Annotated in this window: 57 protein-coding genes (1 of these 57 cut by a window edge); 28 read left to right on the top strand and 29 right to left on the bottom strand. The window is 61.3% G+C overall.

What is annotated here, in order from left to right; translation table 11 throughout:
• From GM79_RS06125 to GM79_RS06100, 6 genes are all read left to right on the top strand, one after another.
• Positions 1-12: the final stretch of a hypothetical protein gene (locus tag GM79_RS06125; protein ID WP_035560795.1), read on the top strand. The gene continues 396 nt to the left of window position 1, outside the view; 12 of the gene's 408 nt are visible here — the last part of the coding sequence; its start codon lies beyond the left edge, outside the window; the stop codon is at positions 10-12.
• A gap of 170 nt (positions 13-182) precedes the next feature.
• On the top strand, positions 183-1,439 hold the full coding sequence (locus GM79_RS06120) for a TCR/Tet family MFS transporter (RefSeq protein WP_035560792.1): 1,257 nt from the start codon (positions 183-185) through the stop codon (positions 1,437-1,439).
• A gap of 66 nt (positions 1,440-1,505) precedes the next feature.
• Positions 1,506-1,937 (top strand): hypothetical protein, encoded by a 432-nt coding sequence (locus GM79_RS06115; RefSeq protein WP_035560789.1) that lies wholly within the window; start codon positions 1,506-1,508, stop codon positions 1,935-1,937.
• A 274-nt stretch (positions 1,938-2,211) separates the two neighbouring features.
• Positions 2,212-2,580 carry a BlaI/MecI/CopY family transcriptional regulator gene (locus tag GM79_RS06110; RefSeq protein WP_035560786.1) on the top strand — a complete coding sequence of 123 codons (369 nt, stop codon included), beginning with the start codon at positions 2,212-2,214 and terminating at the stop codon, positions 2,578-2,580.
• A 2-nt stretch (positions 2,581-2,582) separates the two neighbouring features.
• Positions 2,583-4,079, top strand: coding sequence for a M56 family metallopeptidase (locus GM79_RS06105; RefSeq protein ID WP_035560783.1), 1,497 nt, complete (start codon positions 2,583-2,585; stop codon positions 4,077-4,079).
• 664 nt (positions 4,080-4,743) lie between these two features.
• Entirely contained in the window at positions 4,744-6,075 is a 1,332-nt protein-coding gene (locus GM79_RS06100) for a tol-pal system protein YbgF (RefSeq protein ID WP_152559864.1), read from the top strand.
• A gap of 83 nt (positions 6,076-6,158) precedes the next feature.
• Here the strand turns inward: GM79_RS06100 and GM79_RS06095 are convergent, their stop codons facing one another.
• The 4 genes from GM79_RS06095 to GM79_RS06080 form a co-directional block, all read right to left on the bottom strand.
• On the bottom strand, positions 6,159-7,241 hold the full coding sequence (locus GM79_RS06095; protein ID WP_235183930.1) for a chorismate mutase: 1,083 nt from the start codon (positions 7,239-7,241) through the stop codon (positions 6,159-6,161).
• 126 nt (positions 7,242-7,367) lie between these two features.
• Positions 7,368-8,213, bottom strand: coding sequence for a prephenate dehydrogenase (locus GM79_RS06090; RefSeq protein ID WP_035560778.1), 846 nt, complete (start codon positions 8,211-8,213; stop codon positions 7,368-7,370).
• Positions 8,214-8,217: 4 nt separating this feature from the next.
• Positions 8,218-9,411, bottom strand: a complete 1,194-nt coding sequence (locus tag GM79_RS06085; protein WP_235183929.1) for a pyridoxal phosphate-dependent aminotransferase — start codon at positions 9,409-9,411, stop codon at positions 8,218-8,220.
• Positions 9,412-9,416: 5 nt separating this feature from the next.
• Complete coding sequence (locus tag GM79_RS06080) at positions 9,417-10,295, bottom strand: prephenate dehydratase (RefSeq protein ID WP_051718581.1); 879 nt, start codon at positions 10,293-10,295, stop codon at positions 9,417-9,419.
• A gap of 628 nt (positions 10,296-10,923) precedes the next feature.
• Between GM79_RS06080 and GM79_RS06075 the strand changes: the two genes are divergently transcribed.
• The gene (locus GM79_RS06075) at positions 10,924-12,015 is read left to right on the top strand and encodes an NADH:flavin oxidoreductase/NADH oxidase (protein WP_035560772.1); all 1,092 of its coding nucleotides are present in this window, start codon (positions 10,924-10,926) and stop codon (positions 12,013-12,015) included.
• A 16-nt stretch (positions 12,016-12,031) separates the two neighbouring features.
• Here the strand turns inward: GM79_RS06075 and GM79_RS06070 are convergent, their stop codons facing one another.
• Positions 12,032-12,556 (bottom strand): DinB family protein, encoded by a 525-nt coding sequence (locus GM79_RS06070; protein WP_035560769.1) that lies wholly within the window; start codon positions 12,554-12,556, stop codon positions 12,032-12,034.
• 93 nt (positions 12,557-12,649) lie between these two features.
• On the opposite strand from GM79_RS06070, the gene lysA reads away from it, so the two are divergent.
• Complete coding sequence (lysA, locus tag GM79_RS06065; RefSeq protein WP_035560767.1) at positions 12,650-13,879, top strand: diaminopimelate decarboxylase; 1,230 nt, start codon at positions 12,650-12,652, stop codon at positions 13,877-13,879.
• Between the two features lie 12 nt (positions 13,880-13,891).
• On the opposite strand, the gene GM79_RS06060 is transcribed toward lysA, so the two are convergent.
• From GM79_RS06060 to GM79_RS06050, 3 genes are all read right to left on the bottom strand, one after another.
• Entirely contained in the window at positions 13,892-14,242 is a 351-nt protein-coding gene (locus tag GM79_RS06060) for a hypothetical protein (RefSeq protein WP_035560765.1), read from the bottom strand.
• An 88-nt stretch (positions 14,243-14,330) separates the two neighbouring features.
• Positions 14,331-14,744 carry a hypothetical protein gene (locus GM79_RS06055; protein ID WP_035560762.1) on the bottom strand — a complete coding sequence of 138 codons (414 nt, stop codon included), beginning with the start codon at positions 14,742-14,744 and terminating at the stop codon, positions 14,331-14,333.
• Positions 14,745-14,854: 110 nt separating this feature from the next.
• On the bottom strand, positions 14,855-15,706 hold the full coding sequence (locus GM79_RS06050; protein WP_035560759.1) for a pirin family protein: 852 nt from the start codon (positions 15,704-15,706) through the stop codon (positions 14,855-14,857).
• 212 nt (positions 15,707-15,918) lie between these two features.
• Here GM79_RS06050 and GM79_RS06045 point away from each other — a divergent pair, with 212 nt between their 5' ends.
• The 4 genes from GM79_RS06045 to GM79_RS06030 all read left to right on the top strand — a co-directional run bounded on the left by GM79_RS06045 (position 15,919) and on the right by GM79_RS06030 (position 21,692).
• A complete protein-coding gene (locus GM79_RS06045) occupies positions 15,919-17,940 on the top strand; it encodes an ExeM/NucH family extracellular endonuclease (protein ID WP_051718580.1) in 2,022 nt (673 codons plus the stop codon).
• Between the two features lie 46 nt (positions 17,941-17,986).
• Positions 17,987-18,592, top strand: coding sequence for a pentapeptide repeat-containing protein (locus tag GM79_RS06040; protein ID WP_051718579.1), 606 nt, complete (start codon positions 17,987-17,989; stop codon positions 18,590-18,592).
• A 295-nt stretch (positions 18,593-18,887) separates the two neighbouring features.
• Positions 18,888-19,922: a LacI family DNA-binding transcriptional regulator gene (locus GM79_RS06035; RefSeq protein WP_035560756.1), complete on the top strand. Its 1,035-nt coding sequence runs from the start codon at positions 18,888-18,890 to the stop codon at positions 19,920-19,922.
• 108 nt (positions 19,923-20,030) lie between these two features.
• Positions 20,031-21,692, top strand: a complete 1,662-nt coding sequence (locus GM79_RS06030; RefSeq protein WP_051718578.1) for an MFS transporter — start codon at positions 20,031-20,033, stop codon at positions 21,690-21,692.
• Between the two features lie 86 nt (positions 21,693-21,778).
• Here the strand turns inward: GM79_RS06030 and GM79_RS06025 are convergent, their stop codons facing one another.
• The 4 genes from GM79_RS06025 to GM79_RS06010 all read right to left on the bottom strand — a co-directional run bounded on the left by GM79_RS06025 (position 21,779) and on the right by GM79_RS06010 (position 25,133).
• Positions 21,779-22,417 carry an HAD family hydrolase gene (locus tag GM79_RS06025; protein WP_035560753.1) on the bottom strand — a complete coding sequence of 213 codons (639 nt, stop codon included), beginning with the start codon at positions 22,415-22,417 and terminating at the stop codon, positions 21,779-21,781.
• A 35-nt stretch (positions 22,418-22,452) separates the two neighbouring features.
• Positions 22,453-23,013, bottom strand: coding sequence for a GNAT family N-acetyltransferase (locus GM79_RS06020; protein WP_235183928.1), 561 nt, complete (start codon positions 23,011-23,013; stop codon positions 22,453-22,455).
• A 125-nt stretch (positions 23,014-23,138) separates the two neighbouring features.
• Positions 23,139-24,437 carry a TPM domain-containing protein gene (locus GM79_RS22790; RefSeq protein WP_051718577.1) on the bottom strand — a complete coding sequence of 433 codons (1,299 nt, stop codon included), beginning with the start codon at positions 24,435-24,437 and terminating at the stop codon, positions 23,139-23,141.
• Between the two features lie 126 nt (positions 24,438-24,563).
• Positions 24,564-25,133, bottom strand: a complete 570-nt coding sequence (locus GM79_RS06010; protein WP_051718576.1) for a GNAT family N-acetyltransferase — start codon at positions 25,131-25,133, stop codon at positions 24,564-24,566.
• Positions 25,134-25,287: 154 nt separating this feature from the next.
• On the opposite strand from GM79_RS06010, the gene GM79_RS22785 reads away from it, so the two are divergent.
• The 3 genes from GM79_RS22785 (at position 25,288) to GM79_RS05995 (ending at position 29,364) form a co-directional block, all read left to right on the top strand.
• The gene (locus tag GM79_RS22785) at positions 25,288-25,896 is read left to right on the top strand and encodes a helix-turn-helix domain-containing protein (RefSeq protein ID WP_051718575.1); all 609 of its coding nucleotides are present in this window, start codon (positions 25,288-25,290) and stop codon (positions 25,894-25,896) included.
• A 292-nt stretch (positions 25,897-26,188) separates the two neighbouring features.
• Entirely contained in the window at positions 26,189-27,166 is a 978-nt protein-coding gene (locus GM79_RS06000; RefSeq protein ID WP_035560748.1) for a hypothetical protein, read from the top strand.
• A 140-nt stretch (positions 27,167-27,306) separates the two neighbouring features.
• A complete protein-coding gene (locus GM79_RS05995) occupies positions 27,307-29,364 on the top strand; it encodes an ExeM/NucH family extracellular endonuclease (protein WP_051718574.1) in 2,058 nt (685 codons plus the stop codon).
• 18 nt (positions 29,365-29,382) lie between these two features.
• On the opposite strand, the gene GM79_RS05990 is transcribed toward GM79_RS05995, so the two are convergent.
• Positions 29,383-29,784, bottom strand: a complete 402-nt coding sequence (locus tag GM79_RS05990) for a RidA family protein (protein ID WP_035560745.1) — start codon at positions 29,782-29,784, stop codon at positions 29,383-29,385.
• Positions 29,785-29,893: 109 nt separating this feature from the next.
• The gene (locus GM79_RS05985; RefSeq protein ID WP_035560742.1) at positions 29,894-30,496 is read right to left on the bottom strand and encodes a Crp/Fnr family transcriptional regulator; all 603 of its coding nucleotides are present in this window, start codon (positions 30,494-30,496) and stop codon (positions 29,894-29,896) included.
• A gap of 144 nt (positions 30,497-30,640) precedes the next feature.
• On the opposite strand from GM79_RS05985, the gene GM79_RS05980 reads away from it, so the two are divergent.
• Positions 30,641-31,276: a hypothetical protein gene (locus tag GM79_RS05980; protein WP_152559862.1), complete on the top strand. Its 636-nt coding sequence runs from the start codon at positions 30,641-30,643 to the stop codon at positions 31,274-31,276.
• A gap of 176 nt (positions 31,277-31,452) precedes the next feature.
• On the opposite strand, the gene GM79_RS05975 is transcribed toward GM79_RS05980, so the two are convergent.
• From GM79_RS05975 to GM79_RS05965, 3 genes are read right to left on the bottom strand one after another with little or no spacing between them, the layout of a single operon-like run.
• Positions 31,453-31,674, bottom strand: a complete 222-nt coding sequence (locus GM79_RS05975) for a DUF4926 domain-containing protein (RefSeq protein ID WP_035560737.1) — start codon at positions 31,672-31,674, stop codon at positions 31,453-31,455.
• Complete coding sequence (locus tag GM79_RS05970) at positions 31,674-32,009, bottom strand: DUF6883 domain-containing protein (protein WP_051718573.1); 336 nt, start codon at positions 32,007-32,009, stop codon at positions 31,674-31,676. The genes GM79_RS05975 and GM79_RS05970 overlap by 1 nt, the downstream gene beginning before the upstream one ends.
• A 9-nt stretch (positions 32,010-32,018) precedes the next feature.
• Positions 32,019-32,165, bottom strand: a complete 147-nt coding sequence (locus GM79_RS05965; RefSeq protein ID WP_081867585.1) for a DUF433 domain-containing protein — start codon at positions 32,163-32,165, stop codon at positions 32,019-32,021.
• Between the two features lie 190 nt (positions 32,166-32,355).
• Between GM79_RS05965 and GM79_RS05960 the strand changes: the two genes are divergently transcribed.
• The gene (locus GM79_RS05960; RefSeq protein ID WP_035560734.1) at positions 32,356-32,634 is read left to right on the top strand and encodes a type II toxin-antitoxin system HicB family antitoxin; all 279 of its coding nucleotides are present in this window, start codon (positions 32,356-32,358) and stop codon (positions 32,632-32,634) included.
• Between the two features lie 80 nt (positions 32,635-32,714).
• On the opposite strand, the gene GM79_RS05955 is transcribed toward GM79_RS05960, so the two are convergent.
• The 4 genes from GM79_RS05955 to GM79_RS05945 form a co-directional block, all read right to left on the bottom strand.
• Complete coding sequence (locus GM79_RS05955) at positions 32,715-34,184, bottom strand: tetratricopeptide repeat protein (protein ID WP_152559861.1); 1,470 nt, start codon at positions 34,182-34,184, stop codon at positions 32,715-32,717.
• A gap of 3 nt (positions 34,185-34,187) precedes the next feature.
• Positions 34,188-36,569 carry a ribonucleoside-diphosphate reductase subunit alpha gene (locus GM79_RS05950; RefSeq protein WP_035560726.1) on the bottom strand — a complete coding sequence of 794 codons (2,382 nt, stop codon included), beginning with the start codon at positions 36,567-36,569 and terminating at the stop codon, positions 34,188-34,190.
• A gap of 358 nt (positions 36,570-36,927) precedes the next feature.
• Positions 36,928-37,224: a TonB family protein gene (locus tag GM79_RS26465; RefSeq protein ID WP_410471175.1), complete on the bottom strand. Its 297-nt coding sequence runs from the start codon at positions 37,222-37,224 to the stop codon at positions 36,928-36,930.
• Between the two features lie 362 nt (positions 37,225-37,586).
• Complete coding sequence (locus tag GM79_RS05945; RefSeq protein WP_051718572.1) at positions 37,587-37,820, bottom strand: hypothetical protein; 234 nt, start codon at positions 37,818-37,820, stop codon at positions 37,587-37,589.
• 485 nt (positions 37,821-38,305) lie between these two features.
• Between GM79_RS05945 and GM79_RS05940 the strand changes: the two genes are divergently transcribed.
• The gene (locus GM79_RS05940; RefSeq protein WP_035560876.1) at positions 38,306-38,998 is read left to right on the top strand and encodes a hypothetical protein; all 693 of its coding nucleotides are present in this window, start codon (positions 38,306-38,308) and stop codon (positions 38,996-38,998) included.
• A gap of 82 nt (positions 38,999-39,080) precedes the next feature.
• On the opposite strand, the gene GM79_RS05935 is transcribed toward GM79_RS05940, so the two are convergent.
• Complete coding sequence (locus tag GM79_RS05935) at positions 39,081-40,040, bottom strand: ribonucleoside-diphosphate reductase small subunit (RefSeq protein WP_035560719.1); 960 nt, start codon at positions 40,038-40,040, stop codon at positions 39,081-39,083.
• A gap of 507 nt (positions 40,041-40,547) precedes the next feature.
• Here GM79_RS05935 and rplU point away from each other — a divergent pair.
• Together rplU and rpmA are read left to right on the top strand one after the other, a co-directional pair.
• On the top strand, positions 40,548-40,853 hold the full coding sequence (gene rplU / locus GM79_RS05930) for a 50S ribosomal protein L21 (RefSeq protein ID WP_035560717.1): 306 nt from the start codon (positions 40,548-40,550) through the stop codon (positions 40,851-40,853).
• Between the two features lie 101 nt (positions 40,854-40,954).
• Complete coding sequence (rpmA, locus tag GM79_RS05925) at positions 40,955-41,230, top strand: 50S ribosomal protein L27 (protein WP_035560714.1); 276 nt, start codon at positions 40,955-40,957, stop codon at positions 41,228-41,230.
• 110 nt (positions 41,231-41,340) lie between these two features.
• Here rpmA and GM79_RS05920 read toward each other — a convergent pair whose 3' ends face one another.
• The 4 genes from GM79_RS05920 to hemW all read right to left on the bottom strand — a co-directional run bounded on the left by GM79_RS05920 (position 41,341) and on the right by hemW (position 44,755).
• Entirely contained in the window at positions 41,341-42,120 is a 780-nt protein-coding gene (locus GM79_RS05920; RefSeq protein ID WP_035560712.1) for a cyclase family protein, read from the bottom strand.
• A 153-nt stretch (positions 42,121-42,273) separates the two neighbouring features.
• Positions 42,274-42,951, bottom strand: a complete 678-nt coding sequence (locus GM79_RS05915; RefSeq protein WP_051718571.1) for an alpha/beta fold hydrolase — start codon at positions 42,949-42,951, stop codon at positions 42,274-42,276.
• A 48-nt stretch (positions 42,952-42,999) separates the two neighbouring features.
• Entirely contained in the window at positions 43,000-43,434 is a 435-nt protein-coding gene (locus GM79_RS05910) for a hypothetical protein (protein WP_035560709.1), read from the bottom strand.
• A 184-nt stretch (positions 43,435-43,618) separates the two neighbouring features.
• Complete coding sequence (hemW, locus tag GM79_RS05905; RefSeq protein ID WP_035560869.1) at positions 43,619-44,755, bottom strand: radical SAM family heme chaperone HemW; 1,137 nt, start codon at positions 44,753-44,755, stop codon at positions 43,619-43,621.
• Positions 44,756-44,937: 182 nt separating this feature from the next.
• Between hemW and GM79_RS05900 the strand changes: the two genes are divergently transcribed.
• Positions 44,938-46,038 carry an ISAs1 family transposase gene (locus GM79_RS05900; protein WP_051718570.1) on the top strand — a complete coding sequence of 367 codons (1,101 nt, stop codon included), beginning with the start codon at positions 44,938-44,940 and terminating at the stop codon, positions 46,036-46,038.
• Between the two features lie 131 nt (positions 46,039-46,169).
• Here GM79_RS05900 and GM79_RS05895 read toward each other — a convergent pair whose 3' ends face one another.
• Entirely contained in the window at positions 46,170-46,643 is a 474-nt protein-coding gene (locus tag GM79_RS05895) for a CHRD domain-containing protein (RefSeq protein WP_051718569.1), read from the bottom strand.
• A gap of 341 nt (positions 46,644-46,984) precedes the next feature.
• Between GM79_RS05895 and GM79_RS05890 the strand changes: the two genes are divergently transcribed.
• The 3 genes from GM79_RS05890 to GM79_RS05880 all read left to right on the top strand — a co-directional run bounded on the left by GM79_RS05890 (position 46,985) and on the right by GM79_RS05880 (position 52,589).
• Complete coding sequence (locus GM79_RS05890; protein WP_161787129.1) at positions 46,985-49,840, top strand: TonB-dependent receptor; 2,856 nt, start codon at positions 46,985-46,987, stop codon at positions 49,838-49,840.
• Positions 49,841-50,025: 185 nt separating this feature from the next.
• Entirely contained in the window at positions 50,026-51,858 is a 1,833-nt protein-coding gene (locus GM79_RS05885) for a BamA/TamA family outer membrane protein (RefSeq protein WP_051718567.1), read from the top strand.
• A 347-nt stretch (positions 51,859-52,205) separates the two neighbouring features.
• Entirely contained in the window at positions 52,206-52,589 is a 384-nt protein-coding gene (locus GM79_RS05880; protein ID WP_035560706.1) for an Hsp20/alpha crystallin family protein, read from the top strand.
• 166 nt (positions 52,590-52,755) lie between these two features.
• Here GM79_RS05880 and GM79_RS05875 read toward each other — a convergent pair whose 3' ends face one another.
• Together GM79_RS05875 and GM79_RS05870 are read right to left on the bottom strand one after the other, a co-directional pair.
• On the bottom strand, positions 52,756-53,079 hold the full coding sequence (locus tag GM79_RS05875; RefSeq protein WP_035560703.1) for a hypothetical protein: 324 nt from the start codon (positions 53,077-53,079) through the stop codon (positions 52,756-52,758).
• A gap of 5 nt (positions 53,080-53,084) precedes the next feature.
• A complete protein-coding gene (locus GM79_RS05870) occupies positions 53,085-53,360 on the bottom strand; it encodes a VF530 family DNA-binding protein (RefSeq protein ID WP_051718566.1) in 276 nt (91 codons plus the stop codon).
• A 98-nt stretch (positions 53,361-53,458) separates the two neighbouring features.
• Between GM79_RS05870 and GM79_RS05865 the strand changes: the two genes are divergently transcribed.
• From GM79_RS05865 to GM79_RS24655, 4 genes are all read left to right on the top strand, one after another.
• The gene (locus tag GM79_RS05865; protein WP_051718565.1) at positions 53,459-54,331 is read left to right on the top strand and encodes a glycoside hydrolase family 25 protein; all 873 of its coding nucleotides are present in this window, start codon (positions 53,459-53,461) and stop codon (positions 54,329-54,331) included.
• Positions 54,332-54,438: 107 nt separating this feature from the next.
• Positions 54,439-54,900, top strand: a complete 462-nt coding sequence (locus GM79_RS05860; RefSeq protein ID WP_235183927.1) for a septal ring lytic transglycosylase RlpA family protein — start codon at positions 54,439-54,441, stop codon at positions 54,898-54,900.
• Positions 54,901-54,924: 24 nt separating this feature from the next.
• Positions 54,925-55,119: a hypothetical protein gene (locus GM79_RS05855; RefSeq protein WP_035560700.1), complete on the top strand. Its 195-nt coding sequence runs from the start codon at positions 54,925-54,927 to the stop codon at positions 55,117-55,119.
• A 123-nt stretch (positions 55,120-55,242) separates the two neighbouring features.
• Positions 55,243-55,555, top strand: a 313-nt coding sequence (locus tag GM79_RS24655; protein WP_152559868.1) for a transposase, incomplete at its 3' end; no start/stop codon positions are given.

The raw sequence follows: 55,555 nt of genomic DNA, 5'->3' as shown, positions 1-55,555 counted from the left end.
CTCGATGCCTAAGCAGTCGTGCGAAAGCAAAAGCACATTGGACGGCTGGCAACCCATTGCTCCTCAAATTAAAAGCTTGCAGCTTGTAGCTTAAAGCCTATGGCTCGATGCCTAAGCGCTAGTGCTGGCGCCGCCGCCTGCACCGGACCGTGGCCTTTTATTTCGCATCCCAGTTTTTTCGAATGTCCGACAAACGCTCCCCCGCCCTTGGCTTCATTTTCGTCACTATTCTGATTGACGTTATCGGGCTGGGCATTATTATTCCGGTGGTGCCCAAGCTCATTCAGCAGCTCACCGGCGAGGGATTGAGCCGGGCGTCGGAGTACTCCGGCTGGCTCACGTTTGCTTACGCCAGCGCGCAATTCTGTTTCGCCCCGGTCATTGGCGGGCTCAGCGACAAGCTGGGGCGGCGGCCGGTGTTGCTGGCGGCACTGCTGGGCCTAGGCCTTGATTACGTTTTTCTCACCTTCGCGCCCACGCTGGCGTGGCTTTTCGTGGGCCGCGTTATTGCGGGCATCACCGGGGCCAGCTTCACCACGGCCACGGCCTATATCGCCGACATCAGCACGCCCGAGAAGCGGGCCCAGAACTTTGGGCTGGTGGGCGCCGCCTTTGGCATGGGCTTCATCATTGGGCCGGCAGTGGGCGGCTTGCTGGCTGATTTTGGGTCGCGGGTGCCGTTTATGGTAGCAGCGGGGCTGAGCCTGAGCAATTTCCTGTACGGCTTCTTTGTGCTGCCCGAATCCCTGCCGCTCGCCCAGCGGCGCCCCTTTGAGTGGCGCCGCGCCAACCCTGTGGCGTCGCTGCTGCGGCTGCGCAACTACCCGGCGGTGCTGGGCCTGGTGGCGGCGTTGGTGTTGGTTTACCTGGCGGGCTCGGCCACCCAGTCGGTCTGGACGTTTTACACCATGCTCAAGTTTGGCTGGACCGAGAAGCTGGTGGGCATTTCGCTGGCGGTGGTGGGCTTGTTTTCGGGGCTGGTGCAGGGCGGCCTGGTGCGGGTGGCCATTCCGAAGCTGGGCGCGGCACGGGCCATTGTCATTGGCCTGGCCTGCTACACGGTGGGCTTCGTGCTGTTTGCCTTCGCCTCCCAGGGCTGGCTGATGCTGGTGTTTTTGGCGCCGTACTGCCTGGGCGGACTGGCCGGGCCGGCGCTGCAGGGTACGATTTCGAGCCAGGTGCCGGCCAACGAGCAGGGCGAACTGCAGGGCTCGCTTACCAGTCTCATTAGCGCCACGGGCGTAGTGGGGCCGCTGGTAATGACCTACTTATTTGGTTACTTTACGCGGCCCACGGCACCGGTACAGTTCCCCGGCGCGCCGTTTCTGCTGGGCGCGGTGCTCACGCTCGCCAGCGTGGCACTGGCGGTGCGCTCGCTACGCAAGCACCCACCGGAAGCCACCGACATAGCCACCCCCGCCGCCGCACCCGTACATTAGCCGGCGGCGCCAGCCCGCTTCGGCTCCGCAACTTGCGTAATTTGCCTGCCTTCCTGCTTTTTGCTCATGTCCACGGAACTCCCTGCTCCCCTCATCAACTTTTCCTACCGCGCCGACCTTGACGTGCTGGTAGGCCGCTGGGGCTACCAGCCCGACCCGCGCGAACTGCCCGCCGTGTACCAGCACATGACCGAGGTGGCCCTGGAACAGCAGGCCCGGTTCTGGCTACAGGACATTCGGCGCCGCACCCTCAACGACCCCGCCACTACTGACTGGCTGCTGACCAAGTATTTCCCCGACATGGCGCGGCGCCTGAATGGGCGCCTGTTTGTGGCCTACCTCGTGGGCCCGGCCCTGCACGGGTCCATCGTCAGCCAGCCAAGCTACGTTTCGGCCGAAGCTTACGACGACAAGCCGTACGCCATTTCCTTTTTTGGGGACGAAGGCGCCGCCATCCGCTGGCTGCAAATTCAGCAAACCGACAAGGTCCGGCATTGAGTGCTCGTGCACAGGCCAACAAGGGGTCGTTGTCAGTTTTTGGTTATTAGTCAATACATTTTCTGATTGCTGGCACCTCACAGCTTGAATCTGGTCTTCTGCGGGAGAATGCCAGCACCTTCGTCAAAGAAATATTTCCTTTAAAAAAAGGCCTTTTCCGGACTGGAAGAGGCCTTTTTGTTGTCGTTATACTTTTTTCGGTAAAGGCTGCTTGTTCTTATTACGAAACATTCGTAATATTACGACATATTCGTAATAAGAACCTGCTGCTCCTATGGAACGCCTTACCCAACCCGAAGAAGACGCCCTGCGCGTGCTCTGGCCCCTGCCCGGCGGGGGCTTCGTGAAAGAAATACTCGAGCACCTGCCCGCACCGCGTCCGCCCTACACTACGCTGGCCAGCACGCTCCGCAACCTGGAGCGCAAAGGCTACGTGCGCAGCGAAAAGCTGGGCAACTCCTTCCGCTTCGTGCCCCTGATTTCGGCCGATGAGTACCAGCGCCGCTCGCTGGGCACGCTGGTGCAGCAGCATTTTCAGAACTCCTACAAGGAGTTGGTGTCGTTTTTCGCGCAGGACGACAAAATCAGTGCGGCTGATTTGCAGGAGATTATTCAGCTCATCGAAAGCAAAAAACCCGAGTAGCCATGTCGCCCACCCTGCTCTACCTGCTGAAGGCCAATGGGGCGCTGCTGCTGTTCGCGGCGGCGTATTTCGGGCTGCTGCGCCGGCTCACGTTTTTCACGCTGAACCGCTTTTACCTGCTGTTTGCGCTGCTGTTTGCGGCCGTGTACCCGGCGCTGCCCGTGCCCGCACTGCTGCTCGCCGAAATAACCGAACCTACGGCCGCGGTGCTGGTGAACATTGGCCCGGTCCTCACGGGGGCGGTGGCCGGGTCCACAGCCCCGGCGCTCGACTGGGAAATGTTAGTTCTGGGGCTGTACGCGGGCGGTGCGGCACTGCTGCTGGCCCGTCTGCTGGGGCAGCTGCTCTCGTTGGGGCGCCTGCGGCGGACGGCCCGGCCAGCAGTGGTGCACAGGCAAGCCGTGCGGATTTTGGCGGGTGACGTGAGCCCGTTTTCGTTCTGGCAAACCATTTACCTGAACCCGGCCCGACACCCGGCCGCCGAGCTGGACGCGGTGCTGCGCCACGAGCAGGTGCACGTGCGCCAGTGGCACACCCCCGACGTACTGCTGGCCCAGGTGGCGCAGGCCCTGGCCTGGTGCAACCCGGCAGTGTGGCTGCTGCGCCGGGCCCTGCTCGACAACCTAGAGTACCTGGCCGACCGCGCCGCCCTGCAAACCGGCCTCGACCGCCGGGCCTACCAATACAGCCTGCTGCGCCTTAGCCACGGCACGGCCGGGCCTTCTCTCGTTTCCCATTTCACGTTTACAACCCTCAAAAACCGTGTTGCGATGATGAATACTCCCTTTTCTTCGACCGGGCAGCTAGCCCGCTATTTCGTGGCCGGGCCGCTGGTGCTGGCCGTGGCACTCGGCTTTTCGGCGGCCCGGGCGCAGAGCGGCGGGCCAGCGGTACCGGCCGCGATGGCATCGGCCCCGGCCCAAACAGGACCGACGGCGGCCAAAGCGCCGGTGGCAGCTTCGCAACCTTTGACCGTAGCGACTACCCAAACGGCCCAAGCGCGAGTGCTGCATACTGGCGCGGCTTTGGTCACTACCGCCACGAAACAGCCAATCCAGCGTATTCCCACGCCCATTTACTACGTAGATGGCAAGCTGTACACTGCCGCCATCAGTGCCTTAAACCCCAAAGATATTGCCTCAATAAGTGTGTTGAAGGGCGAGAATGCCCGCCAGTTAGCCGGGGCAGCGGGTGTGACGACGGGCGTTATCATTATAACGACCAAACAGAACTTGAGCCGACCCGAGGTGCTTGCCTTCAACCAGAAGTATGGCGTGGCCACGCCGGCCCCCGCGGTGGCCGAGCCGGCCCAGGGCATGGCCTACCTGGCCGCACCGGCCCTGGCGTACATCACCAAAAACCACCCCGACGCCCGCCTGCTTAGCGTAACCGAGATTCGGGCCGCCGACGGCAAAACCCCGCTCTACAAGGCCGAAATAGCAGTGGGCCGCCGCCCGCAATACCTCGTATTTGACGGCGCGGGCCAACTGATTCCCTAGCACGGGCCACCTTTTTTAGTTTCCTTATGAGACACTGGATAGTACTAATTGGGGCGGCCCTGGCGGCGGCCCCCGCCCCTTCGTGTGCCCAAAGAAGCCAGCGCGCACCATCCCAGCGACGGCGAAAAGCTGTATGGGCAGCTGCGGGAGCGGCTGCGGGGCAAGTAATGGCCGCACTGCGCGCATCGGGCCCAGGGCGCTGAAAAAGATTAGTACTACTTCATTTCAAACCAGGCCCTGCTACGTGTGGGACCTGGTTTTTTATTTATTTGGAAGCAAGCCTCGCAAGTATAAAATTGACAGAAACACCTGGACGTGATGGCTTCGTTTGCGGCATGCGCCCGGCCCTGGCGTAGCCCGGCTGGCGCCAACCGGCAGTCGGCGCGTAAGTAGTTGCCGGTGGCAATGATTTCGGGCCGCCAAAATTTATTTCAGCGGCGACCAACGAGCCGCAAACCGCCACTGTCGGGTTCAGCGTATGCTTGGCTGCTTCCCGGAAGCAGATGGGCTGAAATTCAAATTATTCAATTACTTATCTTTGTCAAATTAAATTTGTAGATTGACTCAGGCGTACTTAAACTGGTTGTTATTAAAACAAAAGCCGTTTGAGGAGGCTAGCTAACAGGTCAGCATTTTATTGATTTATTAACATTAACTATTACTAATGGTGCAACACTACTTTACCATTTGCTCGTGGCGGCTGCTACGGGTTGCTGTTTTGTTGTTGATTACCTGCGTGAGTGCCCTGGCCCAGGGCGAAGGCACGCTGCTGCTGCCGAGCGGGGCGGACACGGTGCGCGCCATGCCGGGCATAGACCTGGAGGAAGTGTACGTGGCGCCGACGGCCATTGACACCAAGGAGTGGCTGCTGCTCAATGCCGACATTCAGGACGAGCTGGGCGGGGCGGTACAAAACCTCTACAACTTCAAGTTCGACCAGGCCGAAAAGCAGTTCCGCTCGCTGCGCCGGCGCTACCCACAGCATCCCATGGCCTACTTCATGCAGGGGCTGAATACGTGGTGGAAAATAATGCCCAGCAACACCCACAACAAGCAGTACGACAAGCTATTCTTTGCCTACATGGACACGGCCATCACCAAAGCCGAAACCATGTACCGGGCCGATTCGCGTAATTACGAAGCCGCGTTTTTCCTCTCCGCCGCCTACGGCTTCAGTGCCCGCCTGCACGCCGAGCGCCGCGACTGGACCAAAGCGACCGTGAGCAGCAAGCGCGCCCTTTCGTATTTGCAGAAAAGCCGCGAGGCCAACGGCCTGAGCCCCGAATTTGTGTTTGGCGAGGCCCTGTTCAACTATTACGCCGTGTGGATTGCAGAGGAATACCCCCTGCTGCGCCCGGTGCTGATGTTTTTCCCGCGCGGCAACCGGGCTACCGGCCTCGCCCAGCTCGAAAAAGTAGCTGAAACCGGCTTTTATACGGCCACGGAGGCCAGGTTTTTCCACATGCGCATTCTGGGCAGCAACTCAGAGAACAAAACGGCCGCCGCGCTGGAGGCTTCCCGCTCCCTGGCCAAAGACTTCCCCGACAATAGCTGCTTTCAGCGCGCCTACGCCCAGAACAGCTTTGCCCAGGGCGAGCTCGCCGAGTGCGAGCGCACCAGCCGCGACATTCTGGCCAAGGTGAGCCGCGGCCTGCCCGGCTACGAAGCATTCAGCGGCCGCATGGCCTCTTTTTACCTCGGCTACGTGGAGCAGCACCGCCGCCGCAACCCGGCCGCCGCCCAGGACTATTACCGGCGCTGCATGGTGTTTTGCGAAACGGCAGGCCAGGTGAAAGGCGGCTTCTACCTGTTTTCGGCGGCCAACCTGGGCCGGCTGTCCGCCGCCGAGAACAACGCCACCGACGCCCGGCGCTACTACCGCGTGGTGCTCGAAAAAGCCGAGCGCCGGTCGGACCTGCACAAGGAAGCCCGGAAGTATCTGAAAAAGCACGCCCCCGCATCCGCCAGCATCACCAACATGGCGCTGGGCAAGTAAACCTGCTTGTTGCCAGCGCATAAAACGGCCCCGTTCCAACCTCTTCGGAGGCCGGAACGGGGCCGTTTTATGCGTTTAATTCCCTAGCCTTCCATTACCTGATTTTGGCGGTTGATGGATTCCAGGTGCACGGCGGCGAGGTATTGGGCCACGAAATCGGTGGTGAGGCCCACTGACTGGCCCTGGCGCGTGGCGCGCTCCAGCACCTCGTTCCAGCGGGCGGTTTGCAGGATGGTAATGTCGTTGTCCTTTTTGTACTGGCCAATTTTTTCGGCCACGCCCATGCGCCGGCCCAGCAGCTGCATAATCTCGGCGTCGAGCTGATTGATTTGTTCGCGGAAGCTGGCCAGCGCGGTCAGAAACTCGCGTTGGTTGGTGGTTTCGTGGCGCCACACCAAGCCTTCAATCAGGTCCCGCAGCACTTCCGGAGTGATTTGCTGCTTGGCGTCGCTCCAGGCATTGTCGGGGTCGATGTGGCTTTCTATCATCGTGCCATCGAAACCCAGGTTCAGGGCCTGCTGGGCCACGGCGGCCAGCGTGTCGCGCCGGCCGCAAATGTGGCTGGGGTCGCAGAGCAGCGGCATTTCGGGCAGGCGGCGCTTCATTTCAATGGGCAGGTGCCACATCGGCGCGTTGCGAAAATCGGTATTGCCATAGCTCGAAAACCCCCGATGAATAAGCCCTACGTGCTCCAAACCGGCCTTTTGCAGGCGTTCCACGGCGCCCACCCACAGCTCCAGCTCGGGGTGAATGGGGTTTTTGACGAGCACGGGCACGTCCACGCCGCGCAGGGCATTGGCAATTTCCTGCACCGAAAACGGGTTACCGGTCGTGCGAGCCCCCACCCACAAAATATCGACGCCAAAGGCCAGGCAGTCTTCCACGTGCTTGGCGGTGGCCACTTCCACGGCCACGGGCAGGCCGGTGAGCTCGCCGGCTTTTTTCAGCCACGGCAGGCCCTTGGTGCCCACGCCCTCGAACATGCCGGGCTTGGTGCGGGGCTTCCAGATGCCGGCGCGCAGGGCCTGCACCTTGCCGGTGGCGGCCAGTCGCTGGCAGGTATCGAGCACCTGCTCTTCGGTTTCGGCCGAGCAAGGGCCCGAAATCAGGAAGGGCTTGTCGTCGGGCTGGCGGTTGAATAGTGCGGATTTCATCGTTGGTATCATGGTACTGGAGTTAGTTTAATTATTTGCTGTCAATGGGTTATTCGGTGTGGGAAAGCGCCAAGGCGCGTTCCCACACCAACCGACGCGCCATTTCGGGTGCCGACGGCGGGTTCATTGGTTCTGTTGTCAGGGCAGGATTTTGCGGATGTGGTTGGCTTGCTGAATTTTTTCGGTGAGGGCCGGGTAGTCTTCTTTCGCCAGCAGCTCGCGCAGGTGCTGAAGCTGATGCAGGTGCTCATCGAGCACGTCGAGCACGTTCAGCCGGTTTTGGCGAAAAATAGGCACCCAGGTTGCCGGCGAGCTCTTGGCCAGTCGCACCGTCGATTCAAAACCGCCGCTGGCCAGGTCGAAGATGCGCTGTTCTTCCTTCTCTTTTTCCAGCACCGTGAGGGCCAGCGCAAACGAGGTGATGTGCGAGATGTGCGATACGTAGGCCGTGTGCAGGTCGTGGTCGGCGCCGTCGAGGTAGAGCAGGCGCATAGGCAGCGCTTGAAACAGCTGCTCCACCACGCGCACGGCGTCGGGGTCGCTGTTCGCAGTGTCGCACAGCACCACGGTTTTACCTTCAAACAGGCCGTTCATAGCGGCCTCAGGGCCCGAATGCTCGGTGCCAGCCATGGGATGCACGGCCACGAAGCGGCCCCGGTTGGGATGCCGGGCCACGGCCGCCAGCAGCGCCTGCTTGGTCGAGCCCACGTCGATAACCACCTGGTGCGCGGCCACGGCGTCGAGCACGGGCGGCAGCACCGTCACCATGGCATCCATGGGCACGGCCACTACAATTAAATCGGCCCGACGCACGGCGGTGGCCAGGTCGGTTTCTACCTCCTCTACCAGGCCCAGTTCCAGCGCACGGCGGGCGTGGGGCTCGCTGGCCTCCACCCCCACGAGGCGGTGCGCCAGGCCGTGTTGGCGCAGGCTAAGCGCCAGCGAGCCGCCGATGAGGCCCAGACCGATGATGGTAACGTTCATGTGATTAGATTTTATTTACAACAAGAACCCGCTTCAGCGCTTCGCGCAACACCGTTTCGGGCTGGCAGAGGCTGACGCGGATGTAGCCGTTGCCGTTGCTGCCGAAGATGCCGCCCGGCGTGAGAAACACCCGGGCCCGGGCCAGCACGGCATCGCTCAGAGCGTAGCCATCGGCGAAGTCGGCGGGTACGGCGGCCCAGATAAACAGGCCCACCTGGCCCGGCGTGGGGTTGCAGCCCAGGGCGCGCAGCAGCTCCACCACCAGCTCGCGGCGGGCGCGGTAGGTGGCGTTTAGCTCCGAGAACCAGTCGGGGCCCAGCGCCAGAGCCGCCACGGCGGCCTGCTGCACGCCCAGGAACATGCCCGAGTCCATGTTGCTTTTGAAGCGGAGCACGTCGGCCAGCAGGTCGGCGCGGCCCACCAGCATGCCCACCCGCCAGCCGGCCAGGTTGTGCGACTTGCTCAGCGAATTCAACTCCAGGGCTACCTCGCGGGCGCCGGGCACGGCCAACAGGCTAACGGGCGGCGTTTCGTTGAGAATGAAGCCGTAAGGGTTGTCGTGCACCAGCAGGATTTGGTGCTGACGGGCAAAGGCTACGAGGTGCGTGAGGAAAGGCAGGTCGGCGGCCGTGCCGGTGGGCATGTGCGGGTAATTCACCAGCATGAGTTTCACCCGCGAGAGGTCGGTTTGAGCCAGGGCATCCAAATCGGGCAGCCAGCCGGCAGCGGCCGTTAGGTCGTACTCACGTACTTCGGCCCCGCATATTTCGGCCACGGCGCGGTAGGTGGGGTAGCCGGGATTGGGAATGAGCACGGCGTCGCCGGCTTCCAGAAACGTCATGGCCACGTGCATCAAGCCCTCTTTAGAACCCAGCAGCGGCATAATCTCACTGGCCGGGTCGAGGGCCACATCGTAGTGGCGCTGGTAGAATTCGGCCATGGCGCCGCGCAGGGCCGGGGTGCCCTGGTAGCCCTGGTAGCCGTGGGCGGTGGGCAGCGCGGCCGTGGCCGTGAGGGCGGCGGTCACGCTGGGATGCGGCGGCAAATCGGGACTACCAATGCCGAGGTTGATGATGTTGGCGCCGGCCGCGTTGAGCGCGGCCAGCTCGCGCAGCTTGCGCGAGAAGTAGTATTCGCCGGTGTGGGCCAGGCGGCTGGCTACGGGCACTTGCATTCGGGTTTCGGGAGTAGTCGTCATGATTCCTAAGCCAGTTGCGCCGCTGCTGAGGCAGCTATAGTTTCGGTGGGCGCGGTGGTCCACTGCCCGCGGCGGTAGGTGCCCAGCACGCGCAACTCTTCGGTTACGGCAGTCAAGTCGGCTAGTAGCGCTTCCAGCTGAGTGCTATCTCCAAACTCCACATCAGCATGAAAGCCGTAGTGCCAGGGTTGACTGGGACGCGGGCACGACTGCAGCTTGCTCAGGTTGAGGCCATGGGCGGCCACGCGGGTGAGCACGGCGGCCAAGCTGCCGGGCGCATGGCTGGTGTAAAAATACAGGGAAGCTTTGTCGGCCCGTGGGTCGATTTGGGCAATATCAGTGCGCTCCAGCACCAGGAAACGGGTGTAGTTGTGCGGGTCGTCGTGAATGGCGGGTGCCAGGATTTGCAGGCCGAATTGCTCGGCGGCCTGGGCACCGGCCACCACGGCCACGCCGGGGGCGCGGGTTTCGGCTAGCAGCTGGGCGCTGTGGCCGGTGTCGTCGGTTTCCACCAGCTTCCAGTGTGAGTGGCGGTCGAGAAACTCGCCGCACTGGCGCAGGGCCATGGGGTGCGAGTGCACGGCCCGCACGTCGGCCAGCGTGGTGCCGGGCAGGGCCAGCAGGTGCTGATGAATAGGCAGATACACTTCGCCTGTCACTTGCACGGCGTGGCGCTCCAGCAGCAGGTAGTTGGGCAGAATGCTGCCGGCCAGCGAGTTTTCCATGGCCATGAGGCCGGCCCCGGCGGTACCCTTCACCACGTGGGCTACCACGGCGGCAAAGGTGGCGCAGGGCAGCAGCGCCGGCCCGGCCCCGAAATACTGCCGGGCCGCTACTTCGTGGAAGCTTCCCTGAAAACCCTGAATGGAGACGTGGGTGGGCATGGTGTTGTTAGTTGTCAGTTGTTAGTTATTAGTTGCTGGTTGTTAATGGTTGATTATCGAGGCTCTGACAACCGACAACTAACAACCAGCAACTGATTTACAGGGCAATAAAAAAGGGCCTCCGTTGTGCGGGGCCCTGGTGTTGTTGACAGCTAGTGTGGTGGTTAACACTGGCAACAGCGGGCCGGCCTCTTCGGGTAGAAGCAGTAATAGCCGTAATAAAAAAAGACCTGCTGCGTGGGTAGCATTGGGAAACGGGCATTAAAAAAGCGCCGACTCGGAGAACGAGCGGCGCTGGAGAAGTTTGTTGGATTAGCTACAAACAGCGGCTCGTTCTACGCGGCAGCGTAGAAGTAGTAATAGCCAAAAAAGTAGCGCGTCTGGAGCATGGAGGAACGTGATTACGATGGCAAGGTAGCCAGAATTCCGGAAAGCACAAGCAGGAACGTGCGTTGCCGGGGCATTACCAGCCCGGTGTGGGGCCTCGGCTGCTGCTACTCTTGGCGCGTTTGCGCGGCTCTAGCTGTCATTGGGTGGCCCCGTAACTGAACGCCCCGCCGCGCTCCCACCAAAACCTAACCGCCGAAAAACCGGTTAAGTCAGCTTCGCATTCTCCTTCAGCAATTTCATGGTTAAGCTATTTGAACCCCTCACCCTGCGCGGTATCACCCTCAAAAACCGCATTGTGGTGTCGCCCATGTGCCAGTACAGCAGCGTCGACGGCTTTGCTAATGACTGGCACCTGGTGCATTTGGGCGGGCGGGCGGTAGGCGGCGCCGGCCTCATCATTAGCGAGGCGGCGGCGGTATCGCCGGAGGGCCGCATCAGCCCCGACGACCTCGGCATCTGGAAAGACGAGCACGTGCCCATGCTCCAACGCATCAACGCTTTTATCACGGCGCAGGGCAGCGTGCCCGGCATTCAGCTGGCGCACGCCGGCCGCAAAGCCAGCACCTACACTTCCTGGAAAGGCGCGGGCGTCGTGCCCGAAAGCGACGGCGGCTGGCCGGTAGTAGGCCCCAGCGCCGTGGCATTTGCCGATGACTACGCACAGCCCACCGCCCTCGACACAGCTGGCATTCAGAAAGTCATTGCCGATTTCCGGGCGGCGGCGGCCCGCTCGCTGGCGGCGGGCTTCCAAGTTGTTGAGCTGCACGCGGCGCACGGCTACCTGCTGCACGAGTTTCTGTCGCCGCTCAGCAACCACCGCACCGATGCGTACGGTGGCTCCTTCGAAAACCGCATTCGCCTGCTGCTGGAGGTAACGGCCGCCACCCGCGAGGTGTGGCCCGAAAACCTGCCCCTCCTCGTGCGGATTTCGGCCACCGACTGGACCGAAGGCGGCTGGAACGCCGACGAATCCGTACAGCTGGCCGCGCTGCTCAAAACCCGCGGCGTCGACCTTATTGACTGCTCCACGGGCGGCAACGTGCCCAAAGCACCCATTCCCGTGGGCCCCGGCTACCAGGTGGAGTTTGCCGAGCGCATCAAGGCCGAGGCGGGTATTCTGACCGGGGCCGTGGGCCTCATCACCACGCCCGCCGAGGCCGAAGCCGTGCTGGCCAACGGCCAGGCCGACCTGGTGCTGCTGGCCCGCGAGTTCCTGCGCGAGCCCTACTTCCCGCTGCTTGCAGCGCACGAGCTGGGCGCCGAAATGCCCTGGCCGGTGCAGTATGAGCGGGGCAAGCCGCGGATGCAGGCCGCCGCCGGCTCGCGATAAGCTATTGACTGCAGTCTTATTGACTAATACTTCGCACCCATTTGGCCGTGACCAACAGCTGGCCCAGGTGCCGCGTGGTGTGCTCGGCCGCGTGCGTGAGCAGGCCAACAACGTTGGACGGCACCTGCGCCCGGCCCACGCCGCGCACTTCGGCCAGGCTGCTTTCGGGCGTGGTGGCGAGCTGCTGCAGCGCCGCGTCAACTTCTTGGTTGAACCGCTGCACCAGGCGGGTCACCGCGTCCAGGGTGAGGGGCAGCGGTGGGGTTTCGGCATCAAAATCGGCAAATTGGCTTGCGGTTAACGGCTCGGCGCGGGCGTAGGTCAGCAGGCGGTTGAGCACGCCGGCCAGGTGCTGCAGGTGGAAGCCCACGGACGCCACCCCAGCAGGCCGCTCGTTGAGCAGCGCGAGCGGGAAATCAGCCAGGGCGGCAGTCAACTCTTCGCGGGCCTGCAGCAGGGCGTGGGCCACGGGCTGCAGCAGCGGCGGCACGCTGGGCAGGGGGCCGCGCAGCCATACTTCCAGGGGTTGAGGGGCGGACATAAAGTGGCTTGGGGAAACTATGGGTGGTGAGTAAATGTACTATTTGCCTGAGGCTACGACAAGGCCCCGCGGCGGGGCCTTACTTTTGTACTTATGTCTGGTATTAACGATGCGCTGCGCGCTGCTGCCGACCAGTTCGGCACCCCCCTTTACGTGTATAATTCTGCGACCATCACCGGTCAGTACGAAAAACTTGTAAAAGCTTTTTCGGGACATAAAACGCGGTTTTTCTACGCCTGCAAGGCGCTGAGCAACGTGAGCATCCTGCGCCACATTCACGGCCTGGGCTCGGGACTCGACTGCGTGAGCATCAACGAGGTGCGGCTGGGGCTGCACGTGGGGTTTGCGCCCGGCGACATCCTGTTTACACCCAACAGCGTGACGTTTGAGGAATTGGTGGAAGCCAAGGAGCTGGGCGTGAACCTCAACATCGACAACATCTCGCTGCTGGAGCGGTTTGGGGCCACGTTTGGCGGCTCCTACCCGGTGTGCGTGCGCCTGAACCCGCACATTGAGGCGGGCGGCAACTACAAGATTCAAACCGGCCACATCGACAGCAAGTTTGGCATCAGCATTCACCAGCTGCGCCACCTCGAGCGCGTGGTGAAGGGCACCGGCCTGCACGTGAAGGGCCTGCACATGCACACCGGCTCCGAAATCAAGGACGTGGGCGTGTTTATGCGCGCCCTCGAAATCCTGTTCGACGCCGCCGGCCGCTTCCCCGAGCTGGATTTTCTGGACCTGGGCTCGGGCTTTAAAGTACCCTACAAGCCCGGCGATGCCGAAACCGACGTGGACGCCCTGGGCGTGCAGGTGGCGGCGGCCTTCAAAACCTTCGAGCAGGAATACGGCCGGCCGCTGGAGTGCTGGTTCGAGCCCGGCAAGTACCTGGTGAGCGAGGCCGGCTACCTGCTGGTGAGCGTGGCCGTGGTGAAGCAAACCACCGCCACGGTGTTCGCGGGCGTCAATTCGGGCTTCAACCACCTCATCCGGCCCATGTTCTACGACAGCTACCACCACATCAGCAACCTGACCAACCCCAAGGGCACGGGGCGGCTCTACACCGTGGTGGGCAACATCTGCGAAACCGACACCTTTGCCTGGGACCGGCTGCTGCCCGACATCCGCGAAAACGACCTGCTGGCCTTCCACAATGCCGGCGCCTACGGCTTCGAAATGAGCAGCAGCTTCAACTCCCGCACCCGCCCGGCCGAAGTGCTGCTGGACGAGAGCGGCGAGCTGCGCCTCATTCGCCGCCGCCAGACGTTTGAGGACCTGCTGGCTGGGCAGGAAGACGTATTGGCCACCGAAAAGGTGAGCTAGGCGCGGCCCGGTTTATTTGGCGCGCCGCAGCAGATAGCCGGTATCTCCACCATCCCCGGCGAGCGTGTTCACGCTGATGCATTCCCAGCCCTGGCTGCTCATATAATTGAGGGCCAAGACTACCGAGCGCAGCTTGCGAATGGCTACATCGGCTTGAATTAGCTCGGGATTCGCAGGCGCGCCTTTTGCGTCCTGCCCAAACTCCAGGATAATGTTCGAACCGCCGTAATACGCACTCATAAGCACCATTATGCAATGCTCGTACTGGGGCGCTTTGGCAACTGCGGAGGCCACAGGAGCTGTTTGGGCGAAGGCGGGTGCGGCACTTGCCAACAGAAGGGCGAAAGTCAGCGTTTTCAGCATATTAAAAGAGGTGCAAATTGATTCAAAATCAATGCTCCTGCCAACGGTGCCCGCTGCGAATATGTTGCGCGTGAGGTTGGAGGCAATGCTACTGCTGCACCAGCCACACCACGGCCGCGTCTTCGGCTTCGAAGGCGCGGTAGGTGTGGGCCAGGGTGCGGGTGGCCATCATCAACTGGTTCATGGCCAGGCGGGCAAATACGTCGTTGGCCACCAGCACGGCGCCGTAGCGGTAGCCACTTTCGCGCACGGCGCGGGGCAGCCATTCGTTGGTCATCCAGTCTTGCTCGGTGGGGCTGTAGGGCGCCATTTCGCGCTGGTCAACCAGTATTTTATCCCACTGCCGCCGCACCAACGCCTGCGCCAGGTGCGTAAGCAAAGCCCGAAAAGGAGCATTTTCGCGGGCACCAGGGTAGTATTCTATTCGCAGATATTGCGCGGGCTCTTCCCAAATACGGCCGGTAGCGTTTTCAAAATAAAGGGAGCGGTTGGGCTGCGGCATCAAAAAATCACAAACTCAGGTAAAGCCACTGTCCCGTACCGGCACAGGTGCACAGCCCACAACTCAGAAGCTACGGCAGAGGTTAATTTTTGGGCAACTTTTTTTCAGCACTAGCCTTTCCAGGTGCCAAACGCCCCGCTTCGGTAGTCGGCGTAAGCCTGCTGAATTTCGGCCTCGGTGTTCATCACAAACGGACCACCGCTCACCACGGGCTCGCCAAACGGCCGGGCGTGGCCCAGCAGCACCACGGCGTCGGTGCTGGCTTCCAGGGTCAGCGCGTCGCCGTCGTGGTTGAATTCGACGAGCTGCAGGGCCTGGGTTTCGGTGCCGTTCACGCGCAGGGCGCCGCGCACGGTGTAGAGGAAGATGCTGCGCTCGGCCGCCACGGGCAGCACGGCGCGGCTGCCGGCCGGCAGCTCCAGCCAGGCCAGCTGCACGTCGGCCAGCGGCTGCACGGCGCCCGTCGTGCCCGCCCACTCGCCCGACACGGCGTGGATGCGCACGCCGCCATCGAGGGCCACGGTTGGAATTTCGTCGCGCTGCAGGCCGATATAGCGCGGGGCCGTCATCTTGTCTTTGGCGGGCAGGTTCACCCACAGCTGCAGGATTTCCAGCGGCCCGCCGGTTTTCTTGAAATTATCCGATGAAACCTCGGCATGAATCAGGCCGCTGCCGGCCGTCATCCACTGAATGCCGCCGGCTTCAATCACGCTTTCGTGGCCGCTGCTGTCCTTGTGCAGGATGTCGCCTGCCAGAATAAAGGTCACGGTTTCGAAGCCCCGGTGCGGGTGCGGGCCGAAGGGCAGGCCGTTGTTGTGGGGCCGGTACACCTGCGGCCCGTGGTGGTTGAGAAACAGAAACGGGTCCACGTACTCAATGGACTGCGTGGGCAAAGCCCGATAGGTAGTGAGGTCGGCAATGGGCGCGCTCACGGCGCGGTGCTGCTGCTTGATGGTGCGCATGAGGAAGCTATTACGAAATCGAACCGAAAAACCGGTACGATGCGCTAACAATCCGCTAGCCCTGCGAAAGTTCAGCCCGGCACCCGCCCAACCCGATGCCGGGAGCCAGCGGGCCAAATTCCGGTACCTTCGTAGCCCTGTTTTCTTCGTCCCGAATTTTAAATTTGATGAGATTTTTAACGCCTGCTTTTCTGGTTGCCTGTTCCCTTGTCGTGGCCGCGCCCGTTGTGGCGCAGCAGCTTACGCCCATTGGCGTTATTCAGGGTACGGGCGTGCTGGCCACCACCGGCACCTACACGGTCGAGGGCATTGTGACCGGTGTGTACCCTGGCCTGAGCCCGGCCGGTTTCTACCTGCAAAACGAGGCCAGCGGCGCCGATGGCAACCCGGCCACTTCCGACGCCCTGTTTGTGGTGCAAACCAACCCCACGGTGACGGTGGGCACCAGAATCCGCGTGAGCGGGCTGGTGCAGGAAATTGCCTCCACGCCCTCGTTTAATCAGGCCGTACTCACGGGGCCGGCCATCACGGTGCTGGCCAGTGGCCAGGCGCTGCCGGCCTTTGCGCTGGTCGACAATGCCACGTATTCGAGCGCCACGGCCGAGGCGTTTGAAGGCATGCGGGTGCAGTTTTCCGCGCCCGTCACCGTGTCGGATGTGGGCGCGGTGAAGTCGCGCGGGGAGCTCACCATTTCGACCCGTGGCCTGGTGTACCAGCCCACCCAGCTCGTGGACCCCAACGACGACCCGGCCACCGGCACCAGCAGCGACGGCGCCACCAACGTAGCCGCCGTGGCCGCCTACCAGGCCGCCAACGCCAGCAAAATCCTGGTGCTCGACGATGGCCGGGCCGCCACCAACCCCCAGCCCATCCCCTACCTCGACGCCGCCACCCAAACCGTGCGCGTGGGCAGCACCGTGGCCAGCCTGCGCGGTATTTTGGGCTACGGCAACGGCCGCTGGCGCGTGCAGCCGCTGGCCGGCCCCGATGCGCCCCTGGTTACCGTGGTGCGCCCGCCGGTGCCCACCTTCGGCCCTACCGATGTGAAAGTGGCCAGCTTCAACGTGCTCAACTACTTCAACGGCGATGGCCTGGGCGGCGGGTTTCCGACCTCGCGCGGGGCCAGGACTGCGGTTGATTTCGCGCGCCAGCGCAGCAAAATCATTGCCGCCCTCGTGCAGATGAATGCCGATGCGGTGGGCCTGATTGAGATTGAAAACGACGGCACCGGCCCCAACTCGGCCATTCAGGACCTGGTGAGCGGGCTGAACGAAGCCCTCGGCGCGGGCACCTACGCTTTCGTGGAAGACGGCGCCGTGCGCCAGCCTAACAACACCGACGTTATTCGCTGCGCCATTCTTTACAAGCCGGCCGTGCTCGCGCTCTACGGCAATGTGTTGCTGGCTCCGGCCAATGGCATTTTCGAGCGCCCGCCCGTGGCCCAGCTCTTCACTACCCGCACAGCCGTGGCCGATACGTTTGCCCTCATCGTCAACCACTTCAAGTCGAAAGCCAGCGGCAGCGGAGCCAACGCCGACCAGGGCGACGGCCAGGGCGCCTCGAACCCGCGGCGCAGAGGACAGGCCGTGGGCCTGGTGCAGTTTATTGAGGAAGTGGTGAAGCCCGCCGGCACACGCTACGTGCTGAGCGTGGGCGACTATAACGCCAACTACGAAGAAGACCCCATGGACGTGCTGCGCGCCGCCGGCCTGCTGGTGGCCGGCCCGCCCACGAGCACCTCCTATGTATTCAGCGGCCAGAGCGGCTCGCTCGACCACGCCGTGCTCACGCCCAGCCTGGCGGGCCGGGCCACCGTTGAAACCTGGCACATTAACGCCAGCGAGCCGGTGTTTCTGGAGTACAGCGTGGCCGGAGCTGCCACCGACATCAGCAGCCCGTTTCGCTCTTCCGACCACGACCCCGTGCTCATTGGTCTGAATTTCGACCGGGTGGTAACGGCCACTGCGAAGGCCGGCGCCGGGGCTGTGCTGGAGGTGTTTCCCAACCCGGCTGCCGGGGCATTCGCCTTCCGCATTACGGGCGTGCCTGCTCCGCAGCCGCTGTCCCTGGAGTTGGTTTCGCTGCTGGGCCAGCGCGTGCTGGCACTGCAAGGCCCGGCCGACATGCTGCAGCGCGAGCTGGCGCGCCGCACGGCGCGGCTGGCGCCCGGCACCTACGTATTGCGGCTGAGCGGCCGCGGGTTCAGCCGCACGCAGCAAGTGGTGAAGCAGTAGCCGCGGGGAAGGCCTCAGGCTACCTCTACCAAAGACAACTAGCGCTATGAAACCACGCCGCAAACCGCTTTCCACTGCCCGCAAGCCCGACTATTTCCCCGAAAACCAGGTGGTGACCGGCTGGGAGGCGCGGCACCTCGCCGGCCAGCCCGAATTTGAGGAGTACCACTTCATCAACTGCGATTTTACCGGGGCCGACCTGAGCCACAAGCGTTTCGCCGACTGCCGGTTTGAGCGCTGCAACCTGGCCGGGGTACGGCTGGCGGGCACGGCGTTGCAAAACGTGGCTTTCGCCGAATGCAAGCTCCTGGGCCTGCAGTTCACGGCCTGCCGCGACATGCTGTTCGGGGTGCATTTCGACCATTGCCAGCTCCGCTACGCCTCGTTTGCGGGCCGCCACATGCCGGCCACCCGCTTCGTGCATTGCGCACTGGACGAGGCCGATTTTGCCGATGCCAACCTGTCAGAATCCGTCTTTGAGGCGTGTTCGCTGGCCGGGGCCGTTTTTCAGAAAACCCAGCTGGCGGGCGCCGATTTCACCACCGCCACCGGCTTTACCATCGACCCCGAAAGCAACCCGCTGCGCACCGCCCGCTTCAGCCTGCCCGGCCTGCTGGGCGTGGTAGCCAAATACGGGCTGGTAGTGGAATAAGCCCCGCTTCTGTTGCGGGCGGCGTTGCGGGGGCGTGGTCGGGAGCGGCCGGCTTTTCGTTTTTGCGCGCCTCGTAATCCCCGGCGGCTGTTAGATTGCGGTAGAATTTCCGTCTATTGCCAAAAGCGCAGCCGCGCGAAAAAGCAGGTCGGCCGGCTTTCGGTTATAAAGTTAGCCTGCCGGGCCGGAGCCCCGATTGGGCCGGGCCCGCTCTTTTTCCGGCAGGGCTGAGGCTTGTCGCAACTGGCTTATTGCCGGGGTGCGGGCATTTATTCACTTCGCTAAAACCCACCCGATGGCCAACCGACGCGCTTCCATCACCGACTTGGCCAAGACGCTGGGCCTCTCGCCTTCTACTATTTCGCGGGCCCTCAGCAACCACGACGACGTGAGCGAAGCCACCAAGCTGCGGGTGCGCCAGCTGGCCGACGAGCTGCACTACAAGCCCAACCAGCTGGCCGCTGGCCTGCGCCGGGGCCGCAGCAACACGGTGGGGATTCTGGTGCCGCACATCACCGGCGATTTTTTTCCGAAGGTGGTGCACGGCATTGCCACCGAAGCCGCCAAGCTGGGCTTCAACGTGATGATTTGCCAGTCGAATGAGGACGTGCGCCAGGAGCAGCTCAACATCGACCTGCTCCTCAATGCCCAGGTGGAAGGCATTTTGGTGTCGGTGGCCAATACGACCGATAACTTCCGCCACTTCGAAGACGTGCGCCAGCAGAACATTCCGCTCGTGTTCTTCGACCGGGTGATGGAGGATTTCCAGGGCAGCAACGTGAGCTCGGTGGTGTTCGACGACTACCAGGGCGCTTACCAGGTGGTGTCGCACCTCATCGAGCAGGGCTGCACGCGCATTGCCCACTTCAGTGGGCCGTTGCACCTCAACATTAACAAGTACCGCCACCAGGCCTACCTCGACGCCCTCACCGCCCACGGCCTGCCCATCGACGACGACCTGATGGCCTTTTTCGAGCTCAACCAGAAGAACGGCGCCCACGCCATGCGCCAGCTCCTCAAGCTGCGCCAGCGCCCCGACGGCGTGTTTTCGTCCAACGACCTCTCGGCCGTGGGAGCCCTGCAGGTGGTGAAGGCGCACCGCCTGCGCGTGCCGCAGGATGTGGCCATCGTGGGCTTCAGCAACGAGATGTTCACCTCCCTCACCGAACCCATGCTCAGCACCGTGGACCAGCGCTCGGAGCAAATGGGTAAAGCCGCCGTGCAGCTGCTGCAAAAGATGCTGAAAAGTGGCCCCAAAAGCCAGGGCCCGCCCAAGCCCATCGTGCTCAAACCCAAGCTCCTGATACGTGAGTCGTCGCAGCGGCGGTAGGTGGGAATCAGTGAGCAGGAAAGTGCCTTCACTGCTCACTACCTAAAATCCGTAGAAAGCCATTTGCCCCGCTTGCTGGTTTAGCACGGTAGGTTTTTGTGCTTTTTGATGACTGATTCCGCCGTTTCTGCTGCTGCTGCTGCCCCCAAACCCACGCTGCTGACGCCGTTTATGTACGCGGTGTTCCGCGCCGTCTGGATTGCGGGCCTGGTGTCGAACGTGGGCACCTGGATGCAAAACGTGGCCGGCGTGTGGCTCGTCACCACCCTCACCACCTCGGTTTTGCTGGTGGCCCTGATGCAGGCCGCCACCAGCCTGCCGGCCTTCCTGCTGAGCATGCCGGCCGGGGCCATGGCCGACCTGATTGACCGCCGCAAGCTGCTGCTCTTCACCCAGGCATTTATGGCGGTGGTGGCCACGGTGCTGGGGGTGTTCACGCTCACGGGCGGCATTTCGGCGCTGGGCGTGCTGGGCTTCACGTTTCTGCTGGGCATGGGCGCGGCCCTGAACGCCCCCATCTGGCAAACCGTGACCGTGGAGCTGGTGCCCCGCACGGCCCTGCCCTTCGCCATCACCCTCAACGGCGTGAGCAACAACATTGCGCGGGCCATCGGGCCGGCCATTGGCGGGGCCATTATTGCGTATTATTCGTCGGGCTGGGTGTTTTTGCTGAATGGCATTTCGTTTCTGGGCACCTGGATGGTGGTGTATTTCTGGAAGCGCGAAGCCACCGTTACCAGCGGCCCGACCGAGAATTTTATGGGTGCGCTGCGGGCCGGGCTGCGCTACGTGCAGTATTCGCCGGCCATTTACGGAGTGCTGGTGCGCACGTTCGCCTTCTCGTTTGGCACGGCGGCCATGTGGGGGCTGCTGTCGGTGGTCATCGCCCGCAAGCTGAATCTGAGCTCGGGGCACTACGGCGTCATGCTGTCGTGGCTGGGCGCGGGCGCCGTAACGGGTGCTTTCCTGATGGGCCGGGCGGGCAACCGCCTCAATTTCAACCACCGGGTGCTGCTGGGCGTGCTCGTGTTTGCGGGTACCAACGTGGCCCTGGCCCTCGTCACGTACATCTACCTGCTCTACGCCGTGATGTTCTGCTCCGGCATCGCCTGGTTGATGGTGATGACCAGTTTCAGCACCACCGTGCAGCTGAGCGTGCCCAAATGGGTGCAGGCCCGCGTAATTAGCGTGTACATGCTGGTGTTTCAGGCGGGCATGTCGGTGGGCAGCCTGGTCTGGGGCCAGCTGGCCGACCACTCCACGCTGGAAATTGCGCTGCTGGCCGCCGGCGGCTGGATGCTGCTCAGCGCCCTGCTGGCCGTGCCCTTCCCCATGCGCCCGGCCGAAAACCTCGACCTGAACCCCGCCGAACACTGGCCCGACCCCGATGCCGACAACCACATCGACCCCGACGACGGCCCGGTGGTGGTGATGATAGAATACCAGGTGGAGCCGGCCGACTGGCCCGCCTTCCGGGCGGCGGCCGAGCAGCTCAAGCGGCTGCGGCTGCGCGATGGCGCCCTGCGGGCCGGCGTGTTTTCCGATGTAGCCCGCCCCACGCAAATCACCGAGTTTTTTTACGTGGCTACGTGGGGCGAGCACCAGCGCCAGCACCACCGCTTCACCCGCGAAGACCTGGCCGTGGAAGCCCAGGTACGCCAGTTTCACCGCGGGCCGGAGGCGCCGCGCGTCACTCATTTCCTGGCCTTCCCCAACACCTCCAACGTGGAGCTGGCCACACCCATGCAAACCCTGGAGAGCCAACGATAAGCAGTACTAAATAAGCAAATAAGTTGTTATTTTTCAGTTGTTTGTTGTTCGTTAACACTGACAACTGACAACAAACGGGTCTTCGCTCACAGCATAGCCTGCAAGTCGCTGAGCTGGGCGATACGCACCGGCGCTTCGGCCGCCTTGAGCTGGCCAAAGCCGTAGGTGGCAAAAATGAAGGGGACGCCCGCGGCCCGGCTGGCGGCCAGGTCGCCGGGAGTGTCGCCCACGTACACGGGCGCTTGCAGACCAAACTGCGCCACTACCTCGCGAATATTCTCGGACTTGGGCAGCTTTTTGGTACCAAAGCACTGGTGGCCTTCGAAGTACGAAGCCAGTTGGCTGTTCTCAAAAAACGCCTCCACGTAACCCAATTGGCAATTACTGACAATGAACAACCGGTAGCCGCGGTTGCGCAGGTAAGCCAGGGTGGTTTCCAGGCCGGGGTAGAGGGTGCCGCCGGGGTCTTGAGCGGCTTTCAGCTCCTGCGCGGCGCACAGGGCGCGGTACTCGTCGCGTCTGGCAGCGGGCAGGTTGGGAAACAGCCGTTCGTACACCACTTCGTAGGGCTGGCCGGTCACGGCCTGCACCTGGGCCAGGGTCACGTCATTATCGATGTAGTCAACGCTGTTTCTGGCCGTCTGAAAGGCCAGGGTTATGGCTGCCGACGCATCCCAGAGGGTGCCGTCGAGGTCGAAAATCACACTGTCAAAACGGGTAGACATAAGCAGTTGGCGAAAGCTATTGGTGAACCAAGTAACTATTCCCGGCCGGCGCGTTCCAGCATCACGATGGGCCCGCCGTGGTAGGTGGTGCGGGCGTATTCGCGGTAGCCGAATTTCTGGGCCAACCGCAGCGACGGCTGGTTGTCGGGGTGAATGATGCACATGGTGCGGGCGTGGCCGAAGTGCGCGTCGCCCCAGGCAATGGCCGCCGCTACCGCCTCGGTGGCGTAGCCCTGCCCGTGCACGGCAGGCGCCAGCACCCAGCCAATTTCCGGCGTGTCGCCAATCGGCGGCTCGATGTTGCGCTTGCGGTTCACGTACCCGATGGCCCCGATGAAGCGGCCACTGGCTTTTTCCTCAATGGCCCAAAAGCCGTAGCCCATCAGCGTCCAATGCCCAATGCTGCGCAACATTGTGCTCCACGAGTCCTCGGTGGGCATGGGGCCGGGGCTAAGGTAGCGGTAAAAATTGGGGTCCTGCCCCATAGCTGCGTAGTCGGCGAAATCGGCAACGTGGTAGCCGCGCATGAGCAGGCGGCTGGTTTCCAGCACCGGCACGGCTTGCAGCTCCATTCCGGCGGCATTGCTACTTGACATAATGATTGGGCATCCTGGCGGGAACGTTAAAAATGCGGGAGACGGCACCAGCGCCGGCCGGACAAAGAAAAGGGCTCCGACGCATTTTGCACCGCAGCCCTTCACCTTATTGCATCGCCGACAACCTACCAGGAGCCGCTGTTGTTGTCGTCGCCATCGAAGCCGCCCCCGCCGGAATCGCCCGAATTGGGGTCGTCGTAGGAAGAGTTGTCATCGGCCGAGAAGTAGTCGCCCGAGTTGTCGGTTGTGTCTTCCGCAGAGAAATAATCGGGGGCGGAATTCTCGCTCCCCCCACCGTCGCGCGACGCGAAATAGTCGTTGGCGGCACCCGTGCCCGCGCCACCCAGGGCAGCCCCGCCAAGGCCGGCCGCCGTGCCAGCGCCCAGGCTACCGGCTTGGCCTTCGTTACCCAGGCTGTTGCCGCTCGTGTCCGGGCCCGAGGCCATGCGGTTGCCGATGTAAGCGCCCGCCGCCGCCGCCGCGCCGGTGGCCAGAATGCCGCCCATGCCCATGCCACCGCTCTGGTTTGAGCTGTTGTTGTTGTTGCCGCGGCCGTAGTTGCCCTGGCCAGCACCGCCTGCGGGGCCGTTGGGCCGGTTAGCCAGAAAGTCGGGGGTAGTATTGGCCGGTCCGCTATTGAATGAACCCGCCGGGTTGGCTGAAGCCGGGGCGGCACTGCGGCGCCGGAACATGCGCACCAAAAACCACAGTACGCCACCCACCGCCAGCGCCCCGAGCAGCAGCGTCCCCATGCCCAGCCCCGGCGATTCGGGCTCGACAGGAGCCGACCGCATGGGGTCGTAGGGAGCACTGCCAACCGGCGTTTCAGCAGTTTCCGACAGGCCAGTACGGGCAGCATCAGTGCCCGCGGCGGCCCCCAGCGCGTCGGTAGAAGAAGGGGTAGCCGACCGGGCCGCCGCCGGGGCCGAGTCGGGGTTAGCCGTGGCCATGAGGGTGTTGAGGCCGGTGCGCAGCCCCGCGAAATAGTTGCCCTGCTTGAAGCCGGGAGTCATTTCGGCGATGACGCGGCTGGTTACGGCCGGGGTAATGGTGGCAGCCAGCCCGCTGCCGGGCTGAATGGTTACCTGCCGCTCCTGGCCGCTGAGCAGCACCACCACACCGTTGTTTTTATCGCGCTGGCCCACGCCCCAGGCCGTGCCCAGGGCCCGGCCGTAGTCGGCCACGCTGCGCCCGCCGAGGGTGGGCACGGTTACCACCACTATCTGGGTGCCGGTGTTATCGGCATAGCGCCGCAGGCCGCTTTCCAGCTTTTTGGCGTCGGCCGGCTCCATAAGACCGGCCTGGTCGTTCACAAATTTGAAGGGATTTGGCCGGGGCGGCAGCCCATCGCCGCCGGATTGCGCAGCCACGGACCCCGTGAGGACCGCCGAAACCAGCAGCAAGAGAAACAAGAGACGGTGCATGGCAAGGAGTGGTTGAGTGGAAGGAAATAGTGTTTTCGCCTTCTACGTCGCACCTGCCCGCGTGGCTGCGGCCACCGCGCAATTCCGCTTTCCGGGGCGGCAGCTGGGGCCGGGCCGCTACGCCTCCTACGCGCTGGCTGCTCCCAACGTCGCATCGGCCGCCGGCACCACCGCGCGCTCGAAGCGCAGGCGGCCATCGGGGGTGATGCCCTCTGGCTCAAACCCGTTGCCAGCCAGCACATGCTGCGCGGCCAGGTTGTCGGCATCGGTGTGGGCCACCAGTTGTAGCACCATACCGGTGGCAGCGGCCTGCTGCACCAGCCCGGCTACCAGCTCGGTAGCCAGCCCCTGGCCGCGCCAATCGGCGGCAATGGCAAACCCAATTTCAGCCATGCCGGCCGCATCGGGCGGGCCCATAAAGCCGCCGGCCCCGATGAGGGTGCGCGGCGTGTCGCCTTCCACTTTACGTAGGGCGTACCAGGCATACCAGCCGGCAGCGGTGCGCCCACCGGCCGTGAGCTGCTCCAGCGAGTGGGTCATGGCCGCGCGGTCGTACTGGCCGGGCGGCCAGTCGGCGGGCAAGGCCGCGCCCAGTAGCACGGGAAAATATTGCGGCTTGTGCAGCTCGGCAGTGAGCAGGGCCCGGCTGGCGGCCAATACCAGCAGGCGAGGCGTGTGAGTTATGAGCGGAATCATGGGTTGGGTATACGGCAAGTTGGAGTTGGAGAGCCGGCGAACGGGTGCCGCTAGCTACGGCCCGAGCACCTTGCCGGGGCGCGTTGGAAGCCGCGCCAGCTGCTTCTACCTTTGAAGCAATTTAAATGGCGAGGGGTTTCCCCGCTGCTGGTTTATGTTTTCTGCCGCCCGCATTTTGGCCCTGCGCAAAAGCAAGGGGATGTCTCAGGAAGTCCTTGCCGAACAATCGGGCGTGAGCCTGCGCACCATTCAGCGGGTGGAGCAGGGCGAAACCGTGCCGCGCGGCCACACCGTGCAGGCCCTGGCCGCAGCCCTGCAGGTTTCGCTGGAGGACCTACGCCACGAGGCCCCACCAACCGGGCCGGAGCTGCCAGTTCTGCCGCCAGTCCCGGCCCCTACCCTACGCGACGACCCGGAGTTTCTGCAGCTCCTCAACCTGAGCGCCCTCAGCTTTCTGGTGCTGCCCTTCCTCAATTTGGTGGTGCCGTGGCTGCTGTGGCGCGCCCGGCGCTACCGCACGGCGCACGTGGCCGCGCTGGGCCGCCGGGTGCTGGGCTTTCAGTTGCTATGGCAGGTGGCCAGCTTTTTCGCCTTCCTGCTGGCGGTGGGTGCTCAAGTGGTGGCCCGCCGCTATCAAGTGGTACTGCCGGGCGTATTCCTGGGCGTGCTGGTGCTCACGTACGTGGCCAATGTGCTCACGGTGGTGTACTACCAGCGGGAGCTACGCCGGGGCCGGCTCGACGTGTACCGCTACCGATTGTAGGCAAAAGACTTGGGCCCGAATGAGCAGAAACAAAAAAGGAGAGGTCATGCTGAGCTTGTCGAAGCATCTCTACCGCGCAACTAATCTAATTGACTCAACGAAGCGGTAGAGATGCTTCGACAAGCTCAGCACGACCGCCGGCTTTGTGTTTATCAGGAAACCATGCCAAATAAATACCCTGCTAATCAGTTACTTGATTCAAGTGGCGGCAAAATGACGGTAAAATGACGCCGGGCTTCGGGGTGGAGGCGGGATACTTTTGGAGCATACCAAACCAACCCCCTCCCCTCCCATGAGGCCCCTGTTCAAAATCCTTTTTTCGGTGCTGGCCCTGCTCGTGGCCGGCGGCATCGGCGGCTATTTCTACATGCGCCAGCGGTTCCTGCCGCCACCCAATCAGCTGGTGGTAGCGGGGCTGCCAGCCTCCTGCCAGTTTGTGTGGCGGGCCGATACGAGTCAGGGCCGGGCCATGCCGCACGCGGCGCTGCTGGTGCCGGTGCAACTGCCCGGCTGCGCCCGCACCTGCTACCTACAGTTCGACACGGGCGCCCCCTACTCGGTACTTTATGCCAACTCCCTGGCCGCGCTTCAGGCCCGCTACCCCGCCCTGTCCTTTGCCGGCGCGCCCCGCCTCGATACCGTGCGCAACGTGAGCTTTGCGCTGGGGCAGGGGCAGGTGCGGGCGCACTGGCTGCGGGTGCTGCCCCTGGGTGAGGCCCAGCTGCCCGCCGACAGCACCGCGCCCTTCGTCATCGGCACGCTGGGAGCCGATGTGCTGGCCGACCGCGCCCTGGTACTCGACTACGCCCGCCGCCGCTTCAGCCTGCTGGCCGAGGCGCCCGACAGCCTGGCGCGCCGGGCCACCTTCGTGCCGCTGACCTTCCCCAACCGTCGCGTGCTGCTGCGCCTGGGTTTGCAGGGCGAAGAAAAGGAATTGCTTTTCGATTCCGGCGCCAGCGCATTCACCCTGCTCACCAGCCAGGCCAGCTGGCAGACCCTGGCCCAGCCCGGCGCTCCCACGCACACGGTAGGCGTCAATTCCTGGGGCAAAACCCTGACTTCGCACACGGTGGCCACCACGGCGGCGCTGCAGCTGGGGACCTTGGCCCTGCCGCTGCGCACCGTGACCTACATTGAAGGTACGAGCCTCGCGCAAAGCCTGATGATGCGCTTTTCCGGCATGGGCGGCATGCTGGGCAACGAGCCTTTCGTCGGGCACACCGTCATTTTCGATGTGCGCGGTGAGCGGTTCGGACTGGTGAGCCGTTAGGGCCAGCCCTAACCGCTCACCGCGCACATCGCAAGGCCGTTTTGCGGGCTGACGCGGCAGCGGCGCAAACGAGGAATTGAGGGCGATGAATTTTATGGCCGATATATTTACGCCCTTATTCTCATCCTGTAGCTTTTCCGATGCGCTTTTCGCTTGTTCTTTTTGCCGGTTTTTTGCTGGGCGTGACCCAAGCCGACGCCCAGTCCATTGGCTCCATTCAAGGCACTGGCACTGAGGCCAAAGCCGGCACCTACACCATTGAAGCCGTGGTAACGGGCGTGTATAAGGGCTTGAAGCCGGCCGGCTTTTACGTGCAGGACGAAACGGCTGCCGCCGATGGCAACCCCGCCACCTCAGATGCCCTTTTCGTGGTACAGCCCGACCCGACCGTGGCCGTGGGCGACCGGGTCCGCCTCACCGGCGCGGTGCGGGAAGATGGCGCCGCGCCCTCTTTCACCCAAGCCGTGCTGCTCGACCCGCAGGTAACCGTGCTGGCCAGCGGCCAAGCGCTGCCGGCGTTTGTGCTGCTCCAGAATGCCGCGTTTTCGGCGCGGGACCTGGAGCGCTACGAAGGCATGCTGGTGCAGTTTGCGGCGCCGCTCATGGTCACCGACAACTACAGCCTCAAGCAGCGCGGCGAGCTCACCGTTTCGGCCCAGGGCCTCACCTACCAGCCCACGCAGCTCATCGACCCCAACGACGACCCGGCCACCGGCACCAGCAGCGCCGGCACCCGCAACCTGGCCGCCGTGAATGCCTACCAGGACGCCAACGACGACCGCAGCCTGATTCTCGACGACGGCAGCTCGGCCAACAACCCCACGCCCACGCCCTACCTCGACCCCCAAACCGGCACCGTGCGCGTGGGCAGCACCGTGAGCAACCTGCGCGGCATTCTGGGCTACGGCTTTAGCAAGTGGCGCCTGCAGCCGCTGGCCGGCACCCAGGCGCCCTTTGTGCGCAGCCCACGCCCGCTGGCCCCGCCCACGTTTGGGCCACTCAGCCTGAAGCTGGCCAGCTTCAACGTGCTCAACTATTTTAATGGCGACGGTGCGGGCGGCGGCTTTCCGACCGCGCGCGGGGCCAAAACCCCAGCCGATTTCGCCCGCCAGCGCAGCAAAATTATTGCCGCGCTCAGCCAGATGAATGCCGACGTGGTGGGCCTCACCGAAATCGAGAACGATGGCAACGGCGCCAATTCGGCCATTCAGGACCTGCTGAACGGCCTGAACCAGGTGTTGGGCGCCAACACCTACGCGCTGGTGAACGACGGCGACGACGCGAAGCAGCTCAACAACACCGACCAGATTCGCAACGCCATTATCTACAAGCCGGCGGCGGTGACGCCGCTGGGCCCGGCCCTGATTGCCACCGTGACGGGGGTGTTTGAGCGCCCGCCCCTGGCGCAGGTATTTATCAGTCAGCGTCGGGGCCGGACCGATACGTTGGGCTTCGTGGTGAACCACTTCAAGAGCAAGGGCAGCGGCAGCGGGGCCGATGCCGACCAGAAAGACGGGCAGGGCGGCTCCAACGCGCGCCGCAAAACCCAGGCCACGGCGCTGGTGGCCTTCATCAACCAAACCGTGATACCGGCCGGGGCCGCGCGGGTAGTGAGCGCCGGCGACTACAACGCCAACTGCGAGGAAGACCCGCTCGACATTATGCGGGCCGCCGGGCTGGTGCCCGCCGCGCCGCCCACCAGCGGCTCCTACGTATACCGGGGCCTCACCGGCTCACTCGACCACGCCGTGGTGACGCCCAACCTGGTGGGCTTCGTAGACGTGCAGAAGTGGCATATTAACGCGGCCGAGCCCGCCATGCTGGAGTATGACCAGGCCGGCGAGGCCACCGACAGCAGCACGCCCTTCCGCAGCTCCGACCACGACCCGGTGCTGATTGGGGTGAATTTTGGGGGCATCCAGAACGCGGCTCCGGCGCGGGGCGCCACGCGCCTGTTTGCGTACCCCAGCGGCGCGGCGGGCCCGGTGGCATTCAGCCTGGCGGTGCCGGCCAGTGCCGAGCGCATCAGCCTGGACGTTTCGCTGCCCCAGGGTGCCCGGCTGCTGATGCTGCAAGGCCCGCCCGCCCTGCTCCAGGCCGGGCTCGACGGCTACACCGCCCACCTGCCGCCGGGCATCTATTTGCTGAAGCTGCGCGGCAAGGGCTTCCAGCAAACCCAGCGCGTGATGAAGGAGTAGCGCGGGCCAGCCGCCGCTCTAGCGCACAGCGGTGGCTTCCACTTCTACTTTCAGCCCTTCGAAGGCCAGGAAGCTGACTTCTACCATTGTGGCAGCTGCCTGAATGCCGTGCCGGGTTACCCAGCTGGTGAAAACGTCGAAGCAGCCTTCTTCGCCAAACAGCGCAGCGGTATCGGTGGTGTATACGCGCAGGTGCACGATGTCGCGGCACTGATAGCCGGCAGCGGTCACGACCTGCTCCACGTTGCCGAGCACTTGCCGGAGCTGGGCCCGCATGTCGCCGGTACTGGGGTTGCCTTCGGCGTCGATGGCGGCCTGCCCGGCGCAGTAGAGCGTGGCCGACGCTTGCTGCACTTCTACGGCCTGCTGATAGGCACTTTGCGCCTGCCACTGCCAGGGGTTGATGATACGTTTTTCCATTGCTAAGAAATAGGGCTGCGCGCGGCCGACCAACTGGGGCCGCAGCAGCGGGTGAGTTTCCGGGGCAAAGGTCCTGACCGGACGCGGTTGCTTCCCGTGACTTAGCGCACTATTTCGGGGCGTTTCGCCTTGGCTCGGCCAACCGGCTCAGGGTTTCGCGCGAGAGGCCCAGGTAGGCGGCCAGCAGGGTTTTGGACACCCGCTGCGGCAGCGTGGGGTACTGGCGCAGCAGCAGCTCGTAGCGCTCGCGGGCCGGCAGGGCCGGCAGGGCCGGCAGGGCCAGCAGCGAGAGGATGCGCTGCTGCGCGGCTATTCCGCCCCGCGAAAATTTCACCAGGAAAAACCGCGTCATCATGGGCAGGTGGCGGCAGAGGTAGTCGTAGCCCGCCAGCGGCAGGCACCACACGGCCGTGGCTTCCAGGCATTGCAGCGCGAGCGTGGCCGGCGTTTGGGCCAGGTAAGCGGCAAAGTCACCCTCCCACCAGTCTTCGAGCGCAAACGATACGACGTGGGCGCAGCCTGCCGCGTCGGTATGCACCAGCTGCAGCAAGCCGCTTACCACGAAGAATATCTCCCGAACCAGCTCTCCTTCCCGAATCAGAAATTCGTGCTTGCGCAGCTGCCGGCTGGTGAACTGCGCCAGCACCCGGGCGAATTCCGCGTCGGTCAGCGGCACTATTTGCTCCAGGTGCGCTCGTAACTGTTGCTGCATAGCTTTTGCGTAGGTAGCCGCCACCGCCAAGGTACAGACTCCTCCCTAGCCGGCGCACCGCTCCGAATGCCAACTCGCCGCTGCTGGAGGCCCACAACCTTGCGCCAAGCGAAAGCAGTATAAGCTACTACGATGAAACAACTCATGCGCTCGCTCCTGCTCGCTTCTCTTTTCGTTGGCTGCCAGCATAGCCCGGACGCCGCACAAAATCCGGCAACAGAAGCGCCCGCGCCAGTCCCGGCGCAGCCGACGCCCCGGGTCGCAGCCCCGGCCAGCAGTTCGGCCCGCCCGCAGCTGCTCGCCCTGACCTCGAATGCGCTGCAGCTGGTGAGCCAGCCATCGGGCACCACCCGGGAAATACCCTTTGGCATGGCCCAGGAGCAATTGATTGGGATAATAAGCAAGGTATTGCAAGCCGAGCCCAGGAGCGTCGGAATCAACAGCGAATGCGGGGCCGGCCCCCTGAAAATGGCTTCGTGGAGCAACGGGCTGACCCTGGTATTTCAGGAGAAAAAGGCCGGCACTGCCCTGCAATGGCAATTTGTGGGCTGGTACGCGGGAGCCGCCAGCGGTGCCACGCCCAAACCAACCACCATGGCCGGGGTCGGCATCGGGTCCACCCGGACCGAGCTGGAAGGGGCCTACGCCGTGAAGGTTGCTGAATCGACGCTGGGGCAGGAGTTTTCCACCACTTCCGGCCTGTACGGCATCCTGGATGGCCCCGGCCAAACGGCCAAAATCACCAGCCTCTGGAGTGGCACCAGCTGCAACTTCAGGTAGATTCCTTTCGCGGAGTTGCCCGCTTCATCAACGTGCCTGGTCCCACCCGCCGCGACCGGGGGCGAAGGCGGCTGAGAGAAGCTTAGGTCACGGCAACAAAAAACCCGCCCTGGTGCGCGTGCTTCCGAAGAAGCAGAGGCGTGGCGGGTGTTGTTTAGACGGTTTGGCTTTTTACGTTAGGCGGCGTGCCGCATCGAGTGCTGGGATGGTACAGCTACTTCCGCGGCAGGCAGTGTCAGGACGGCCTGCGTAGAACCGTTGGGCAACAAAAACTCTACCTCATAGGCCTCACCTTGCGCGTGCACCATCACGACGGTACCCTTGGCACCAGTAGCCAAGCCGCATTCCGGATGCGCTTTCTGCAGCTGGACAACGTCTAATTCAGCGAAGGTTTTCATTAGCGGTCAAGTAAGTGAGCGGTGATTAATAAGACGAGTATGCCGGGCATTTGTTCCATCCAAACTGTGCGAATGGGGTATTCCCGGCCATTGGGAGCCAGCATGGGCCCGTCTACAACAAATTTAACTCCGTAGGGCGATTGTTTTTCCTCCGTCACAACCGCATTGTGACCATGTGCCATTAAATCCGCAATCAACTGCTCGTAATGTTCCCGTGAATACCCAATACTCATAAAGAACCGGGCTTTGGCCCCGCCAATGGGATGGTCAGGATTCAGCAGGTAGTCCTGCACCTTATTCGGAGCCACGGACAGGTCCTTGTCGTGTAGTGTCATTCGGCAAAACTACTGGCTAGGTTGCGCCGCGTAGGCCTGGCAGGCGCGGAGGTCCTCGGCCTCCAAATCCGCATAGTCGGCCAGGATTTCGGCTTCGCTCATGCCGGACGCCAGGTATTCGAGCACGTTTTGCACCGGGTAGCGCAGCCCGCGCACAGTGGGCTGCCCATGGCTAGCTATTCGGGTCGATGGTGATGCGCGGATGAGCCGATGAAGCAGCCGTTTCCAGGTGGCTAAAGATACGCAAGCGCCACCCCGCCCCACGGCCCCTAAACGCCCACCCGCCGCGACCGGGGGCGAAGGCGGCTTGGTGATACTACCATACGCCTCTCATTACCTTTAGCCTATGGAGATTCTCACAACTGACCAACACGGGACCATCACAGATTTACAGGTAGAAACCCAACTGGTGCTTGATGACAGCGGCCAATACGTTGCTTACTGCCCGGCGCTGGAATTATCCTCCTACGGTGACACCGAAGCAGAAGCCCGTCATGCGTTCAACGAAGCGCTGACTTGTTTTAAGCAGGATGTCGTCCAACGCGGAACGTTGAACCAACTCCTTTTGGCTTTGGGCTGGCAGCGACACGCTACCCCAGCGACTGTAACATACAACTGGGCCTAATGCGGCCCCCCGGCCCCAAACGCCCACCCGCCGCGACCGGGGGCGGCAGCGGCTGGATGATACTATGCTATGTATTAGATTCACCGTTTTGCCATTATTAGCTGACAATGAGCTGTTATTTTACTGTAGTCAGGATTAGTTCTAATTTCTGAAATTAGCTTTCCAAGCTCTTTCCTACCCTCACTATAAGTTACGTAATTCATTTTTATGAATCCCATCGCATACTTAAACAAAGCGGCGTGTTGTGGGAATTTGCTAGATTCTCTGTTCAAAAACGCCAACACGTCTACACCATTTATTCGCGACTTATTTGGACGCAAACGCTTATAATTTTTGATAAGCTCGGCCGAATCGCCTTTGATGACAGAAAAAAACCCTCTGTTTAATGCTACCTCATTAGTAAATCCTTTTGATGCCTCCATTTTATCAGTATACAATGTTGCCTTATTTAGGTCACCTGCCTCATAATACAATCTTGCTAACTGAACAAAATTCCAATAATTTGCCCCGTTGTCTTGTATTACCGCTTCGGCCTCCAATAAAAATTTGAATGCTTTCTCATTCTGATTTGAATTATGGTAATCGTGTGATACCTGTGTATATAATTTAGCCAAAATCTCACCCAACCTTTCAGCTAACGCATTTTGCAAGGACACATCTTGAGTTTCCTTTGCTTCAACAATTTTAGGCTGTCCGTCACTATGGTACAGAACCTTAAGTGTCTTGAGGCTCTCTTCAAATTGGCCTAAGCACAAAAGGTTTATTCCTGCATAGTAAAGTATAATATCTTTTAGATTCTCTTTGAGTCTCCGTTTTTCTATCAAAGATTCTTTTTCGAGATACCCCCAACTCTTGTTGACCGTTCTTATGAGAACTTCCTTTCTGATGTCAATTCGTGTCCCATGGAATATTACTCCATCATAAGGCCGTTCACACACGAAGGTTCCACGCTTAATAAGCACTTTGTCATTACTATCTATTTGGCCACTCTCTACTTGCAGCCATAAAACGTTTTTTATATCGAATAAATTACTAGCAATATATTTTCCTACATCCTCTCTGTTTCTGAATCTGTTTTCATCCAAAGGAATTATTTTTAAAAAATCCAGATTCTTAGACCTGTCTATATCCTTAAGTATAGGATTTATAATAGACCATATTTTGGGGTCATTAATTGCTTCATCTGATAGGAACGAAAGCCCAATCTTAAATACCTTTTCACCTGACGCAATATGCTTTCGCCGGGACGTACTGACCCATGCTATGAATAGAATTAATAATATAGCTACTAAGAATGGTGCATGAAAGACGTAGGTTTCCTGAATTTTTATGTCATCGACAAATAATTTCACCGATGTGAAATAAACTGCTATGCATAATACTGCGCTAACAAAGAGCCCTGTTCTTTTACGCCAATATTTTACTGCAAATTCTAATAATTTATCCAACTTAAATCTTTGAGTAGAAAGGACTGAATAATGGGGAATTAACGCTATTAAAAGGGCAGAAAGCTGAAAGCTTTCTGCCCTTTTAATAGCTAACTGTTGCAAGCTTTACGACCCACACGCCTCGCAGGCATCCGGGTTGTCCAGCGAGCAGCTCATGTCGGCTTGGTTTTGCTCCACCAGGGCCATGGGCTCCAGGGTTTCGGCGGCTTGCTTTTCCACCGTGAACTTGATGGCGTCGGCGGCGGCTTTGGTGCGCAGGTAGTACATGCCGGTTTTCAGGCCGCGCTTCCAGCTGTGGAAGTGCATGCTGGTGAGCTTGCCGAAGTTCACGTTTTGCACGTGCAGGTTCAGGCTCTGGCTCTGGCAGATGTAGGCCCCGCGGTCGGCGGCCTGGTCGATGATGCGGCGCTGCGAAATCTCCCACACCGTCTTGTACAGGTCCTTGATGTGCTGCGGGATGCGGGCAATGCCCTGCACCGAGCCGTTGGCGGCGATGATTTCCTGCTTCATGCCGTCGTTCCAGAGGCCCAGAGCCACCAGGTCCTTCAGCAGGTGCTTGTTCACCACCATAAACTCCCCGCTGAGCACCCGGCGCACGTAAATGTTGCTCGTGTAGGGCTCAAACGACTCGTTGTTGCCCAGAATCTGGGCGGTGCTGGCCGTGGGCATGGGCGCCACCAGCAGCGAGTTGCGGGCGCCGTGCTTCACCACCTCGGCGCGCAGGCTCTCCCAGTCCCAGCGGCCCGAGTCGGGCGTCACGTTCCAGAGGTCGAATTGGAACTTGCCCTGGCTCAGGGGCGAGCCGGGGAAGGTTTCGTAGTGCCCGTCCTTGATGGCGAGGTCCTTCGAAGCCGTCATGGCCGCGAAGTAGATGGTTTCGAAGATGTCCTTGTTCAGGCCGCAGGCTTCGTCGCTCTCGAAGGGCATGCGCAGGGCAATAAACGTATCGGCCAGCCCCTGCACGCCCAGCCCGATGGGCCGGTGGCGGAAGTTCGACTTCTGCGTTTCGGGCACCGGGTAGTAGTTCACGTCAATCACCTTGTTCAGGTTCAGCGTGGCCTGGTAGGTCACCTCGTACAGCTTGTCGTGGTCGAAAGTGGTGTTGCCCTTGGCGTCCGTCACGAGGTAGCGGGGCAGCGCCAGCGAAGCCAGGTTGCACACCGCAATTTCGTCTTTGTCGGTGTACTCAATAATCTCGGTGCACAGGTTCGAGCTCTTAATCGTGCCCAAGTTCTGCTGGTTCGATTTGCCGTTGGCCGCGTCCTTGAACAGCATGTAGGGCGTGCCCGTCTCCGTCTGGCTTTCCAGAATGGCGAACCACAGCTCCTGCGCCTTGATGGTGCGGCGGCCGCGGCCCTCCTTCTCGTACTTCAGGTACAGCTTCTCGAATTCCGGACCCCAGGAATTCTCCATGCCGGGGCACTCGTGCGGGCACATCAGCGTCCAGTCGCCGTTTTCCTCCACGCGCTTCATGAACAAATCGGGCGTCCAGAGGGCGTAAAACAGGTCGCGGGCGCGCATTTCCTCCTTGCCGTGGTTCTTCTTCAGGTCCAGGAATTCGAAAATATCGGCGTGCCAGGGCTCCAGGTAAATGGCGAACGCGCCCTTGCGCTTCCCACCGCCCTGGTCCACGTAGCGGGCCGTGTCGTTGAACACCTTCAGCATCGGCACCAGCCCGTTCGAGTTGCCATTCGTCCCTTTAATGTAGGAGCCCGTAGCCCGCACATTGCTCACCGATAGCCCAATGCCACCGGCCGACTGCGAAATCAGCGCGCAGTTCTTCAAGGTGTCATAAATGCCATCAATCGAGTCGTCCTTCATCGTGAGCAGGAAGCAGCTCGACATCTGCGGCTTCGGCGTGCCGGCGTTGAACAGCGTGGGCGTGGCATGCGTAAACCACCGCTCGCTCAGCAAGTTATACGTCTTGATAACCGAATCAATGTCCTCCTTGTGGATGCCCACCGACACGCGCATCAGCATGTGCTGCGGCCGCTCCACCACCTTGCCCTCCAGGCGCAGCAGGTAGCTCCGCTCCAGCGTCTTGAAGCCGAAGAAGTCGTAGTTGTAGTCCCGGTCGTAGATAATGGCCGAGTCCAGGGTGTGGGCATTCTTATGAATTACCTCCCACACATCAGTAGCCAGCAGCGAAGCATTGTCGCCATTCTTCGGGTCCTCGTAGGTATAAAGCCGCTTCATGGTGCTGCTGAAGGACTTCGACGTCACCTTGTGCAGGTTGCTCACCGCAATGCGGGCCGCCAGAATAGCGTAGTCCGGGTGCTTGGTGGTGAGCGAGGCGGCCGTTTCGGCGGCGAGGTTGTCGAGCTCCACGGTCGTCACGCCGTCGTAGATGCCGTCAATCACCTTCATGGCCACGGCAATCGGCGACACGAAATCCATGTTCAGCCCGTAGCAAAGCTTCTCAATGCGGGCGGTTACTTTGTCGAACTTGACGGATTCGCGGCGGCCGTCGCGTTTAATTACTAGCATACCAGTGGTGTTTTGGTGTGGGTTTTTGCGTATAGAATGTAGCCGGCGCGGCGCAGGGCCGGCGGCAAGTCGTTGAGGCAGTTTGGGGAAGGGTAGAACGGAAGGCAACGGGTAGTGGCAGCCCGGTGGTATTCAATCCCGGAAATTACCGCCTGGGTTTTGGGAGGGCAAGGAAAAAATGGGGAAGTTTTCCACATATTGCTCTGGATGCGATGCAGGCCAGTTTTTGGAAGTGAGCGTTGTCGGCTAGTAACAATGCTTCCATCTCCATGCAATCACAGGCACACAATCAGGGACAGAGGTGCTTATCATTCCTGCGCGCAAATTGCTCCTTCGTTTTCGTCAGCAAAAACAATTTTTATCGCACTTCGACCCGAATCGGTATCGTAAGTCCCACCGGTACAGCTCTTCCATTTTGACGCCCCGGTACCAGTCGGGGCAAAGCTCGCACTGCGGCTAATAGCGCTTCGTCGTAGGTGGCCACGCCACTACTTTTCAGGATTGTTTCCCGATAGACATTGCCCTTGGTTCCCACTACGAAATAGACCACGCTACGCCGCCAAGGTAGTTGCGGCTGTATCCGAGGCACTTTCACCGTTCTTCCAATCTCATTCGTGATGGCAGCAATCCCTCCCCCTTTCGGCAGTGAAGGCATTTGTTCCACGTAATGGTACGGGCAATCCCCAGGGTCTTGCCGTGTTGATTGGCGACGGCCAGGGGCGGCACTGGATTGCGCCGTGGCGTGAAACCAAGGCAGCCAGAAGATTGGCAAGACAATCAGCGACCCAACAATCAATTTGTTCATAACCGCTTCAGTAGTAAGTCAACAGCACTCATTACACCACGACTGGCAAAGGCCTTGCACTCAGCATTTATTGGTTTGACATGCCTAGCCAGCCCAACATATCAGATATGGCATCCATGGCCGCAGCTACTCCAAGAAGCGTCGAAGTCTCGTCATAGCTCCCGCAACGCCAGGCCGCGACCGTTTCGTGTTGCCACGCGCTGAAACGCCGGCTACTTCCGGCCGCGCCACCACCACAGTCCCGCGCCCGCCAGCAACGCCGCGCCCGCTACGGCCAGCGCCCCAATCGTCACGGGCGGCCCCAAGGCTTTGCACGAACAGGTTTCGAATACCGGCTTGCCGTTCACCAGCAGCCGGCGACGGCAGAAGGCGCAGGGCGTCAGGTTGGGGTCGAGTTGGCCCGGCAAGGGCCACTGGTTGTCGTGGGTTTCGATGCTCAGGCTCATGAGATTCTGCGGTATGGGGATTGGTTGTATACCTCTTTCAGGCCGGAAGCCGATTCGTTGAACCGCTGCCAATCAGTTGGAAATAGGATTTACGCAGAGTTAATTCTCGCCGAGGTTCGCAGAGGTCAGGCTGCGAAATCTGCGAACCTCCGCGTTTACCTCTGCGGGCCTCTGCGAGAAAGCGCGTAAGAAAGACGGTTGCGTGAGTACTATAAAAGTTGCCTGCTTGGGAGGCAAAAGGTACTAAGCTGGTGCCTGCGGACCAACAGTTAGCCGCTATTTCAGGCCCGGATAACAACGATTCAAAGTCTGGATAATTTAAATTTATAATCTGACAATCAGTTAATTGCAATCAATTGTATTTTATTGAAAAGTCCTGCTATGGTAAATGTGGGCTCGGCAATCCGCCTGCAGTCCACTTATTTCGCATCGGCTTCCCAGCATACTCGTTGCTGGTTTCGGGCTCTCACTTCACGCTCGCACGCATGCTTACTGCTTCCGCCTCCCGCCTGCCGCTTTGGCTCAAACTAGTGGTTACCGCTTTCGTGGCGGTGCTGGTGCCCGTGTACTACGTCAACTACGGGGCTACCAACTTCCTGTATTTCTGCGATATAGCCCTTCTGCTCAGCCTCATCAGCCTCTGGACGGAGAAGGCGCTGCCCGCTTCAATGGCCGCCGTGGGCATCCTGCTGCCGCAAGTACTGTGGTGCGCCGACTTTTTGGGGGAATTGTTTGGCGTGCATCTCGTGGGCCTCACGGCCTACATGTTCGACCCCAACCGCTCGCTGTTCTTGCGTGGGCTGTCCTTCTTCCACGGCTGGCTGCCCTTCCTGCTGCTGTTTCTGGTGAAGCGCCTGGGCTACGACCGCCGCGCCCTCTGGTCGTGGACGGCCGTGGGCTGGGGGCTGTGCCTGGTGGCCTTCTTCCTGCTGCCGCCCGCCGGCACCATCATGCCCGACCCCAAAATCCCGGTCAACATCAACTACGTTTTCGGCTTCGACGATGCCCACGCCCAAACCTGGCTGCCCGCCCCGCTCTACCTCCTCGGCTGGATGGCTACCCTACTGGTCGTGATATACATCCCCACGCACCTGGTGCTACGCCGGCTGTTTGAGCCTGCCCCCGCGGCGTCGGCCGACGCTGCACCGGCCCCTGCGCTGACGCCTGCTTACCGCTAGCCAGCCGGCCCCACAAAAAAGCCCGCCCTACTTGCGTAGCGGCGGGCTTTTTTGTGGCTATAACTCAAATACTGCCAGTAGCTTAGAAATCCTCGTCCAGCGAGAAGGCGTTTTCGGTGCGCTCGCTCATCACGCCGGCTTTCTGGTACTCGGCCACGCGCTTCTCGAAGAAGTTGGTTTTGCCCTGCACCGAAATCATTTCCATGAAATCGAAAGGATTGGCCGTGTTGTAAATCTTAGCGCACCCCAAAGACACCAGCAGGCGGTCGGCCACAAACTCGATGTAGTTCGCCATGTTTTTGGCATTCATGCCGATGAGGCTCACCGGCAGCGCGTCGGTCACAAACTCCTGCTCGATGCGCACGGCGTCGGCGATGATGCCTTGCACCCGCTCTTCGCTCAGCTTGTTTTGCAGGTAGCCGTAGAGGAGGCAGGCAAAGTCGCAATGCAGGCCTTCATCTCTGGAAATCAATTCATTCGAGAACGTGAGACCGGGCATAAGGCCGCGCTTTTTCAGCCAGAAAATGGAGCAGAACGAGCCCGAGAAGAAGATGCCTTCCACGGCGGCAAATGCGATGAGGCGCTCGGCGAAATTCTCGGAATTAATCCATTTCAGGGCCCACTCGCCTTTCTTCTGCACGGCGGGCACCGTTTCAAGGGCGTTGAAAAGGTAGTCCTTCTCCTTGGGGTCCTTGATGTAGGTATCAATCAGCAGCGAATACGTTTCGCTGTGAATGTTTTCCATCATAATCTGGAAGCCGTAGAAGCAGCGCGCCTCGGGCATCTGCACCTCCTGCATGAAGTTCACGGCCAGGTTCTCATTCACGATACCGTCGGAGGCCGCGAAGAAGGCCAGCACGTGCTTAATAAAGTGCCGTTCGTTGTCGTTCAGGTTGTTCCAGTCTTTCTGGTCCTGCGAGAGGTCAATTTCTTCGGCCGTCCAGAACGAGGCCTGCGACTTCTTGTAATACTGCCACACCTCATCGTTCTGGATGGGAAATAGCACGAAGCGGTTGGGGTTTTCGGCGAGGAGCGGCTCCATAAATAGCGGGATTCTAGGTGGCAGGTGATGTCGAGGAAGACAGCATGCAAACTGCTGATATCGGGCAGTTGTTTACACGCCGTGTCAGAAAAGCAGTTGGCCTTCCAGCATCAAATATAGCCCCGTCCCGAGAGGCTATTGCCACCAATCCAGGGTTTTTTATTCATTAATTTTTAGTTAAGCCCTGAATATTTTCACTTATTAATTGGCCAGCGGTGCTCTCCTGGCTCTGCCCCTGCAACTCAAAAACACCTCAATATCAGCTCCTTTTCTCCCACTTATCCACATTCCAGCTGTGGATAAGTGGGCTTGTCCCCAAAACAGCCGGCTTTAGGCAGCTTTTGTCTTAATTTTCTTGCGCGCCTGAAACCTGCCTGGTTTCCTGCTGAAGGGAGTAATGAAGCGTGGGGTCGCGAACAGCCGATGACGATTAAGAACTTAGACTTGGAAATCCCAAACCATATTCGTACTTTTGCCTTCCCATTTCAGAAAAACCCGCGAAAGCTGATGTACGCAATTGTTAACATAGCTGGCCAGCAGACCAAGGTTGAGGCCAACAAATTCGTTTACGCTCACAAACTGGCCGGCAACGTCGGTGACGTCGTTACGCTGGGCAACGCCCTGCTGACCGACGACAACGGCACGCTGACCATCGGTGCCCCCGAGCTGAACATTGCCGTAACCGGCACCATCCTCGCTCACGTGAAGGGTGACAAAGTTCTCGTCTTCAAAAAGAAGCGCCGCAAGGGCTACCAGAAGATGAACGGCCACCGCCAGTCGTTCACTAAAGTAATGATTAACAGCATCGGCTAAGGCCAATTAAAAATTGAGAATTAAAAATTAAAAGTTGTTCAGCTTCAGCTATTCAACTCATTTTTAATTCATCATTTTTAATTTTTAATTAAGACAACAACATGGCTCACAAGAAAGGTGTCGGCTCGTCCAACAACGGCCGCGAATCGCATTCCAAACGTCTCGGCGTAAAAATCTTCGGTGGCCAGGCCCTCGTTGCCGGCAACATCATCGTGCGTCAGCGCGGTACCAAGCACCACGCCGGTGAGAACGTAGGCATGGGCAAGGACCACACGCTGTTCGCGCTCGTTGACGGCGAAGTTCAGTTCAAGAAAGGTCGCAAAGACCGTTCGTTCGTGACGGTTCTGCCCCGCGAAGTAGTTTCGATGCCAGCTTAATTGCTGTTAGGCTGATATAGAAAAGGGCTGCTTCTCACGAAGCTGCCCTTTTTGCGTTGTGGCTCGGCATGCGTACTTTGTAGTATGCAGGGGCATGTCCCATCTGCAGGTTAAGCGGGAGGCAGTTCTTCCAGACGGTAGAGCACCGGCTTGCTAGGGCTTGCATCCAGCTCAAGACTAGTGACCTGGATATTAAGAAGGTACAACCCATCCGGCGCTGCATCGGGCACAAAAATCAGCTCGGTGATGGTGGCGCTGCAGCGGGGAGCGGCGGGGTAAGTCCAGAAGGCGTGGTGGGCCAGGAGCTGGCCGGCGTCCTCTTCGCGGTCCACGCTGGGCAGGTCGAGGAGGAAATGTTCCACGCCATGCTCCACCAGAAAATGCGCCAGCGCGGGCTCGATGTAGGTGGGATTGGTACCGGAGTACTGGCGGGTGCGCTTGGCGGGGTCGTTGGGCAGGGTGCGCAGCACCAGGGCTTCGGGCAGGGTGCGGTCGGGCTGCAGGGCCAGGGCGGCTTGCACGTCGGCCAGCATCACCACAAGGTCGCCGTTGGGCTGGGGCACGGGGGCCACGCTCACCAGCCGGGCCACAAACAGGAAGCGGCGCAGGCACTGGTTGAGGGTGGCGGCCGGGTCGGGCGAGATGTGGCCGTAGCACTCGGTGTGGGTGCCGTTGCCATGGGGCGTGAGGTGCACGCGCTGGTAGTTGGTGCTGCCGCCCAGCGCCACGCTGCCCACAAAGCTGCCCACCCGAATGGTGTCGAACTGCACGGGCTCGGCCCAGAAGCAGTTCACCTGGTTGGAACCGGGGGCCAGGGGCAGGGAAATATCGATGGGAGCGGCGGGGTCGAAGGCGTAGGTGCGGCCGGCGTACGGGTAAGTGGGAAGCATGGGTAGCGGGGGTTGATGATGCGATGCGTGGGACCCCACCCCCAGCCCCTCCCCTCCGGGAGAGGGGAGCCAACTACGGGAATTGTTGAAGACGTTCGTCTCCTGGAAGAGGGATTCATGCGCGAATAACGACTTGTTGCAATAACCTCAGAATTACGTTGACTCCGCAGGGGCGGCTTCGGCAGCAGACAGTTGATTGAGAATGCGGCTGATTTCGGCGGCGCGGCTCACGATGATGAGATGACCGCCTGGCAGCCGGTACTGGCTGCGGGCGGCCCCTTTGGGCAGCAGCCGGTCGGAAGTGCCGTGAATGCGAACCACGGGCGTTTGGGCCCGGCCCAGCCACTGCACCAACCGGGCGATGGCCCAGCGCGTGAAATTCGGGTCGGTATCCTGCAGAATCTGCCGGAGCAGCTGGTATTCGCTGCCGTTTTTTACCCCAAAAAACCATTGCGCTAGCCGTGGCAGGCGCGGCAACAGCTGGGGCGGCAGCAAGTGGTGCAGGCCGGTGGCCCGCGCCAGGCCCGCCACCCACGGCAGCTCGGCGGGCCCCGCGAAGCTGGACACCAGCACCACACGGGCCAATGGCCGCAACTGCGCTACTTCCAGAGCCAGCACGCCCCCGAAAGAAACGCCCACCAGCCAGCAGGCCTGCGCCACGGGCACGACCGCCGCAAGGCGGGCGGCGTAGTGCGGCAGCGGCTCGCGCGGGTGCTGGGGCGGCAGCCAGCGCAGCACGTGTACCTCGCCCCGCAGGCGCAGGAACTGAAACACCCGCTCGTCGGCCCCCAGCCCGGAAATGAGATAAAAGACGGGCGGCGCAACCTCCATTTTTACGTTTTCAAGACCACGGACGGGCCGGCAGCATTACGCGGCCTTTCAGGTATCGAGCCGTACAAACACACCTTCGAGGTAGAAGATGTTGTGGGGCTGGGGGTCGTCGGGTTCTTCGTCGCCGCTTTCGTCGTCCTCGGTGGCGGGGTAGGTCACGGATAGTTTGAGGGCAACGCTGGGCAGCGGCACGGGCGGTTTGTCGTCGGCGTTGTATTCGAGCAGGGCGGGCCACTCGGCGGCGGCCAGGGCTTCGGCGACTTCCTCCTGCAGGTCGGCGGCGCGGGTGTGGGCCAGGCCCAGCAGCACGTCCAGCGACTTAAAGGGCAGGGCGAGGTGAAAAAAGTGGCTGTCGTTGTCGAAAAACGTGGTGGCCCACACGGTCACGTCGTCGGTGTTGTCGAAAACGATGGCCACGAGGTGAATTTGCTCCACGAAGAAGTCGGCATCGTCGGCAATGCTGTCGCTCAGTAACTTGACCACAGATTTAACAGATTTTAACGAATGAAACAGATTATTTGTGGTTCCGCACTGCGGCTTCGGTAGTGCCGTAATATACCATTTGTAAAAATTTTACTCCCGCATTTCTCAATTGCGTTCAAACAAAAAAATGGCGCAGCTTAGGAGCTGGAACCACAAAAATCTGTTTCATCCGTTGAAATCCGCTTCAATCTGCTACAAACAATTCCAGGGTAATGTGGTCGGCCAGGAGCTTGCCGGCGTCGGTCAGGGTCAGGACTTCGCCGGTGAGGCGGGCCCAGCCGTTGGCCTGCAGCTCGGCCAGGTAGGCGGGGCGCGTGGTCAGCAGGTCGAGGCCGAGGTAGTCGCGCAGGTGGGCCAGGTCGCAGCCGCGCGCGGTGCGCAGGGTGGTGAGCAGGTACTCGTTGGCGCGGTCGGTGGCGGTGAGGACGTCCAGGGTCACGGGCACCTCGCCGCGCTCAAGCACGGCGGCCACGTACTGCGGGTTGTTGGCCAGGGTAGACTGGCGGTTGCGGCCGTCGTAGCTGTGGGCGCTGGGGCCCAGGCCCAGGTAGGGCACGCCGCGCCAGTAGTTGCCGTTGTGCCGGCTCTCGCGGCCGGACTGGCAGAAGTTGCTGATTTCGTACTGCTCGTAGCCGTGGGCGCGCATGGCCGCCAGCAGCATCTCAAACTGCGTGGCCACAAACTCATCGGGTGCGGCCCGGAAGGTGCCCTTTTGCAGGCGGTGGCCGAAGGCCGTACCGGGCTCAATAGTGAGGGCGTAGGCCGACACGTGCGGCACGCCCAGCGCAAAGGCGTTGGCCAGGTCGGCTTCCCAGATGTGGTGGCCGGGCGCGGGCACGCCGTAAATAAGGTCAATGGACAGGTTTTCGAAGCCCGCGTCCTGGGCGCGGCGCACGGCCGTGGTTGATTCCTCGGCGGTGTGGGCGCGGTTCATCATCCGCAGGTGCGGCTCATAAAAGCTTTGCAGGCCGATGCTGAGGCGGTTGACGCCGGCCTGCCGCAGTTCCTGCAGCTTGGCGGCACTGAGGTCGTCGGGGTTGGCTTCGAGGGTGATTTCGGCCTGGGGCAGCACCGTGAAATGGCGGTTGATAGCGTCAAAAATCTGGTCCAGCTCCGGGGCCGTGAGCAGCGATGGCGTGCCGCCGCCAAAATAGATGGTTTCCAGCGCCGCCCCGGCGCCCAGGTAGTCGCGGCGCAGCTCCATTTCCCGCACGATGGCATCGACCAAACGGGTTTTTAGCCCCAGCGAGGTGCTGAAGTGGAAGTCGCAGTAGTGGCACGCCTGCTTGCAAAAGGGAATATGAAGGTAAAGACCAGCCATAAAAGCGCCCACAAAAAATGGAATTACCTCAAGCAAACAGTCCGGGAAAGCTAATTTTCCCAATTGCCGAGTCGGCATCAAAGGTAAGTGCTATGGCACGCTCTCTCACGGGCAAGGGTGGCCGTGCAGATTAACCGCACTATGTGGCGGGGGTAAATTTACGGCTCATTTCTCATGCGCCGATGTCCCTGCAAACTCACCTGGCTGCCCTGCCCGAATTCCGTCGTCAGAACAAGAATTTCCGCCATTACCTGGTTGATATTTTGGCCATCAGCGTGTTGGCTACCCTTTGCGGGGCCGATGATTTCGAGGAGATTACCCTTTTTGGCCAGCAGAAGTACGCCTTGCTGCGCCGTTACCTGGCCCTGCCCCACGGCCCGCCCGCCGTGGACACCTATCGCCGGGTCTTTGAGCGACTGGACGTGGCCCGCTTCAACGCCTGTTTTATGGCCTGGATGCAGGAAGTGCTGCCCGCCGAGGAGGCCAACCACATCTGCATTGATGGTAAAACGCTGCGCGGCAGTGGCCAGAAGCCCCTGCACGTGGTGTCGGCCGTGGCCAGTGCCAGCGGGCTGAGCCTGGCGCAGGTGACCGGGCAAGGGAAGGGACAGGAATTGGGGGCTGTGCCCGATTTGCTGGCGCTGCTCGACCTGCGCGGAGCGCTGGTGAGCCTGGATGCCCTCAGCTGCCAACCAGCGGTTGCCCAGCAGATTGTTGCCCAGGGCGGCGATTACCTCTTGGGTCTGAAGGCCAACCAGCCCACTTTACTGGCCGAGGCCGAACGTGGCCTGTTGAAACTGCCCGAAGCCCAAGCCTTTACCCGCTGGGCCTACGCCGCCGACCGCACCCCGCTCCACTACCAGGTCTGGACGCAGACCGATTTGCGCTGGGTGGATGAGGCCGGGCGCTGGCCGGGGCTGGCCACGCTTATCCGGGTGCAAACGACAAGTCAACCAACTGCTTGTGCGCCGGTTTGCTATCAGCGGTATTATCTCAGCAGCCGGGCGGGGCTCACCCCCGCGCAGGCCGATGGCTTCGTGCGCGGGCACTGGGCCATTGAAAACGCGCTGCACTGGCAACTCGATGTCACCTTCGGCGAAGACGACCACCACCTACGGGCCCAACAGGCCGCCCAAAACTTGACGCTGGTGCGTAAAATGGCCCTGAACCTACTCAAACAAGACCCCACCAAGCGTAGTATCAAGAACAAACGCAAGCGATTGGCTTGGGATGAGCCCTTTTTGGAGCGGCTACTCGCCGCCCTATGTACCCCCGCTGCATAGCGCGGTTAATCTGGGTGGCCGTGGCCAAAACGCAGAACGACTCGTTGCACGCGCAACGAGTCGTTCTGGCTACCAAAGCCGAAGCATCAGAAGGGAGCAGCTGAGTGCCGCGCTTTGGCGCTTGAAATGTCTTACTTCTTGCTGATGTTACCGCGAATTTCGCCGTTTGGAAAAGCAGAAGAGTGCAGGTTGACATACATTCTGTTATTCACGAGGTTATCAGCCTGCTCGATAGTCAGCGTGACGGTGCCCGTGATGGGTGAGGCCAGGTTGGCAAAAGGGATGGCTACTGGCCCGGATACGCCCGGCGCGCCGGTATGAATGTGGGCAATAGTCGGAGTCATTCCCTGATAGACAACAGTGTAGGAAAGCTGCCGATTGAGGCTGGTGTAGGTACCTGCGAATGTGCCGGTAGCGGTCGAATTGGTCGGAGCCGGGCCGTTCACATCAGTTTGTTGTGACGCGTTGATAACGGCCGACAACTCGGTGGTGGTAGGAGTAGCGGGCTTGGTCTCCTCTTTATCGCTGCACGACGTCAAGATTGTGCATAGAGCTAGGGCCGAGTAGGCGTACTGACTTTTCATAAAAAACTGAATTAAAATCATATGAATTATGATTGGCTAAACTCACTCCGATTGAAAATGTTGGTTTTTTTTCAGAAAAATTTTCTCATTTATAGAAATTTAAAAATAAAATAATTAATATGTTATTGACATCAAGAACTTTACAAACATTATTTAAAGCTCTTTACTTGTCCCATTTTGGGAATTTTAATTATACAAGACTCTAACTCTCGGCATTTGCTTATTGTATTATCCGTTGTGACTGCCTGAGCATGTCCCTCATCAAAACATTTTTCAGGGTGATTGATTAAAGCTTGCCCAAACAACGTCCACGAATTCTTTATATGATGCATTTTACCCGTTGCTGCCAATTGCTAGGCATTTTGCTAGGCACTGAACTGGCACTTACTGCTCCTCTTGTTGCCCAAACACCTTCCGCACCATCGGCAGCCCCAACGGGAGCCTTTTCCGGCACTAACCTGAGCGGACAGGTAGTGGCCGCCCAGGCCCTCACCACCGGCGCCGCGCTATCCGGCACTGCGGCCACGGTAGTGTACGGCGCCTCCGTCACCGTTATTTACCTGGCCACCGGCACCACCCGAACATCGGCAACCGACCTCACGGGCCGCTTTGTAGTGACGGGCCTGGTGCCCGGCGGCCCATACATTGTGCAGGTGCGGCAGCCCGGCTACCGCCCCCAAACCATTACCAACGTGTTTTTGAAGGCCGATGAATCGACGGCCCTCACCGTGACGCTCAATCCCGAAACGGTAGCCGTAGGTACCCGCCGCGATGACCGCACCGCCCTTGAATCGGCGGTACCGGTGGACGTGGTGGATGTGGCCACGCTGGTGCGCACCGCTCCCCAGACCGACCTTACCCAGCTGCTGCACTACACCGTTCCAGCCTTCAACTCGACCCGGCAGCTGGCTGCCGGCGGCTCCGACCACGTGGACCCCTCCAGCCTGCGCGGCCTGGGCTCCGACCAGATGCTGGTGCTGGTGAATGGCAAGCGCCGTCACACTACAGCCTTGGTGAACCTACTCAGCAACCGGGGCTTGGGCAGCGTGGGCACCGACCTGAACACCCTGCCCAGCCTGGGCGTGGAACGGATAGAAGTACTGCGCGACGGGGCAGCGGCCCAGTACGGCTCCGACGCCATTGCCGGTGTGATGAACATTAACCTGAAAAACAGCGACAGCGAAGGCAGCGTGCTGCTCAATTCCGGCCTCACCACCGAAGGCGACGGCCTGGCCACCCTGCTGGGCATAAATAAGGGCTTCCGGCTGGGCCAGAAGGGCTTTTTGAACGTGACGGCCGACGCCGACTACCGCGGCCGCACCACCCGCAGCTATTCGCGCGACCCACTGGTGAGCCCCGTGTTTGTGGCCAACAACCCGGCCGCCGAACGGGCTGCGCTGGCTGCGGCCGGCAAAACCTACGACGACTTTGTGCAACGCAACGGCGAAGCAGAGGTGCGCAACCTGCGCGGCCTGGTAAATGCCCGCGTGGAAATTTCTGACAAGCTGGCCTTGTACGGATTTGGGGGCTACAACTTCCGCCGCGGCCAGGCCTCCACGCTGTGGGTACTGCCGGCTACGCAGGCGCCGAATATCGTAGAAAGCCTGTTTCCGCTGGGCTACGAGCCGCAGGTGAACACCCGCATTAACGACGGCGCGGGCACTGTGGGCCTGGTGCTGGGCCAGCCCGGCCCCAACCGCTGGACCTTGGACCTGAGCAACACCACCGGCTTCAACCGGATGACCTACGACCTGGAAAACACGCTGAATGCCTCACTGGGCGCCTCGTCGCCCACGGTATTCGATAACGCCGGGGGTTTCCAGTTCCTGCAGAATGTGACCAACGCCACTGCCAACCGCTTTTTCGATAAAGTACTGGCGGGCACCAACGTGGCCATCGGCGCCGAGTTCCGGGCCGACCGCTACGAAATTCTGCGGGGTGACGAACGCACTGAGGCCGAGTACGACCTAGGCAAAGAGGGCTCGCAGCAGGGGGCCCAGGGCTTCAGCGGCTTCGGCGAAGCGTCGGTGGTGGCCGGCAACCGCACCAACGTGGGCGCCTTCCTCGACGTGGAAGCGGACATCACCAAGCGCTGGTCGGTGAGCGGCGCCCTGCGCTACGAAAACTACTCCACCTTCGGCTCGGCATTCATTTACAAGGTCACTACCCGCGTGCAGGCCGCCAAATTCCTGGCCTTGCGCGGCGCTTTCAACACGGGTTTCCGGGCGCCTTCGCTCCAGCAGGTGCTCTACCGCCAGATTACCCAACGGCCGGGCGTAACCGGAGTTGAATTCTCCGGCCTCTTCAGCAACCAGGACGAGCTGACCCGCGCCGCCCAGGTGCCCACCCTCACGCCCGAAACCTCGCGCAGCGTGAGCGGCGGCCTGGTGCTCACGCCCACCCCGGCCTTTTCCTTCACCGCCGATGCCTATGTGATTGACATCGATGACCGCATCACGCTGTCGGGCCTGCTGCGCACGGGCTCCGGCATCAGCCCCGAATTTGCTCAGGTACTGGCCAACAACCGCGTGACCCAGGCCCAGTTCTTCACCAACGACCTGGACACCCGCACGCAGGGCCTCGACCTGGTAGCCAACTACCGCCACGCCCTGGGCCAGGGCCAGCTGACGCTGAGCGCGGCGGCCAACTTCACCAGCACCCGCACGCGCCGCCAGAACATACCGGCCAACTTCCGCAGCCTGCAGGAAGACGACAACCCGACCACCAACTACATTGACCCGCGCCAGCTTTCGCTCATCGAAACCGGCAACCCGGCCAGCAAAATCCTGCTCGGCATCAACTACACCCGCGGCAAGCTGGGCGTGGGCCTGCGCAACACCTACTTCGGCGAAGTGCGCTACTTCGACGTGGCGCCGGACCCCACGGTGTACGATTTTGGCGGCTACCTGCTCGTGTTCCGGCCCCGCACCGTGACCGACCTGATGGTGAGCTTTCAGGCTACCAAAGGGCTGGGCCTCACGCTGGGCGCTCAGAACCTGCTCAACGTCAGGCCCAACACGCTCGACGAAGCGGCCTCCAATGGGGTAGCGCCCGGTGGCTTTGCCAGCCGCGGTGCGTTTGAGCAATTCTTCCAGAACCGCTACGGCTCGCCCTCGCCGTTTCCCACCAATCGCGACGTATATCCCTACGCACCGGTGCAAATGGGCATCAACGGTGCTTTCGTCTACCTGAAAGCAGTGTACAACTTCGGGCTGTAGGCCAGGCTCAAACGTTGGCTGGTGGCGCAGCTTTTCTTGGTTGATTTTGAAGCCGGGCTCCGGTTCGTTACCCTTTCAGGCGTGGCGGACCGGAGCCCGGTTTGCGTCCGGGATTACCTTCGGGAAATTAAACGCCGGTTTTTGCGTTGGGGCTTTGCATGGGTAAACGGTTTCTATTGTGCTGTTTGGGCTGGCTGCTGCGGGGCTGGCTGGCTGGGGCTCTCCCGGCCCTGGCCCAGTCGCCCACGCTAAACCCCAACGTTCCCAACGCGCCCGGCCTGGCCGCGCCGCCCCTGCCGCCGGCCAGCAGCCCGGCGCCGGCTGTGGCACCGCGCCGGGTGCTGGCCCGGCCACTCGTGCTGCTCTTCGATGCCGAAGCCGCCGACCGCACGGTGCTGCGGCGCTACAAAGTGCGGGCCACCGTGCCCGATTCGCTCAGCGCCCTGCGAGCGGTGCGCGAGCTGGTGCTGGCCCTGCAGGCCGATGCCTATCTCACGGCCTCGGCCGACGAGATGCGCTGGGCCCGCGACACCGTACGCGTGCGCCTCTACGTGGGCCAGCCGTTTCGCTGGGCCTACCTGCGCAACGGCAACTTGGGCGACGGCTTGCTCACCCGCGCCGGCTTCCGCGAAAAGCTGTTTCGCCAAACGCCGTTTTTGCCCGCCGACTGGGCGAAGCTGCAGGAGCGGATTTTGGTGGAAGCCGAAAACCAGGGCTTTCCCTTCGCCACCGTGGGCCTGGATTCTATTGAGCTGACCGACCAGGGCATTGCCGGCCGGGTGGTGCTCCGGCGCGGGCCAGCCGTGGTGTTCGACTCGCTGCAGATTGTGGGCAACACCAAAACCAAAAAGCGCTTCCTCACCAAATACCTGCAGATTTTTCCCAACCAGCCGTTTAGCCAGCAGCGGGTGGCGGCGGCGGCCCAACAACTGCGCCAGCTGCCCTACCTGCGCCTGCGCGCCGAGCCTGAAATCCGGTTTGCCAAAGGCACTGCCCGCGTGTACCTGCTGCTCGACGACCGGGCGTCCAACCAGTTCGATGCCATTGTGGGCATTTTGCCCAACGCCGACCTTGCCAAAACCGGCGTGCAGTTTACCGGCGACGTCACCATCAACCTGCGCAACATCAAGGGTGGCGGCAAGCAGGTGGGCCTGCAATGGCGCAAAACCGACGCCCTTTCGCAGTTGCTGGACCTGCAATACGTGCACCCAAACTTTTTTGGGTCGCCGCTGGAGGTGTCAGGCATGTTCAACCTCTATAAGCAAACCAACGATTTCACCACCATCCGGCCCCGGCTGCAGGTCACCTACCCTACCATTCGGGCCGGGCGCGTCAGCTTTTTCGCCGAGCAACGTGGCTCGTTTGTCGATGTGCTGCGCGACACCACCGTGCTGCCCCAAAACCTCGATTCGCAGTACAATTCTTACGGCCTGGGGTATGCGTTCAACAGCCTCGACGACCTGTTTTTTCCACACCGTGGCACTTTGGTGAGCGGGCAGGGCGCGGTGGGCACCAAGAACATCAACCGCAACTCGCAGCTACGGCCCGAGCTCTACAACGGCTTGCAGCTGCGCACCACGCAATACACGTTTGGCCTACGCGCCGAGCGGTATTTTCCGGTGAAGCGGGCGGGCGTACTGATGCTGCGACTGCGCGGCGAGGGCCTGGTGAACCCGCGCCTGTTCACCAACGACCTGCTGCGGCTGGGCGGGCTGAACTCGCTGCGGGGCTTCAACGAAAACCAGTTTTACACCAGCTCTTACGCAGTGGCCACGGCCGAATTCCGGCAATTCATTGGCGAAGATTCCTACGTATTTGCCTTTGCCGACCAGGCCTACCTCCGCCACGACGTTCAGGCCGACCGCTACACCGACCAGCCCACCGGCGCGGGCGCGGGCCTGAGCTTTCGCACGCCGGCCGGGCTGTTCCAGTTCGTGTACTCGCTAGGCCGCGCGCGCGACCAGAAATTCGAAATCCGAACCTCCAAAATTCACTTTGGCCTCACCAGCCGCTTCTGAGCAGAAGAGCAGAAGTAGCCGTACTCAATTGGGTCATGCCGAGCGCAGCCGAGGCATCTCGCTCGCTTCGTTGACCAGTGCGAGCGAGATGCCTCGGCTGCGCTCGGCATGACGACCGGGAAAATACATTTGCTTTTGAGCGGTTATTTGAAGCGCTGGCCCGTGCCATATCGTCCGCAATTCGCAGCCATAAATGCCGGGTTGCGACACACTGACCGAAACCATGCGAAACGAGGAAAAAAACCAGTCAACACGTCTGATAATCAATACCATTTGAGCCTGATTCAGATTGGTACATCATTTGTAATAGTGGGAATGAAGCCGCATACTAATCCGGCCCCATTTTCATGAAATTCATCAGCCCAAAATTCATTCGCACCATTGCTCCGCAGCTCGATTTGCTCAACACCATTGGCGGTGGCGTGGCCCAGCCCCAATTGCGCATCGACCAGCGCCCTAAGGGCGTGATTGTGCGCGTGGCCATGCCCACCGTTTCTGCCGACAGCTTCCGCGTGGTGCTCAATAAGCAGCAGCTCAGCGTGTTTGGCGAGTACCGCCACCAGCCCGACGACCCGCTGGCCGCGCCCCTGTTCATGCAAACCCTCGACCTGCCCGACAACCTCGACCTGGCCCGCATCGACGCCGTGCACGAGGGCAGCGAGCTGCACGTGCGCATTCCCTTCCTCAACCCCAGCGACCAGCAGCGCGAAATCGACATCCGCCACGACTAACGTTTCAGGTTACTGCCGCTACTGCTATCCCTTATTCCATTTTATAACGCCGGGACCGACCGGCACCGCAGTCCATTGATAACGCCGGGACCGACCGGCCGCATACTCCGTTATTGGATTTCACATTTGAGCCACCGCCCACAGCGGTGGTTTTGTTTTTTGGGGCCTATCCAAACAGCGGGATAATGAGCACGAAACTCATCACCAGCGCTAGGTAGAACCAGCCCATTACCTGGCCCCGATGGCGGCGCGGCATCTGGTTGCTGAGTACCAGCATGGCCGCAATCACGAGTATCAGATGCGCCACGAAGAACACCATCGTCTTCACCCAATTGCTCACAATAGTATTTTCCTCCTGGTATTGGTTGGATTCGCCCAGGCCCGACGTGATATATTGCAGCCCGTAAAAGGCCACGGTTTCGAAGGCCACGAATAGCAGAAAGCCCGCCAGCAGCGCCGTCTTTGAAGACTTTTCGGATACGTCGGCCATAGGTGCTACGGGCGGGGACGGCCCTGCACCTCGGCGGTGCGGGCCTTGATGTACAGCTCCTCGACCTTGGCGCGGGCCCAGGGCGTGCGGCGCAAAAAACTCAGGCTGGATTTGATGCTCGGATTTTCGGCGAAGCAGTTCATGCGCAGGCGGGCATCGAGCTCGGGCCAGCCGTAGGCGGCCACGAGGTACTCCAGAATTTGGGCCAGCGTGACGCCGTGCAGCTCGCGGATGAGGTGGCCGGATTCGTCGCGGGCGTCGGCGGCGCGGAGGAAGGACATAGGAGAAAGATGCAGCTGAAAGTGTAAAGTTCGTGAAAACCCCGGGTCCAACGCACGATGGACCGGGACCGGGCGTTATTTTTGGACCTATCCGCCTTATGCCCGCCTCCCGTCTCACCCGTCACCAAGCCAAACATGCCCCGCGCCCTGCCCGCTGGCGGCCGTGGCGGCGCGGTGTGCTGGCCGTGCTGCTGGTTGGTTTGGTCCTGGGCCTGGCCTACTACCTGCGCCACCGCGTGCAGGTGAACCGCTACGCCCGCCGCACCTGGGCCACGCTCACCAAAAACGGCCTCACCGGCCGCGAAAAAACCCCGCTACTCGCGGGTTACTCGGTGCACGGCATCGACGTGTCGGCGTATCAGGGCCGTATTGATTGGCCCGAAGTATCGCGCCACGGCGTGCGTTTTGCGTTTATTAAAGCGACCGAAGGCGGCACCCTGCGCGATGCGCGCTTTGCCCGCAACTGGCGCGAGGCCCGCAAGACTGACGTGCTCTGCGGCGCCTACCACTACTTCCAGCCCAAGCGCGACGGCAAGCTGCAGGCCGACCTTTTCGTGCGTACCGTGCCCATCGGCCCCGGCGATTTGCCGCCCGTGCTCGACATCGAAGCACCCAATTTCCACGACGTGGCCGTGCTGCGCCGCGAAGTAGGGCGCTGGCTGCGGCTGGTGGAAGCGCACTACGGGGTGCGGCCCATCATCTATTCCAACTACAGCTACTACAAGCGCTACCTGGCCGGCCACTTCGATGACTACCCGCTCTGGCTCGCGCACTATGAGGTTGAACGTCCCAGAATGCCCGCCAGCAAATGGATAATCTGGCAGCATTCCGACGAAGGCTACGTGCCGGGCATCCGCGGCGTGGTGGATTTCAATGTATTTCAGGGCAACTTCCGGGCGTTGCAGGCCCTGCGCGTGCCCGCTGCTCCAACGAAGGCGTCCAAGGCGCGCCCTGGCAAGCGCAGCCGTTGATTTTCAGGACACTTGCGGATAAATCAGCGCCGCGGGTTGCCAACATATTGCGCTGCGGGAACCGAAGCGCGGCAGGTCACCGGGGATTATTGCTAATTTTGTGGCCAATGACGCTGATGCTGAACGCCGGATTATTACCCCGCTACTGGTGGCGCACCTGGCTGCTGCCGCTGCTGGTGCTGGGCCTGCTGGCCTCGTGCGGCAGCAGCCGTAGCGTGAGCAAAGGCGCGCCCAGCCGGGCCAAAGGGACCGCCGTGCCCCGTGGGGCCGCCACTCAAAAGGGACTTGGCTCCTACTACGCCAACAAGTTTGCGGGCCGGGCCACGGCCAGCGGCAGCATCTACCGCCCCGGCGAGATGACGGCCGCCCACAACACGCTCCCCTTCGGCACCCTCATTCGGGTAACCAACACCCGCAACGGCCGTTCGGTGGAAGTGACCGTGACCGACCGCGGCCCGCACACCAAAGGCTACATTGTGGATGTATCGCGCCGTGCCGCCGTGCAGCTCGACATCATTGAGGCGGGCGTGGTGCCCGTGGTGGTTACGGTTCTCAAAGCCGCCAAATAGCCATTCTCGCAATACTGCTTTATTATGAATATCCGCAAAAAAGTACGCTGGTTCCTGCCTCCCGGTACGGGCCGCTATGCCGCCATCGACCTCTGGGTAAACGCCGCCGAAGACGAGGGCTGGAGCGAAGCCGAAGTGCAATACGTCATCGACGAGGTGGTGGAAGCCACCGATGACGCGGCCGGGCTGGAAGTGCTGGACTGGTACACCTACAAGTAGTAGCCGCTGGCCAATCCGGCGCACACCACTTCACCGACGCTCTGAACAGCCATTAAGAGCCTATCCGGAAAATAAGGAAGTTGTAGCCGAGCGCGAGAATTTTGGGGTTACCACACCTAACAAATTTCCCGTTGCGCCCGACTACAACCGAATACGAAGCTACCATACACGCCGATTTTTTGCCTTCTCCCGCACTCTGGGCCGCCGCTGAACCGCTGCTGCCGGAGCCGGCCAGCGGCCCTGGTAAGCGCGGCCGGCCGGCCGCCTGTAACCGCCAAATGTTTTTTTGCCATCTACTATATTTTGGTTACGGGGATGCAGTGGAAGGCCTTGCCGCGGTGCTTGGGGGCAACCTCCACGGTCCATGACCGGTTCCAGCAGTGGGCCCAGGCTGGCGTTTTTAAGCGGCTTTGGACCAGCGGCTTGGTGCAGTTAC

Origin of the sequence: Hymenobacter sp. IS2118, assembly GCF_000715495.1 — a bacterium.
In the GTDB taxonomy this organism is placed as follows: domain Bacteria; phylum Bacteroidota; class Bacteroidia; order Cytophagales; family Hymenobacteraceae; genus Hymenobacter.
Note: the sequence above shows the minus strand (reverse complement) of the source record. Positions and strands in the feature narration are given on the sequence as shown.

Bases quoted from the DNA above. Each gene is read 5' to 3' on its own strand.
- GM79_RS06055 (WP_035560762.1), bottom strand. From the start codon at position 14,744: ATGCCGCAGCCCAACCGCTCCCTTTATTTTGAAAACGCTACCGGCCGT.
- rpmA (WP_035560714.1), top strand. From the start codon at position 40,955: ATGGCTCACAAGAAAGGTGTCGGCTCGTCCAACAACGGCCGCGAATCG.
- GM79_RS22785 (WP_051718575.1), top strand. From the start codon at position 25,288: ATGTTTTCTGCCGCCCGCATTTTGGCCCTGCGCAAAAGCAAGGGGATG.
- rplU (WP_035560717.1), top strand. From the start codon at position 40,548: ATGTACGCAATTGTTAACATAGCTGGCCAGCAGACCAAGGTTGAGGCC.
- GM79_RS06080 (WP_051718581.1), bottom strand. From the start codon at position 10,295: ATGCCCACCCACGTCTCCATTCAGGGTTTTCAGGGAAGCTTCCACGAA.
- GM79_RS05980 (WP_152559862.1), top strand. From the start codon at position 30,641: ATGCGCTCGCTCCTGCTCGCTTCTCTTTTCGTTGGCTGCCAGCATAGC.
- GM79_RS05975 (WP_035560737.1), bottom strand. From the start codon at position 31,674: ATGAAAACCTTCGCTGAATTAGACGTTGTCCAGCTGCAGAAAGCGCAT.
- GM79_RS06030 (WP_051718578.1), top strand. From the start codon at position 20,031: ATGACTGATTCCGCCGTTTCTGCTGCTGCTGCTGCCCCCAAACCCACG.
- GM79_RS06000 (WP_035560748.1), top strand. From the start codon at position 26,189: ATGAGGCCCCTGTTCAAAATCCTTTTTTCGGTGCTGGCCCTGCTCGTG.
- GM79_RS05960 (WP_035560734.1), top strand. From the start codon at position 32,356: ATGGAGATTCTCACAACTGACCAACACGGGACCATCACAGATTTACAG.
- GM79_RS06070 (WP_035560769.1), bottom strand. From the start codon at position 12,556: ATGTCCGCCCCTCAACCCCTGGAAGTATGGCTGCGCGGCCCCCTGCCC.
- GM79_RS05860 (WP_235183927.1), top strand. From the start codon at position 54,439: ATGACGCTGATGCTGAACGCCGGATTATTACCCCGCTACTGGTGGCGC.
- GM79_RS06085 (WP_235183929.1), bottom strand. From the start codon at position 9,411: ATGACGACTACTCCCGAAACCCGAATGCAAGTGCCCGTAGCCAGCCGC.
- GM79_RS05900 (WP_051718570.1), top strand. From the start codon at position 44,938: ATGTCCCTGCAAACTCACCTGGCTGCCCTGCCCGAATTCCGTCGTCAG.
- GM79_RS05970 (WP_051718573.1), bottom strand. From the start codon at position 32,009: ATGACACTACACGACAAGGACCTGTCCGTGGCTCCGAATAAGGTGCAG.
- GM79_RS06105 (WP_035560783.1), top strand. From the start codon at position 2,583: ATGTCGCCCACCCTGCTCTACCTGCTGAAGGCCAATGGGGCGCTGCTG.
- GM79_RS05950 (WP_035560726.1), bottom strand. From the start codon at position 36,569: ATGCTAGTAATTAAACGCGACGGCCGCCGCGAATCCGTCAAGTTCGAC.
- GM79_RS06095 (WP_235183930.1), bottom strand. From the start codon at position 7,241: ATGATACCAACGATGAAATCCGCACTATTCAACCGCCAGCCCGACGAC.
- GM79_RS05915 (WP_051718571.1), bottom strand. From the start codon at position 42,951: ATGGAGGTTGCGCCGCCCGTCTTTTATCTCATTTCCGGGCTGGGGGCC.
- hemW (WP_035560869.1), bottom strand. From the start codon at position 44,755: ATGGCTGGTCTTTACCTTCATATTCCCTTTTGCAAGCAGGCGTGCCAC.
- GM79_RS05865 (WP_051718565.1), top strand. From the start codon at position 53,459: ATGCCCGCCTCCCGTCTCACCCGTCACCAAGCCAAACATGCCCCGCGC.
- GM79_RS06100 (WP_152559864.1), top strand. From the start codon at position 4,744: ATGGTGCAACACTACTTTACCATTTGCTCGTGGCGGCTGCTACGGGTT.
- GM79_RS06110 (WP_035560786.1), top strand. From the start codon at position 2,212: ATGGAACGCCTTACCCAACCCGAAGAAGACGCCCTGCGCGTGCTCTGG.
- GM79_RS05875 (WP_035560703.1), bottom strand. From the start codon at position 53,079: ATGGCCGACGTATCCGAAAAGTCTTCAAAGACGGCGCTGCTGGCGGGC.
- GM79_RS05935 (WP_035560719.1), bottom strand. From the start codon at position 40,040: ATGGAGCCGCTCCTCGCCGAAAACCCCAACCGCTTCGTGCTATTTCCC.
- GM79_RS06120 (WP_035560792.1), top strand. From the start codon at position 183: ATGTCCGACAAACGCTCCCCCGCCCTTGGCTTCATTTTCGTCACTATT.
- GM79_RS05870 (WP_051718566.1), bottom strand. From the start codon at position 53,360: ATGTCCTTCCTCCGCGCCGCCGACGCCCGCGACGAATCCGGCCACCTC.
- GM79_RS06020 (WP_235183928.1), bottom strand. From the start codon at position 23,013: ATGTCAAGTAGCAATGCCGCCGGAATGGAGCTGCAAGCCGTGCCGGTG.
- GM79_RS05990 (WP_035560745.1), bottom strand. From the start codon at position 29,784: ATGGAAAAACGTATCATCAACCCCTGGCAGTGGCAGGCGCAAAGTGCC.
- GM79_RS05880 (WP_035560706.1), top strand. From the start codon at position 52,206: ATGAAATTCATCAGCCCAAAATTCATTCGCACCATTGCTCCGCAGCTC.
- GM79_RS05995 (WP_051718574.1), top strand. From the start codon at position 27,307: ATGCGCTTTTCGCTTGTTCTTTTTGCCGGTTTTTTGCTGGGCGTGACC.
- GM79_RS06050 (WP_035560759.1), bottom strand. From the start codon at position 15,706: ATGCGCACCATCAAGCAGCAGCACCGCGCCGTGAGCGCGCCCATTGCC.
- GM79_RS22790 (WP_051718577.1), bottom strand. From the start codon at position 24,437: ATGCACCGTCTCTTGTTTCTCTTGCTGCTGGTTTCGGCGGTCCTCACG.
- GM79_RS05855 (WP_035560700.1), top strand. From the start codon at position 54,925: ATGAATATCCGCAAAAAAGTACGCTGGTTCCTGCCTCCCGGTACGGGC.
- lysA (WP_035560767.1), top strand. From the start codon at position 12,650: ATGTCTGGTATTAACGATGCGCTGCGCGCTGCTGCCGACCAGTTCGGC.
- GM79_RS06035 (WP_035560756.1), top strand. From the start codon at position 18,888: ATGGCCAACCGACGCGCTTCCATCACCGACTTGGCCAAGACGCTGGGC.
- GM79_RS06040 (WP_051718579.1), top strand. From the start codon at position 17,987: ATGAAACCACGCCGCAAACCGCTTTCCACTGCCCGCAAGCCCGACTAT.
- GM79_RS06025 (WP_035560753.1), bottom strand. From the start codon at position 22,417: ATGTCTACCCGTTTTGACAGTGTGATTTTCGACCTCGACGGCACCCTC.
- GM79_RS06060 (WP_035560765.1), bottom strand. From the start codon at position 14,242: ATGCTGAAAACGCTGACTTTCGCCCTTCTGTTGGCAAGTGCCGCACCC.
- GM79_RS05945 (WP_051718572.1), bottom strand. From the start codon at position 37,820: ATGAGCCTGAGCATCGAAACCCACGACAACCAGTGGCCCTTGCCGGGC.
- GM79_RS06075 (WP_035560772.1), top strand. From the start codon at position 10,924: ATGGTTAAGCTATTTGAACCCCTCACCCTGCGCGGTATCACCCTCAAA.
- GM79_RS06115 (WP_035560789.1), top strand. From the start codon at position 1,506: ATGTCCACGGAACTCCCTGCTCCCCTCATCAACTTTTCCTACCGCGCC.
- GM79_RS06090 (WP_035560778.1), bottom strand. From the start codon at position 8,213: ATGAACGTTACCATCATCGGTCTGGGCCTCATCGGCGGCTCGCTGGCG.
- GM79_RS05985 (WP_035560742.1), bottom strand. From the start codon at position 30,496: ATGCAGCAACAGTTACGAGCGCACCTGGAGCAAATAGTGCCGCTGACC.
- GM79_RS26465 (WP_410471175.1), bottom strand. From the start codon at position 37,224: ATGCCTTCACTGCCGAAAGGGGGAGGGATTGCTGCCATCACGAATGAG.
- GM79_RS06010 (WP_051718576.1), bottom strand. From the start codon at position 25,133: ATGATTCCGCTCATAACTCACACGCCTCGCCTGCTGGTATTGGCCGCC.
- GM79_RS05895 (WP_051718569.1), bottom strand. From the start codon at position 46,643: ATGATTTTAATTCAGTTTTTTATGAAAAGTCAGTACGCCTACTCGGCC.
- GM79_RS05920 (WP_035560712.1), bottom strand. From the start codon at position 42,120: ATGCTTCCCACTTACCCGTACGCCGGCCGCACCTACGCCTTCGACCCC.
- GM79_RS05940 (WP_035560876.1), top strand. From the start codon at position 38,306: ATGCTTACTGCTTCCGCCTCCCGCCTGCCGCTTTGGCTCAAACTAGTG.